Consider the following 51,944-nt stretch of genomic DNA (forward strand, 5'->3'; position numbering starts at 1 on the left):
ACAGGTTTAACAACATAATCAGCTTTTGGCATCACGTTAAAGTATTTAGGTAACTCTTTATTGATGTCATCTTTTAGTGCCATATAGCCATCAATTAAGCCTTGGCGCTCACTAAAGAAATATTCTGGATCACTTGAAAGTGATGCGAAGAAAGCGCTTAAATCACCTTCAAAGCCAACTTGTTCACGTACTGTATCCATTTCAGTTAAAATGCGTTTTACTTCTGAAAGACCAATTTGATGAATTTCATCAACCGGCATTTTAGTGGTGGTATGACTATTTGCTAGCGTTTGATACCACTCTTTACCATTAGGTAATCCCCACCAACCATCAGAAGCTCTTGCGTAGGAAAGATAACTATCTTTAAAATAATTTCTTAAATCTGTTAAAGCTGGAATTAACTGAGATTGAATAAGCTTACTGTACTCTGCTGTTAATTGAGTCTTATCTTGCTCACTAAAGTCTTCAGGCATGATATTAATTGGTGCATAAAATAAGCTTTGCTTAGCCTCTTTAACCAATTGAGCATCTAACTGCGGGATAATACGTTCAACCAAGACTTTAGGTAACACAACTTTACTGGCGATCCCCTCATCCATTCTTGCTTGAGCCAGGCCTATCCAATTGATAAAACCTGCAAGACGACCTAACCAGTTGTTATAATCTTCAACGGTGTTAAAAGGCTGGGCACTTTCACCACTGCCCAATTGGATCATGCTGATAACCGTACTGTAAAACTGATTCATTGGCATAAAATGCTCAGGATACGACTCGGCAACAAGATCCATATGACGGTCATACATGAACATATCAAAGCTTAATTGTAAATCTGCAGGAAGTTCATTTGCATTAATTGATTTTGCTCGTTTTAGAAACTGGCTATTAAGTTCATGTCTTTGTTTTAGATAAGCTTCAGTTAATGAACCACCAAACTCTGCGTTATAATCATTAACCCCAACATACGTTGCATAGATGGGTTCTAACGCCAATAACGCTTTAAAGTAATCATCCGCCAGAGCGTTGTAAGCTTGTGCCTCTGTCTGTGAATTTTCTTGAGCAACTTCGGTGTTAGCAGTGTTGGCGTTTTTTGGATTAGATTGTTCACTGCATGCTTGAAGCGATAATAAAGAAGCAATAGCAACGGTCAGTAATGTTTTTTTCATCATCAGTTCCCTGTCTTGGCCACAAAAGTACAGGCCGTAAAAGTAAGATTTATCTTTTTAATTATGATTTACAATGTATAGCAAATAGTTATGTTTAGTTAGCAAAGAATTGTAACCGCAATTAACAACCCATACTGATTATACCGGTGAACACCACTCAAAAAAAAAGCCCCATTAAAGGGGCTTTTTTAAAATCAACAAGATTATAAAGTAATGTTGTTGATTCGAGCTTTTTCTTTGATATAAGAAATATAGCTGTTAGCGCTGCGCTTCGTTTTGCTGTGTTTAGCAGCACGATTTGCTCGCTTATAAGCAGACTTATATTGCTTCAAGCTTAAATGGGCTAAAGTTAACTCAAGTTCAGCTTCACCTGGCTCATCTAAACCAACAGCAAGTGCTTTTTCAAACACAGGTATTGCCGCTTTTGCTTCTTCTGCGATAGCTAGAATTTTACCTTGTTTTAGATATAATTCAGCATCACCAGATAATTCCGCAGCTTGGCCATATAATTTGGCTGCTTGCTTAAAGTTTTTAGCATTATGGTAAAAACCAGCTAAGATTTTAATCGACTTTTCAGTCTCTTTAATCAAACCAGATTTCATATGTTTTTCATAAAGCTTAGCAGCGTTATACGGCGCACCATTTTGCGACATAAGTTGTGCTAGACGAGTAATGTTACCATCAGACTCTAGAAAACCATTTTTATAAGCTAAATCATAAGTGGCTAATGACTTGGTATAATCTTCAGTCATCAAATAAAATTGCGCTAACTGTACCCATAAACGTTTATCGTCTTGGAACAGCGGTACCATAATTTCGAGTACCTTTACCGCTTCTTTATACTTCTTTTGATTGAAGTATGCAGTTAATTTCATTTGATAAAGGCCTTTATCAGGCTTCGCTACTAGAGAAAGTCCTTTATCGGCAACTTCAAGTACTTTATCCCACTGCTTAAGTTCGCTGTATGCAATACCGATACGACGGTATACAACAGGGTCGACTTTACAAGTAAAGTCCATCCACTTGTAGTAGTAAGGAATAGCGTCTTTAAACTTCTTTTCTTGTAGTAATAAGTCAGCATACAAACGTAATGTTGCTGCGTGATCTGTACCACCAAGAATGTCAGCATCTACTGCTGTTTTTAAATACTTGATTGACGTTGCCATTTGACCTTTTTCAGCATAGAAAGAACCGATCATTCGTCCTATATACGCTGCATCAAAATCATTTTTGGTATTCACTTCAAGCAAAATTTCAATTGCTTGGTCCAAACGTCCTTCTGTGTATTCTTCGAAAGCTTTTTGAACTTTCTTACCAGCACTAGCACCAACTGCACGAGATTGACGCTCATCAATTGGACATTTTTCAGCTGCTTGAGCAGTTGAAACTGTGAGTAGCGAACTACCACACAAAGTTAGTAGCAACGCACTAGCGATTTTATTTACTTTACGCATTATCTACCTCCTTTATCCAATGTGAAATCAAGTTGTACAGTCATACCAGGAACCTTCATAGCCTTACCATCAATGATTTTAGGCTTGTATTTCCATTTCTTTAACGCACGAACTGCTTCGCGGTCAAAAATACGTTTAGGTTCTGCTTTAATAACTTTAACGTCTTCGATGCCACCTAATTCGTTGATGGTAAATGAAAGTTGTACATAACCTTCTTTACCATCACGTGCTGCAGCAATTGGGTATTGAGGATCAATACGTACAATTGGTGTTGCATCACCGTCACGTGTCATCATGTTACCAAGTTTAAAACCTGTGCTAGCACCGCCAGCGACAACACCACTCATGTTAAATGCCATATTCGTATCAATATCTGATGACGTATCTGGCGGAGTAGTATCCGGTTTCGGTGGTTGCTCAGGTGGTGCTGGTGGCTTAGGTTTAACCCTAGGCTTATCCTGCACTTTCGTATCCTGCTTATCCATACTGATCTCAATAATAGGAGAATCAGTTGAAGTGTCGGCGCGTTTAGCGCCGCCACCGACCAAGAAGGCCATGAAGACAAACAGGGCGAAAGTAACAGCAGCACCAACTATGAGTGATACTATTGCTCTCAGCATATTAGTCTTTCCCCGCTGAAATCGAGATTTTGTCGATACCCGCTTTCTTTACGTTGTCCATAACCTTAACTACAAGGCCATGTTCTGCTTCTTGGTCTGCTTCGATTAATACAGCCGCTTCTGGTGCTTCAGCTAACATACGCTCTACGTTCGCTGTTACACGCTCGATGTCAACCTGACGGTTTTCCATCTTAATTACGCCTGTCTTACTCACACCAATAAAGATGTTTGCAGATTTTTGTTGTGTCGCTGTAGAAGCTTCAGGTTTCTTATAATCAAGACCTGATGGCTTAATGAACGAAGTCGTCACAATAAAGAAGATCAACATGATAAACACGATGTCGAGCATCGGAGTCATATCTACTTGTGCTTCTTCTTCTACACTAAAATGCTTTTTACGTGCCATTTTCAATACTCTCTCTAGTGGTGTGGCAAGCTATCTTTTAGCTTTTCGAGACTAATTTTCAATTTTGCATCTAATCGAGTGCTAAAAAATACACCTGATAGTGCTGCTACCATTCCTGCCATTGTCGGCATGGTTGCCATTGAAATACCAGCCGCCATCATACGAGCGTTACTCGTACCATGAACTGCCATCACATCGAACACTGCTATCATTCCGGTTACGGTACCTAGTAGACCAATCATTGGACAAATGGCTACTAATGTTTTGATAAGCAGCATACGAGCATTCATATCTTGCTTAGCTTGGGACACCCAAGCTTCACGGATACGGTGTGCATACCAAGAGGTTGAATCCTCTCTATTATTCCATGCGTTGATAATCGCTTTATGCTCTTTTGGTGCAGTTAAATTGATATACCAAAAACGCTCAAGCATTAACACCCACATTAGAAATAGCACTGCCGCTACCAACCAGAGGATATCTCCTCCGGTGGCCATGAAGCCCCTGACAGAGTCCCAAACATCCATCAGGATTAGCATCATTAGTCAGCCCTCTTCTCAGCGTGCTCTGCAATGATACCAGCGCTTTGTTCTTCAAGAACTTGAACTACTGACTTGCTACGAGCGATAACAACTGCGTGCATAAGCATTAGAGGAAGTGCAGCAACAAGACCTTGTACCGTTGTCATCAATGCCATAGAGATACCACCTGCCATTAGACGTGGATCACCAGTACCGAACAATTGAATTGTTTGGAAGGTTGCAATCATACCGGTTACTGTACCAAGTAGACCCATCATAGGCGCGATAGCTGCTAGAACTTTAATGATTGAAATACGTGCTTCTAGAGCTGGCGTTTCTTTCAAAATAGCTTCATCAAGTTTAAGTTCAAGCGTTTCAACATCAACGTCTTTGTTTTCTTGATAAACTTTAAGTACACGACCTAATGCGTTATTACCTGGGTTTGCAGTATCTTTACGTTGAGCTTTAACTTTAGCACCAACAATATAAAGAGTAACTAAACGCTCAATTGAAATTAGCGCACCAAGAACAAGTAAACCGATGATGATGTAACCAATTGGTCCACCCGCTTCAATACGCTCTTCGATTGTCGCTTTTTGAGTGAATACACTTAGTAACACACCACGTGCAGGGTCAACAAACAGCTTTTCATAGCCAGAAGTCGCACTTGTAAATGACTTAACACTTGATACTTGTGCACTACCTGGTTGCTGTGAAAGCTCTTGGATTAGACCAAGGTCAGCGTTGTAAACAACGTATTTGCCATCAGCAAGTAAGTTATATGCACCAACACGAGTAACTGTAGTATTAGTAACACCGCCATCTAAACCTGTTACATCAGCATCGAAAGTAACAACTTTACCAGATTCGACCATTTCAAAAAGTTGAGCTTCCCAGAATTGTTCTAGCTCATTAATTTTTGGAAGTTCTTTACGAGCACCAAGTTCTGCAATAAATGCATCACGGCCAGGGAACTGTGCAGTAATGTTAGAACCAACTAACTTACCAGCAAAGTCACCTGCTTCACCTTTAACAACACCGAACATTTCGCCTAAGTCACCAGAAGCAATCTTACGATCTTCTTCTAATTGTGCGATTTTACGTTCGTTATCAGTAAATGCTTGCGCTAGATCTTTACCACGTTGTCTTTCAGCTGCAAGCGCTGATTTTTCACGTTTAAGAAGAGCAGCTTTATCGCCACGCTCATTTAAGAACTCTGCTTCACGCTTCTTATTGGTTTTAGTCGCATTAGCACGGTCTGTTTGAACTTGCTTTAATAGTTGTTCAATCGTTTTTGGTGCATCTGCAGCGCTAACCATACCTGATGTTAGTGACAGAGTTGCAGCAACGATTGCTGTAGTAATAAACTTTTTCATTATTGTGCAGCCTCCGCAGCAGGGATTGGTAAGGCGAATAGATCAGGAGCACCTTGACCACGAGCCTGTTTAATAGCTTTGCTTAAGTTACGAAGATAGCTATCTTCTAACACATCCCAACCTTTAGTTTCTGCGTTATACATCCAAGCTGACTTTTGGTCTTGGCTTTGAGCGTATAGGCTTACACGACCGAAGTTTAAGAAATCAACTAGAATTTCTTTACCATCAATTTGTAATTGACCAGTTTCTGCAATTAACTTAGAACCATATTCACGTTCAATGTTATACGCATCTAAGATCAAGCGGTACTTTTCAGCAAGTGTTACTTCAGCGCTATTTAATGTATCTTTTAAGCGTTGAACACGAGCTTCACGAGCGTCTTTGTTAAATGGTAAGTCTAAAGCGATAAATTGCTCTAAAGCGTCTACCATTTTAAACATTAAAGGAACAACACCTTGTCTAAGAGCATCAACACCGTCGATATCGTCTTGGATAAGTTTCATTGTCGCCTGTTGGTCTGCAACCAATCCGGCAACATAGTCATTGTATGATTTTAAAGATTCGCGTTCGTCAGCAACTGAGCCATACTCAAAAAGCATGTCTTGTGCTTGATCAAAATACTTATCAACTTTGTTTTGCGACGCAGCAGCATCAGCATGAATTTTGCCGTCTGCTTTTTGTACGTCACTTAGAGGATCTGCAATCACGAAGTTGCTGCTAGCTAATGCAAGCGCGCCAACAAGTGCAGTAGCGATTTTTGTTCTATTGCTTACCTTGGACATAGTTCCCAACCAATTTATAGTGAATTAGAAAGCTTTAACTCGAAAGCAACAACTGCGATTTTATTGTTAACCGATGTTGCACTCACTAAGTGTATCTTTCTCTTGTGATTGTTAGTTTTTTCTTCCCTATTCTATACCCGCTAAGGCATAGACCCGCTCGCATCATTTCACAAAATGTTGACCTGTGTCAACAATTGAGGACATCAAAAACTAGTAAAAAGGAGAGTTAACAAGGCGAATCTGTTTGAAAGAGTATTAATTGAACATTTGATTTTAGTTTAATGAGTAAATCTTAAACAATTGCATAAAAAAATGCCCGTTACTTACGTAACAGGCATTTTGTGTCCAAAACTATTAATTAAAATGCATATGAACCAGATAAGTAGTAAGTACGACCGTAAGAGTCAGTATAACGTGGATCATAACCTACCTGATGTCCTGCACCGCCTGAACGTAAGCTCAGTGATGGCTGTTTATCTAATAAATTATTAATACCAAATACTACGCTTGCGTGATCGGTGATATTCCAACGTGATTGATAATCAAGTTTGGTATAAGAGCCCACTGATAGTTGTACATCTTGACAGTCACCAAAGGCATCATTTTCTGTTACGCTACAGACTTCTTTAGATTGAAATTGATCTAAATAGCCTGAACGATAGTTAAAGGTAAAGTTATGATAAAAATCATCATGCTCATATCCCGCTTGTAACTGACTAACGACGCGGAATGTTACTGCATTATTATCACCAAACTTACCTAAACTTGAAATATAATCATCGGTAGTACCTGGACGAGTATACTCACTTTCAATGGTGTAAGTTCCGGTCAAGCCAAAGTGAACTGTACCGTAAGAAAGATCTGTAGCACTATTAAAATGCCAATCAAGACCTGAGTTTTTAGATTTACCTACGTTCACGTTAGCTTGCAAAATAGCTAACTCATCTATGCCTGTTGCGGTATTTGTTTTATAAGTAAATAAATCATAATACTTTTCAGGTTCAGCAAAAATCTGTGCTTCAGTTAAAGAAGTAACAACATCTTCCATTTCAACTGCCCAGTAATCAAGTCCAAAACTAAATTGGTTAGATGGAGCATATACAAAGCCTGCAGAGTACTGAGAAGATGTTTCAGATTTTAGACCTGGGTTGCCTTGTGAAAATACATTATATTGCTGAGAACCAGGCTTACACCAAGCTTCTTTTGCATCTCCAGTACCTTCAAATGGACATTGGTAATTACCACCAGTTACACCTGCTTCTGCACGTGGTTGACCGATTGCTAACATTGATGGCGCTTTAAAGCCAGTGCCATAAGATGCGCGTATTAGTAAGTCTTCAGTTGCTTGCCAGCGGCCGCTTAACTTATAAGTAACATCATCATCGCTATCATTTATGGTTCCGCCATTTAGATTATCATCTACTGCACCAATGTTGTCATAACGTAAAGAACCGGTGATATCGAATGTATCTGTTAATGGAACATTTAATTCAGCAAAAGCACCATATACTTCTCTAGACATAGAGTAAGGTTGATCAGCACTTAAGAATAGTAAGATAGATTCTTGGTTTGCATCAGATAGCGAATAATCATAATCATAGGTTCTATAATCTGCACCTGCAGCAAAGTACGCATCATTACCATTAACTTCAAATACTGGCATTGATAGTTTAAAATCAAGAGCATTCATGACTGTCTTAGAATTAGACCAATCACCACTGTAAACAATACCTGCAGCATCTACTTCTTCTTGAGTTACTGTACCTGCAGGAGCAAAGATATCAATTGCGCCACTTTCTACAGCATCAACAAATTTAGACTCAATTAACCAACCTGTTGGGTAGTTTTGATCCGTATCATTCACTGAGTATGTATAAGCTGCGTCAAAATCAATATTGTCACCAATAGTGCCTTCTAAGCCAGCAACAAGATGAGTAGATTTAGTGTTCCACTCAGTTGTACGATTTCCTGCTGGCAATGCACGCCAAACACCTAATCCAAAATCAACATCCTCTGGATTGTAACCCGCAGGTAAATTAGGAGTAAAATATTGATCAAATAACGGACTGTCTGTTGAAATCAGTACGCCACCAGATGGATATGGTGCGATACGAGTTGTCATTGAATAATCTGAATAAGTACCTTCTACAAAACCAGTTAAATTATCGGTAATTGCAAAATCAGCTTTTAATAAGAAACTATCACGCTCTGACTCAGGTTGAATTTCAATAGTCGTTGTATAATCGAACCAGCACCAATCACCAATAGATGATGTATTTTCTGCACAAACACCAGTTTCATTGCGATTTGGGTTAAAATCTTGAGTTGTACCATCAGCAAAGTAAAAACGACCATTTCCTGGTATTGCATTTGGTGAGCCGTTAAAGAAAAATAAATCTTTACCTTTGCTCTCAAACTCAATCATGCCAGTTTTTGCGAAGTCACGGTCTGTAGCTTTTAGTTGCTCTTTGCTATCATGGCTATACGATAACATTACGTTAAAGCCATCAGTGTCAATATCACCAAAACCAGTCGTGATACTACCATTCCAGCCCGAACCACCGTCTTCTTCAGGTAGTGAGTAACGACCTGTGATTGTGGTTTCGTTTACATTATCTTTTAATACGAAATTTACAACGCCAGCAATAGCATCTGAACCATATAATGCTGATGCACCATCAGTTAACACATCTACGCGTGCGATTGCACTTAATGGTATTGAGTTCAAGTCGATAGTACTTCCTGAACCACGTGGCGCCATACGGCGTCCATTTAATAACACTAGCGTATATGCTTCACCAAGATCATGTATCGAAGCAGTACTAGTACCGCCACCACTACCACCAACTGAATCAGATGTAGTCGTAAAGCCTTGCATTGCAGGTAATTGCTGCATTAAATCAGCAACATTGTCTACACCTGTGCGTGCAATATCCTCTGCTGTCAGCACTGTAACGGGCAATGAACCTTCCATGTCTGTGCGTTTAATTGCAGAACCTGTTACTTGAATACGTTCTACTTTTTCGCCTTCTTCAGCAGCGAATGCTACTGGTGAACTAAGTGCTGCCGCAGCGGCACCGCTAATCATTGCTAGACGCACTGATTTAGCTAATAAATTCTTATGCATTGTCAATCTCCCTGGACTTGTGTCTTTCTTATTGTTCCAACCTTATTAATTTAGGTTGGTTAACGAAGTTGAACATCGCTCAACCACATTTCGTATGCAATAAAATCACAAATAAAACATTAATTCAACATATGTTTCATTAATATCGGGTCAGTTAACATGTTTAGAATGGTTATTTCGTCCACAAAAACATACAAAAATAGAGAATTAAACTACACAGCCACCTTAAGCCTCTGTATTTAATAGCATTTAAAAATAACAAATAACAATTTAAAATGTTGCAGAATTGTTCCGATCGGCTATTTTATACCCACAACAATAAATAGATATGTGGTCAAATGACCTTCGAGACTTACAATTAATTAACAAGCAGACGGTCGCTATGAATTTTAAAGCAAAAAAAACACCCCTTTCGGAGTGTTTTAATGGGTAGTTGTTAAATTTTAATTTTATAAAATGTAACGAATACCGAAGCCAATGCCATCATCTTCACTGATCTTCATTTTGTCTTCGTTTGTTCCGCGGAAATCACTGCTGTCGATACGACCTTCAAAATAAAGGATAGTGTTTGTATCCCAGATATAATGAATACCTGCTGTAGTGAACTGACGCTTAAATACTTCACCTTCATCAGCGCCTAATACGTTATCAGCATCTAGCATGTTGTATGCTAAGAAAACACGGATGTTGTTGTCAAAACGATATGATACTAATGACTCAACACCTTTAGAACTTTCGATCATACGGCCAATGTTATCTGTGTCATGAAATTTATTTTCATTGTAGTTAGCAGAGAAATAAATACCTTCTGCATCCCAGTTACCATAAGTTACGCTTAAGCCGTAAATTTCATCACGCTCTTCAATGCGGGTGCCGTTCTCTAATTCACCTTCAAATTTACCCGTGTTGTAACCAATACCAACAGATAATTCATCAGTAAATTGATACATAGCCGATAAACCGAAGGTATTACCGTATTCTACAGTACCTAGTGACTCTTCATCACTAATACTTGGTGCATCAGAAAAACCATCTACGTTCTCATCTTCGTAAATAACGAATTCATTTTGCTTTAACTGTACTTGCGCACCAAAACTGAATTTATCAAACGAGTTACGGTATTGAATGGTTTTATCACCACGGCCTACACCGTTAATAGCGCCATCAGCTTTATTGTATGTGTATACACCTGCAGCATTACCATCCCATACGATAGGGTAGTTTGTTCCGGCAACAACGTCGTACCAAACACCCCATTGCTTACCTAGGCTGATTGAGCCGTAAGTATCATTTGATACGCCAACGTAACCTAAACGGTTATTTAGAAAGTCATCGCTTTGTGATTCAAATTGACTACCAGCACTATAAACGATTTCACTGTTACCGAATGGGTTAACACCCCACTCGAATTTAGCAAAGGTTGCCCAACCATCATTCATTTGACGATCAAAGGCGAAGTTAATACGTGATGCGCCATTGACGATTTCAGTTTCACCTTGGCCACTATAAATACGTGCATCGATGAAACCACCAATAGCAACAGAGTTTTTCTCATCTTTATAGATTTCGATAGCAGAAGCTGTTGGTACAAACATAACTGCTGCAAGTGTTGATGCGATTAAAGTCTTTTTCATCGAGCTAAACCTTCCCATTTCATTTTCATCATTAATTATTTTAAATAATCTATTTGCATAGAATTTTTCCATTAACTGAAGGCTAGCATGATGAATTAGCATGAAACAAAGAGATAAATCGATTAAATATCATAATAAACTAAATAAGCACATTGCAAAGCACAAACCACTACCAAAAGACATAAAAATGATAACGTATCACCATAAATTACACAGCCAGCAACATTAAAGTAACAACATCTGATTGCTCACAAGACTATCAAAACTGTCACCTTTGAGCCCTAATACTGGTTCTGCAATGGGCTCGATTTGTTTATCAAGGTAATATTGGTAATCAATTGATTCATTGGTTGCTTCTATAGGTTGCGCACCATTCAGAGTCATCCTGTAAGCGATCATGGTGCCTCTTTTACCAAGCTCCGAATTACCTGTTATTTGACATAGACGCGTTGCGGCTTTCACATGTGGTGAAGATTTAGCCGTATAATCTTCAATGTTACGCTTTAGGCGTTTTCTAAAAATTAGTTCATCATCAAATGAGCCATTTTGAAGCTCCTTAATTTGCTTTAACAAGTAGCCTCTAACGTCCCCTTGGGTAAATAATAACAAGTATAAATGATATTGCATTCTTCTGGCTAAAGGGCTCCAATCACTTCTGACTTGCTCCATGCCTTTAAAGGTCAGTGCTAATTGTCCCTCCTTGTCAGTGGTTGCCCCTACATAGCGTTTTTTACTGCCAGCATCTGAGCCTCTTAATGTCGGCATGACAAATTGATTAAAGTGACTTTCAAATTCAAGTTCCAAATAACTTTTTAACTGAAACTTGGTAGCACAAAAATCGGCCCATTTTTGGGTAATTTCCTGTGCCAGCATATGACCTAACTGACTAATATCGTCTATTTGATGCTTTTCTCCTAACCACACAAAGGTAGAGTCGGTATCACCATAAATCACCTTATAACCCAACTCTTCAATCCAAGCTTTGGTTTGCTTCATGATTTGATGGCCACGCATGGTAATCGAGCTTGCAAGCTTGGCATCATGGAACACACAGCCTCTAGAGCCCAATACGCCATATAAAGAGTTCATGATTATTTTAATGGCTTGGGACAGAGGTTGGTTGTTAAGTTGTTTGGCTTGCTCACGCTGCTGCGCGAGTGTTGCGATTAGCTCTGGCAATATGGGGTTGTCTCTGCTAAATCTTGCATTGAGAAAACCCGGCACAGTCACTTCGTCAGGCTGCTGTTCGCCCACCACCAAGCCTTTGGGATCAATCAAAAACGTTCTAATAATTGATGGATAAAGGCTTTTAAAGTCCAACACTAAAACATCTTTGTAAAAACCCGGGATAGAATCCATCACATAGCCACCAGGAGATTCAAGTCCATCACTAACTGGGTGAGCAGGGGCAACAAAACCGCTTCGATGTAAGTGCGGTAGGTATAAATTATTAAAAGCAGCAACAGATGCGCCAACGCGGCCAAATTCTAAGCCGGTTAGTTTGGCCCGTTCAATGGCAAAAGCCAGCAACTGGGTTTTATCAAAAATATCCCATACTAGGCGGCAATCGGTAATATTATAAAACGCCAATGCGACTTTATCATGGGCAAACAAATGACAGATTTCTTGGCTGCGATTATCAACATGGTCAATAGCCTTGCCTTCATTTAGTAATTGTTGCGATACGTGCTCTAATGAATAGCGTTCAAAATGATAGAATGCCGCTTTAATCCAATCGATGCCATCTAGCACCACTCGCCCCGGTAAAGATAAGGTTTCAGGGCGATGCTTATCTTCAACCTTCCAGCTTAATACCGTCGCCCCACGACCAATGGTTAACGGTATCGAATGTAACTGACAACGTTTATACAATAGTGACAAATCAAAAGTGACGACCGCCCAGCCAATAATGACATCAGGATCATATTCGGCAAACCAAACAATTAATCGCTTAATAAGCTCAACTTCGGTAACCACCCACTGAATATAGTGCTCTGACTCTTGAGGCTGTCCCACCATAATGACTAATTGATAATCTTGCCCATATAAGCCAACTGAATATAACTCGCCGCTAGGGCTACATTCGAAATCCAACGAAATCATAGAAAGCGAGATGTCATTATCGCTTTTTCTTGCTTTTACAGCTTGGTACACCGGCAATTGACTTAAGCTGGTATTCTGACTGTTACATAAATCAGCCTCTAAACTAGATTGCCCGATAAACTCAACATCAAAGGCAATAAAGCGTTCTATCAAATATCGCTGCTCTGCCCTAATATCTGCCTCATAAATCTCAATCCCCATATCATTGGCAATCCGCAATAACTGCCTTTGTACACTGGCTGACTTTAAATAAATACAGGCGATAGCTTGGTGATTAAAGTTTTTAAGCGCGATAGTTTCGATTCTGCAACCTTGATGAATATGTCCTGCGAGTTTTGGTATATCTATTTGACGGCAAAAACACACTACTTCAGCCCCGTCCACTTCTATCAGCACAGGGCCAGATCTCGTTTTTAAATAATATTGCAATATAAGTCGACCATCACGAAAAGCTGAATGCCGCGTCAACACTCGCCCTTTGATAGAAGTCACCTTATTTACGCTTACTGTCATAGTTTTTGGCTCGATTAAATATTTCGTGCAGTTCAATTCACTGTTATTATGTACAGCATATAACAGCGAACACATAAACAGTAAGCAAAGAATGCGAATAGGTCACTCATGTTAACGGATAAAGTCAAAAGTCAGATCCGCACTATCTATAAAGATATCGCGGCGGCAATGCCAAATTTTCGCTCTCGCCGTGAGCAAAACTATATGGTGGCTGAAATATCTAAAACACTGGCCGGTGAATATGACAAACACCGTCGCATTATGGTTTGTGAAGCCGGCACCGGTATTGGTAAATCCTTATCCTATATTCTTGGCACGATTCCGTTAGCCATTGCCAGCAAGAAAAAAGTCTGTATAGCAACGGCAACCGTAGCATTACAAGAGCAATTACTGCATAAAGATTTACCCTTCTTTTTGCAACAGTCTGGGGTAGACTTTAAATTTGGTTTAGTCAAAGGCCGTCAGCGCTATGTTTGCTTAGCAAAGCTTGAAGCCATGATTGGCCCCGAAGACACCTCACAAATGGCGATGTGGCAGACAAAGCCTGATCAAAGCCAGATTGACCAACTCAAAAAAATCCATAAAGATTACCAAGATAAAAAGTGGAACGGTGAAATCGACACTTTAGAGCAACCTGTTCCTGACTTTTTATGGCAGCAAATATGCTGTGATAAACACAGCTGCCATCGTCAGTTATCCAATCATCATAACTGCCCTTTTCATAAAGCCCGTGAAGATGTCGAAACCTGGGACGTACTCATTGTTAACCACAGTTTGTTATTTGCCGACTTAGAACTGGGCGGCGGCGTTATTTTACCAGAGCCTGAAGAGATGTTTTATGTCATCGATGAGGCGCATCATCTGCCAACAGTTGCCAGAGATTTCTCCAGCGCCCAAGCAAGTCTTCGCGGCACAGCTGATTGGCTAGAAAAGGCAGGTAAAACCTGCTCTAAATTACAAAACCAATTAAAAACCACTCATATTATTGCACCAGTGCAAGCGATGCTAGATCACATTAATGAGCTGGTTAGCCAGCTTAATCAAGTGGCACATTTTTGTGATACCCAGCCGCAGCTCTTTGCCAACCCAGAAACCCGTTTAAGATTTGAAAATGGCAAATTACCAGAGTCATTACTCATACAGGCCGAAAACTTAGCTTCAGCATCGAATTCTGCATTAAAGCAATTTAATAAAATTCAAACCGTTTTAAGTGAAGCGATAAAAGATGGTGAGTTACCTAAACATCAATCAGAAACAGTGCTTTCAGAAGCAGGCTTTATTTCCCAGCGTTTAGAAAACTTGCATAAATTATGGAAAATGCTCGCTAAAGAAGACTCAAAAAAAGGTGCGCCCATGGCGCGCTGGGCTGAACTGATCACAGGTAAACAACAGGATTATTTATTTTGTGCTTCTCCTATTGAAGTGGGTTTCATGCTCGAATCTATGCTGTGGCAAAAAGCCGCAGGTGTTGTATTGTGCAGCGCAACACTGCGGGCGCTGAATAATTTTAATCATTTTGCCCATCAAGTCGGGTTATCATTAAATGATGGCAGCCGCTTTTTGGCGTTACTATCGCCATTTGATTATCAAAATAATGCCACATTATTTATTCCTCAAATGAAGAATGAGCCTACAGATGAAGCCTTTACCGATGAGCTTGCAGAGCAGATATTGGCATTAGTTGAAGATGAAATGGCAACATTGGTGCTGTTTGCCTCTTATTGGCAAATGGAAAAGGTGACAGATCAAATTATTGGTAAAATGCCTAAAGAGCAGTTATTTGTTCAAGGAACTATGCCAAGACAACAGGTGCTAACTCAACATAAAGCCCGTTGTGATGCCGGAAAAGCCAGTATTATCTTTGGCACAGGCAGTTTTTCAGAAGGATTAGATTTACCTGGGGATTACCTTACCAACCTGATTGTCACCAAACTGCCCTTTGCAGTGCCGACATCACCAGTTGAACAAGCACATGCGGAATATATAAAAAGCAAAGGTGGCAACCCTTTCCTACAATTAACCATTCCAGATGCGTCACGTAAATTAATCCAAAGTTGTGGTAGATTACTGCGCAAAGAAGACGATTATGGCCGAGTGACTATTTTAGACCGCCGCCTAATTACCAAGCGTTACGGTAAATCATTACTCGATGCCCTACCGCCATTTCGTAAAGTTATTGAATAGGTATTTTTTTGGAATTTTTGTTAGACCCTAGTCATTGGGTCATTCTGGCGATAATTGGTGTTGTTGCAGGTTTTATAGATGCCGTTGTTGGCGGTGGCGGTTTGCTTTCTATCCCTGCACTGCTAACGATGGGCGTTCCACCCCATTTAGCATTGGGTACCAATAAGCTCGCAGCCTGTTTCGGCTCTATTACTGCAGGTTATACCTACTACAAACAACAACTCATTAAACCTTCCTTCTGGCGGGCTGCATTTTTGACGACCTTTATAGGTGCCATCATCGGCAGTTTTTTAGTTTATTTTATTGATGCTGCTTGGCTCGAAAAAATCTTACCGCTGATCATTATCGGGATTGCAATCTACACCCTTATAAGTCCCAAAGCGATGGGCGAAACTATCATCAATCAACCCACCGGGTTGCCATCTCAAAACAAACAAATAGTGCAAGGAATGACCTTAGGTGCTTATGATGGTTTTGCAGGCCCCGGTATTGGCGCATTTTGGACAGTATCCAGCATCAGGCTGCATAAGCTGCCATTATTAAACAGCTGCGCCTTAGCAAGGCTAATGACCTCAGTGAGTAATGTTACCGCATTAGTCATTTTTGCCTTATTAGGCGAAGTGGATTGGATATTAGGTTTGTGGATCGGTGTTTGTATGATGGCGGGATCATTTATTGGGGCTAAATCTGCTATAAGATTTGGTATTCCCTTTATCAAACCGCTATTTATCATTACTGTATTATCCATTGCAGCACATTTAGCTTGGACGGCTTGGCTATGAGAAACACCAACCAACTCATTTACCAATTAAAACAGCAGCTCAGTTCATTAGAACAAGATGCCTTACATCACGATCAGCAATTACCTGCGCAACAAAAGAAAATGCTGCAAGATATTGAACGATTTAATTCACAATTATTTATTCAACAAGGTGCCCAATTAAGCCCTTGTATTGCCCAATTAAAAAAAGACATTCAGCAATTAGAAAAGCAACTTTCTTTCAAACTTGATGTCAGAATCATTGAGCTTAGCTGCCAGCGCATTCAAGATCGCTTTACCGCATTAAGACGAGCCTTAGTGACCACCAACCTGAATGTGAATACTGAAAAGCAAAAACGTGACAATAGCCGTGCACGCTATGCAAAAAAACAACAGCAACAACATTCAGACAGTGGCTTTGGCTGGATAGCCAGTAATGTAATGAAAAACAGCCACCAAATTTATCAAGAGCTGAACAAACATTTGAATTGGGCTACAACCTTTGAACAAAAAATAGCAGAAATGGAATCTGCACTTGCAAACTGTCATAGTACTGACAAAATCAGATTACAAAATGAAATTCTCTCTCTACATCGACGCTTAGGAAAATGTCGTCAAGCAATTAGTTATATAGAGGAAAGAATCCAGATGTTTGAACGACCTAATAGAAATTTAAATCGTTAAGGAGCAACAATGAATTTTACCCGAACGCTAAGTGCCACTTTACTTGCTTTAGCTACATCAACATCAGCTTTAGCGGCAAATTTAACCATTCCAATGTCGTTTGAGTATTTAGCATTGGATGGCAAAGAAATTGATACCAATAAGTTTACCCATAAATCAGATCTAGACCTTAGTAATGGCTCCCATAAAATAGCCATCCGTTACCACGATATGATTGAAGATGACTTCAGCGATAGCCAAAGCTTTATAAAATCAGCGCCTTTTATTGTCACTATTATAGTCGATGGCGATCATGAGTATTTTCTTAAGCCCGCAGACGGAGAATTTGTAAAACGCCCTAAAAGCTTTGCTAAAGATCCCCAAGTGATTATCTCACGCCAAGATAATGGCAAAGTCGATTACACAATTACCCAAACCGATTTTGAAGAAGGTTCATTTTTAGGCGGGTTATTTGGCAGTAATAAAGGTGATGATATTGACGCATTAGCAGCTTCTGCAACCAGTAGCAATGTCGCTCCAGCCGCAGTAAACACTGCAACTGCCACAACAGCGGCCGTGACCTCGACCGCAGTAGTTGCTAGCACACCTGTGACTCAAACTGCGACAGCTTCCGCAACGACATCGGCTGTAACAGATAAAGCGGCAACTCATCCTGAGCAAATGCTGCAATATTGGTGGTTACAAGCTGATGAGCAAACACGCAAAGAGTTCATGAGTTGGGCTATTAAACAGCTTTAATGACTATTCCACTCGTTTATCACGCCAGCTACTCCAAGCTGGCGTTACCTAAAAAGCATCGGTTTCCTACCAGTAAATATCAACGTTTACAGCAATATTTACTTGAACAAGGTCTCGCTATCCCGCAAGATTTTCATCAGCCAAGCCCCATAGATATTGAAGTGTTAAAACAAACCCATCAAAATGACTATGTTGATGGCTTTATCAATAACACCCTTACTAATAAAGTGCTGCGCCGTATCGGTTTTCCTTGGAGCGAATCACTGGTTAACCGCACCCTTCACGCGGTCAATGGCACAGTGCTAAGCGCTAATTTGGCAATTGACCATGGTATTGCCCTACATTTAAGTGGTGGCTATCATCATGCTCATTATGACTTTGGCAGTGGTTTCTGTGTCTTTAACGATTTAATGATTGCAGCCAAGCAAATGCTTATTAAGCAAAAAGCCACGAAAGTGCTTATTATCGATTGTGACGTACATCAAGGCGATGGCACTGCGGCATTGTCTCAAACCCAAGACAACATAATAACTTGCTCGCTTCATTGCCAAAAAAACTTCCCATTTAGAAAGCAACGCTCCCATCACGATATAGAATTTGATAAACACACTCTCGACGATGAATACTTATCGGTTATCAAACAAGTGATCCCATACCTTATAAGCATCCATCAGCCAGACCTTATCCTTTACGATGCCGGCGTTGATATTCACCAAGATGATGATTTAGGCTATTTAGACATATCAACCAAAGGCATATTGGCCCGAGATACATTTATTTTACAGCAAGCTAAGCAGGCAGAAATCCCGATTGCAGCGGTGATCGGAGGCGGTTACAGCCGCAACGAGCAAGCACTAACTCAAAGACATAGCCAACTTTTTATTGCAGCCAAGGCAATCTGGTAGCACACTAATGATAATCAGATAAACAAGTTAAATTTCATTCTATAGGGAGTCAAGGATGCAAGTTGATATTCGTAATTACTATGAAGTGCTTTTAATGGAAATATTAAGAGACGAAGGCTTACTCGAAGAGCTACCAGAGGAGTATTTAGCTGATTTATGCTGCGTTACCTTAAATCAACTTCCAGTTCGCTACATAAGACACCTCGTTGATACTTATTTTTTTGAAGATTATGCAGAACTGCAACAGATGAAAAACGAGATCCATAGCGCACTTGAAAAGTCACGACAGTTTTTAAAAGCCAACCTTCATAAAAAGTTAGTGGAAGATGCAGAAAGCGCAGCTAAAGAGCCTGCTATCAAGAAAATGCCAAACATCTAATGCGCAAAAATTTTAAATGGCTAGGTTGGTTTACTAAAGAAACACTCAACATAAACGCTGATAAAAAACGTTATTTTAAGTAAAGTAAGGTGTTTAGAGAGTTTTTGAATGAAATACTAGGAGTATTGGAGGTTCCCCTAGAGCCACACCCCGGCACACGAGTCACTTGCTGCGGTTGCTCCCTTCCAGGCCTGGCCGAGTTCACAAGTTATCATTGCGGGGGGACCCTAAGGTCACCATTGATTTCTAATTAAGCAAATAAGGTTAAATATCTAATTATCTTAAACATCTAAAATTAGTCCTGCTTAACGAGAACAACAGGATTATCCACTAAGCACTGACCATGTTCAAGTTAAATTCGCTCACTTTTATCAACAAAGCGCTCGACTGCACAAGCTTTACTCGATCCCGGTTAAATTAGCTCATTATTTAACTGATTTAAGTATACAGCACCTGCAAAGTGCCAATTCAATTCGAGCTTACCAATACACAACACAATATACAGCAACTTGTCAGCTAAAATTAACAGCCAAAACCTCGCACTCAGCAAAATTATTTGACCAAGTGATAATGCACATCAACCACAATAAGATCACGATCACACTTTTAACCAAAATCAGTCTTTAATCATCAAAAAACACACAATTTGCTCAGGTTTTAACCCATCTTTCACAAAAATCACTTATTATTAGTAATGGCAATTTTAGCAATCTATTTAGTAGTGAATAATACATTACCAAAATCATTGCAGACATTAGGGCTTACTGAAATTGGATACCAAACTGGGTTTTTGGCGTCAATCAACAAAAAACACCCACAGAGAGCAACTACTGATTATCGGCAGTTTAACAACTTAAAAACAACGAGTTGTAAATTGCAGTATTTAGAAGTACTCCTTTCGGAATAGTAAGATCTTAATCACGGTGGCGACGTAGACAAGTGGTTAAAATAGTACAGCTTATTTCGAATAAGTTTGGATAGTATCCATACGCTTGATTTTATGATGAAGGATCAAGTGAAAATAAATCTCTTGCAGGGAAAAATGATGAATAAATTTAATTTAAATACGACTGCTAAAGCGGTATTCAGTGCGGGGCTATTAGCTTTTGCATTGACTGGCTGTGGCAGTGACGGAAGTGATGGTAAAGACGGTGAAGATGGAGTAGTCGGCAAACCGATTGGTTCTGTTTCATCGCTAACAAGCACTATTACTTCAGCTAGCGTTGATGAAAACAACTTCTTATCTGTAGACTTCAAATTATCAGATCCGAATGGTGTAGCCGTAACTGGTTTGACAATAGCTGACGTAGCAACCATCACTTTTGGTCGTGTGGGAACAGCTGATGAAATTGGTGAGGATGAAATTGTTAATCCAAGCCCAGATAGACAAATTTGGTTAAGCTACTTCAATAAAGACAAAGGTGACGGTTATTTCACAGGTTCTAGTTCTTATTCTGGAAACGTTGATTGTACTGACTGTTTTATCGATAACAAAGATGGTAGCTATTCTGTCACTCTCGATAAAGCCATCGATACCCTAGATAAATATGATTATGTTGCTGATACAACTAATGGTGTTTACATGTCTATTAAGACAAGTAACAACCAGTCAATGACTCTCGTCAATAACAGCTTCTTTTATTGGATTCCAGCAACTGATGTTGCTGCTGAAAAACCGTTACAAATTTTGGCAAACTCTGATTGTCAAACATGTCATAGAGCCGGCCAAGATGGTGAGCTTGCTATGCATGGCAGTAAGCACGTAACGGAAGAAGCTTGTTCTTTCTGTCATACCGATTACAACAGTTACATTAAAGAAGACAAAGATGCTGACGGCAATGTAATTGGTGAAGCGTACGAGTTTGATGGCTCTATTAAAGGTATGGTTCATAGTATTCATACTACGGCTAACTTCTCGGATGAGGGTGTTTATCCTCAAATGACGTCAAACTGTTTGACTTGTCATAATCCAAATGAAGACTTCAACTTAACCGATAGCTGGAAAGCTGATGTTGATGCCACTGCATGTTGGAGCTGTCACACCCCTGGCCCAGCAGCAGAAGCGGCAGGCGTTCCAATGGCTCACAGAGCAGGTCAGAACTGTATTAGTTGTCATACTGATGAATCATTTGCACGTGGTGCATCTGAAGCACATTACGCTTTAAACAGCAATCACCTAGGTGCGACTATATCTGTTAAATTTAACAGCATTAACGTTGCTACAGATGGTTCACAAATCACTACAAACTTCACTGCTATGAATGGTGAAGAGTTAGTGGCTTTGGCACAGTTATCTTCTAAAAGCTCTATTGCGATTAATGGTGTAACTGATAATGACTTCCTAGTTACTAGTCAAAAAACATCCGAGTTCACAGAACAAGCAGATGGCTCTATCTCATCAACATTTAACGCAACAGATATTGATATCACAACGTTAATTGATGCTGATGCAACAATTGCTTTAAGCAGCCAGTTACAAGTTTGTTCTTACAGAGGCGTTATTGCTGATTGTGATGAAAACAATGATGAACAAGGTGAAGGTTATATCTCTTCAAATACCTTCTACTTTGAGCAAGATGGAAGCGTTGTTGAAGAGTCTCCACGTAAACAACATGCAGAAATGACAGATTGCCAGCAATGTCACACAACAGAAATCCACCATAGATACTCAAACGACATTGATGGTTGTGCAACTTGTCACAATGGAACCCGAGTAAATCGTTCTGGAATGACATCAAACCTTGCTTATGTAGCGCATAGTAAGCATTACGTTAATGACGCTGGCGGTGACTTATTCTTTAAGAAAACAGAATGTCAAGCGTGTCACGGTGATGACGGTTTCTCTATTCAAAACATCAAGCCAACAGATACTCCTGTCGCATTTGGCACAGATGATGTAGGCCAACTTTTAGTGTCGCCACAAACCGCAGCATGTTTGAGCTGTCACAATTATGGCTTAAATGAGGCTACAATCGGTCACATCGAAACCAATGGCGGTGTTGTGGGTAGTATTGACCAGGTTGGTGTACCTGCAGCTGATTATGATGTGCTTTATGAAGGTAAAGAGCAATGCTCAACTTGTCATAAAGATACGCAAATTTTAGAAGCTCACTCTAACTGGGGTGGTAATTAATATTTGCTAAAATAAAAAAGAGTCGCACCTGTGCGGCTCTTTTTATTTAAAAAATATTAAAATTGATTTTTCACAAAATATGTACCTATTTATAAATAGACTGATCCGCTTCACAGTCTCAGTCGACATATAAAGATTTTTCTCTAATTGTGGATTAATCTTATATTAATGAATTTAAAATCCAAAAAAGCTAAATTGACTCAATAGACTAAGTATCTATGTAGCGCAAAAGCTAAGTCAAAATTAGCAATGTCTTATTGATGCAGGGACAAATGATGAACAAGAAAAATTCCAAATTAGCACTAATGCTCGTAGCAAGTGCAGTAAGCGTGGCCTTAAGCGGCTGTGGCAGTGACGGAGATGATGGCAAGCCTGGTATCCCAGGCCTTCCAGGCGGTGAACCAGCTGAAACGATTGCACAACTTAATCTTGATGTCACTAAGGTGACTTATGAAGATGGTATGCCTATCGTTGAAGTATTCGCAACCAACGAAGAAGATTTAGTTGTTGTTGGTTTAAAAGATATTTCAATTAAAAATTCTGCACAGTTAATCCCAGCCGGAGCCACTGGCGCCGGTAATAGTGCTAATTGGCAGAAGCTAGGTTCTACATCGACTTTTGTGGATAACAAAAATGGTAGTTACGAATTTACCTTCGACAGCTTTGACACTGACACATTTAATGCTGATTTAACCCAACGTTTCAACGTTGTATCAAAAGCCTCTACCCTACTTGACGGCGTAACGCCCGTTCCGGTAAGTGAAATCGTTGCTGATTTTGATGGCGAAGGCTATGAAGCTAAATATACTAAAAATATTGTTTCACATGAAGTCTGTACAGCTTGTCATGCTGAAGGTGAAACTATTTACCATCAAGCAACGACAGCAGAAACCTGTATTACTTGTCATACCCAAGAGTGGGCTGACGGTCGTGGTAAACCTGAAGTTGCCTTTGCTCACTTAGTGCATAACGTTCACAACTCAAACAAAGCTTGGGGCCATAATGATAATACCGCCGAAACAGCTCACGCCATAGTTCAAGATAATTGCCAATCATGTCACGTAGAATCAGAAAAGTTACCTGAATGGGGTAACTGGACACGTATTCCAACCATGGAAACTTGTTCGAGTTGTCACACTGGCATCGACTTCGAAGCAGGCCAAGGTCACCCACAACAGTCTGATAATTCAAACTGTATCGCATGTCACAATGCCAGCTGGACTGAAGAAATTCATACTGGTGGTTTTGTAGAGAAGAAAGCCTTTATCGATATGTATGGCATGAATTCAACCCTGACTGTTAATGAAGATAAATCAGCGACGATTTCTGTTTCTATTACTGATGCGTCAGGCGTAGCAATGGATGTAACGGATTTAGTCAGTAAAATCCAACGTCTTGAAACTATTACCAATGTAGGCCCTAACTTCCCTGTAATGGGTTATACAAATAGTCCAGGTACAGACTTAGCTAAAGTTGCTGAGGATTTAGTGAGCATTGGTGAGTTAAAAGATGGTGTAACAATTGTCGATGGCAACTTTGAATACACAATCCCTTCTTTACCATTTGGTGTTTATTCACCTGCTGGCATTCAAGATACAGATACAGCATTCAGTTTTATTGGTTTAGAAATGTGTAACGATGGTACTGCTGCTGTTGCGTGTGGTGATGATGTCATGACTACTAGCATGAAAGCAGACATGACTTTTGGTACTTTCTCAGGCGAAGCACCTAGCATGCGTCACACTGACTCTGTAGCATTTAATACTTGCGAAAACTGTCACGGTGAAACTTTCGAGATTCATAAAGGCAATCATGCAGGTTTCGTAATGACCGAACAGTTAGGTCGAGAGAATGCTGACGGTGAAGTTATCGTAGGTGTTGATGCATGTGTGGCTTGTCATACGCCAGATGGAACTAGTTGGAGTCCAGTGGGCGCATTTGAGTTAAAACTACATGCTCGCCATAATGATGAAGGTATCATCACAGATTGTGCTCAGTGCCATAACGACTTTAATCTTGATGCATTCAAGTTAAAAGGTGCCATTGCATCAAGTAATGCACCTAGTGAAGAGTACACTACACCTATAGCTGCAACATGTATTTCATGCCACAGCTTAGATTCTGATGACGATATTAGCATCCTGAAGAAACATAGCATCGAGTTTTTAGAAAACTCAGGTTCTATCATTGAAGGTGATTATGTTGAAGCGAATCAAGCTGCGCAGTCAGAAACCTGTTTATTCTGTCACGCACCTACTATTTTCGATCACACCGCGGTGAAGATGTAATTTACCCTTAAGGGAGAAGCTTGCTTCTCCCTTAGATTACATAAATCACATCAACATCATGGATAGATTGGGAAGCCTCACTATGAAAATCAAAATGAAATTAAACACTTTAATCCCGACATTTATGGCAGTTGTTTTGCTATCGCTTGGGATGTCTCACTCGGCTTATGCGTCGAAGTGGGATGCAAAAATGACACCTGACGAAGTTGAAGCCGTACTTGATAAAAAGTTCGAAGAAGGTAGTTATTCACCTAAAGGCGCTGACTCATGCTTAATGTGTCATAAGCGTTCAGAAAAAGTAATGGATATCTTTAAAGGTGTTCATGGCGCAATTGACTCATCAAAAAGCCCAATGGCTGGCCTTCAATGTGAAGCGTGTCATGGCCCAATGGGTAAGCATAACCGTGGTGGTAATGAGCCAATGATTGCTTTTGGCCCTAACTCAACCTTAGCACCTGAAAAGCAAAACAGTGTTTGTATGGGCTGTCACTTAGACGACAAGCGTATGTCTTGGAACACTAGCCATCATGATAATGCTGATGTTGCTTGTGCATCTTGTCATAATGTTCATACTGCAAATGACCCTATTTTGTCTAAAAAGACTGAAATGGAAGTCTGTACTAGTTGTCATGTTAAAGTTAAAACCGACATGAACAAACGCTCAAGTCATCCAATGAAGTTTGACCAAATGACCTGTAGTGATTGTCACAACCCACATGGCAGCATGGCTGATTCAGATCTTGTTAAACCAAGTGTCAATGAAACATGTTACTCATGTCATGCTGAAAAACGTGGTCCAAAACTTTGGGAACACGCACCAGTGACAGAAAACTGTGTAAGTTGTCATAACCCACATGGTTCAGTTAACGAAGGAATGCTAAAAACTCGTGCTCCTCAGCTATGTCAGCAATGTCATGCCAGCGATGGTCATGCTAGCAATGCTTACTTAGGCAACACAGGAATGGGTTCTAATGTTGGTGATAATGCCTTTACTGGTGGCCGCAGTTGTTTAAATTGTCATAGCCAAGTACATGGTTCAAACCACCCTTCTGGCAAATTACTTCAGCGTTAAGGATGTACGACTATGAAATTTAAACTGAACTTAATCACCTTAGCGCTAGTAGCCAATGCAGGTTTTGCAATGGCCGCTGATGGCTACGGTGTCGGTAATGCCAATACAGACAAAGTCAAATATGACAAGTGGGTTTGTAAAGGTTGTGCTGTAGAAACTGGCGTAACCGGTAGTGTGGGTGTAGGCGTTGCGTATAACAGCGAAGATGATATTCACTCTGCCAATGCATTTGGCAGCAGCAACGAGTTTGCTCCCAAAGTTGATGCTGATATTAACTATATTGGTAAATCGGGCTACCGCGCTAAAGTTGAAGCCACCGATTTAGGGTTAGACAATGGCCGTTTAGATGTGAATGTTGGCAAATTAGGCCAATATAACTTCAACCTTAATTATCGCTCAATTGCTACTTATAGATCTAATACCGTGATGTCTCCATACAGTGGTATTGGTGGTAACGATTTAACCTTGCCTGACGGCTGGGTGACAGCAGGTACGACTGACGGTATGACTGAGCTTGGTAACAGCTTAAACCCGTTTGAATTATCACTTAAACGTGAACGTGCAGGTTTAGGGTTTGAATATCAAACTGAGTCACTATTCACTACTTATGTGAATTATCAACGTGAAGAAAAAACCGGCACCAAAACGGCATCGGGTAGCTTTTTCAATCAATCTATGATGATTGCAGAGCCTGTTGATTACACCACTGATACCATCAATGCGGGTATTAAATTTAGAGGCGCTAACTGGTTCACTAGCCTTAACTATGACGGTTCTATCTTTAAAAATGATAATGCCCAGTTAAGCTATGACAATGCCTTTAACCCAACGTTTGGTGGCCAAACCCGTGGTTATATGTCATTAGACCCTGACAACGAATCACATATTGTGTCGTTATTAGGTCAATACAATGAAAATGGCGCAGCTATCAGTGGCCGTTTGATGTTTGGTCAAATGACTCAAGATCAAGATTTAGTCACCTCAGGCTATGGTTACAGCGTACCAACGGAATCAATTGATGCCAAAGTTGATATCACCGGCTTAACGTTAAAAGCAGCTAAGCGTATCAACCGTGAAGTTCGTGTTACTGGTAGCTACGACTACTCAGATCGCGACAACAACACCAACATCGAAGAGTGGACTCAAATCAGCATCAATGATGTCAACGGTCAAGTGGCTTATAACACGCCATACGATCAAACGACTCATAGAGCTAAGATTGCTGCAGATTACCGCATTACTCGCGGAATGAAGCTTGATGCAGGAGTTGATTATAACCGTGATGAGCGTAGTTATTCAGAGCGTGAAGTCACTGAAGAAAGCACAGTTTGGGCCCGTTACCGTTTAAACAGTTTTGATAAATGGGACATGTGGGTTAAAGGTAGCTTTGGCAGCCGTGATGGTTCTGATTACCAAGCGTCTGAGTGGACCTCTTCAGAAAATAACGACTTATTACGCAAGTACTACATTGCTGATCGTGACCGTAGTATGGTTGAAGCGCGAGTGAGCTATAGCCCTCTCGAAGCATTAGCCATCGATTTTGGCGCGCGTTACGCACTTGATGATTATACAGACACTGAAATTGGCCTAACTGAGTCGAAAGACACCAGTTACGATATCAATTTCAACTACATGTTTAATAAAGATGTGATGCTAAATGCATTTTATAATTATCAAATCATTGAGTCACAACAAGCGGGTAGTAGCACATTCTCAGGTCCAACTTGGGAAGCGGATATCGAAGATACTATCGATGTTGTCGGTGCAAATTTAAGTTACAACAACTTAATGGATAGCCGTTTACGTTTAGGTTTAGATTACACCTATTCAGAATCTGACAGTACGACTCAAGTTCGCCAAAATGTTACTGGCAACTACGGTGACTACTTTGCTAAAGTGCACAACGTCAATTTATATGGTCAATACCAAGCCACTGACAAAATGGCTGTCCGTTTAGACTACAAAATTGAAAAGTACTTAGATAATGATGCAGCCAATGATATCCAACCAGATACCATTTGGAATGTAATGAGTTTTGGCAGTAATAGCCATGACTACACTGCACATATGATTATGTTAAGTGTAAATTACAAATTATAAAACTAAGTAAAAAATACCAGCCTGCTATCGCAATATAGCAGGCTTTTTTTTGCGATAAATTTAACGTTTTGTGCAGTAACTATCAATAAACTACAAATAATCTGCTATTCCTAAATTAACAAAAGCTATTACTGCAATAGTCGATTAAAATTCACTATCTAGCACCACTATCTTTGATTTTACACAGTAGAAATAGCCAAATTATTATGCAAAAAACATCAATTATTCTGCTTAGCTCACTGGTTGCATCTCCGGCATTTGCCGCTAGTTCAACCACGATGACCAATAACAGCATTCTTATCTTCATTGGTTTAATGGCCTTTACTTGCGTTAATGCTATAGCGCAAGCTAGCTGCTATTTTGCAGGTTTATACGTGCAAAAAAGCGTTAGCCAAAAGCATGTCACACTGAGCTTAGTGTTTCCGTTAATTGCACTCATTGGCTTTATTGCCGAGTATCAGTCTTTAGCACAGTTTATTTTATATTTGGGCGCTGTGTTATTGGGCTTTGGTGCGGCGTTAGTGCCACTGTTGTTAACCAATAAAAAAGTACCATGCATGCAATCAGCGTTAATACTACTAACAGGGGCTATTATTATTTTGCCTTTAAGTATTATTATTGCGCCAATTAGCTTATTTTCTATTGTGTTGTGTCATTTAGCCCTAAAACAAACAGCCGTAGCACCTATTGCGAAGCTATCTATCATTTTGACGCTATTAACCAGTTACGGTTTATTCGCCTATTGGTTATTTCAAATATTTAACAAAATCACCCTAGCCTAACCTTCACCTACGCTTTGGTGGTTTTCAGCTGAATTACCTATTTATGGGCATTCATTATTCGATGAATGCCCATTTTCATTTTTACTCCTGGCCTAAGTCCTATCCCCAAGTCCTGCCCCTATCAAAGCCAGCTTTATGGCTAATATCCACTTATCCAATAGCAATAATAAAATTTTTCAATAGCTGCTTCGTTTTAAACATTTATCAAACATGCATTTACTGCTAATTTATTCATAACCACACGCTTATATTTCAATCAGCAAATGACTAAAGGGAAGCGAACGATGAAAATTGTTATTGCACCAGACTCCTTCAAAGAAAGCCTCAGCGCCTTAGGTGTTGCCAATGCCATTGAAGCAGGCTTTAAGCGAGTATTTCCTGATGCTCAGTATTGTAAGGTGCCTATGGCCGATGGTGGCGAAGGTACGGTGCAGGCTATGGTTGATGCAACCCAAGGGGAAATTATCAGCTTGCAAGTCACAGGCCCCGAAGGCACTCCTGTAAACGCTCATTACGGCATCATTAATCAAGATGCTCAAACTGCGACCGCTGTGATTGAGATGGCCGCAGCATCTGGCCTAGATTACGTGGAACGTGCTAACCGTAACCCTATGCTAATGACAAGTTATGGCACGGGTGAACTAATAAAAGACGCTTTAGACCGAGGTATAAAACATATTATTTTAGGTTTAGGTGGCAGTGCGACAAACGATGCCGGTGCAGGTATGGCCCAGGCGTTAGGTTTTACCTTACTTACAGCACAAAATAAGCCTATTTGTTATGGCGCCTTGGGGTTAACCGAGCTTGCAAAAATTGATAACACATCAGCTCACCCGTTACTGGCGCGATGTAAAATTGAGGTGGCCTGTGATGTAGATAATCCGCTATGCGGCCCTAATGGCGCATCCGCTGTTTTTGGTCCTCAAAAAGGCGCTGATGAGCAGATGGTTACAGAACTTGATGCTGCATTAGCTCACTTTGCCAAGGTGGTTTGTGCAACTCATTCACTTACAACGACAACTGAGCTCGCTGAGTTTCCTGGCGCAGGCGCGGCCGGCGGTATGGGCTATGGGGTGATGACACTACTCAATGCCAAGCTAAAGCCGGGGGTCGATATCGTCATTGACACGGTGAAGCTTGCAGATGCTATCGCTGACGCCGATCTCGTCATCACAGGTGAAGGACGCATGGACAGCCAGACATTAGGCGGTAAAACCCCAATGGGTGTGCTGCAACAAGGTATACATCAAGACGTACCTGTCATTGGCATTGCTGGCTGCTTTGGTGATGGCGCCGAGCTTATTTTAGAAAAAGGCATGACAGCGATATTTCCTATTATTCCGTCATTAGCACCACTGGATGATATTCTGGCTAACGCCCATGACAACCTGGCGAATACTGCGCAGAATATCGCCGCAATTTATCAGTTGTCGCTGAGTAAATAGTCAGTTTGAGTTAAAAACTTGCTGCGAAATAATCCTTGCAGTAAAGTTAGCCCTCATAATGGCCATGAAAGCGCTTATATCAATATATTTAGCACATTATTGGCCCAAGAATAAAAATGATGGCACCAGTTAATGACCAAACACGACCGCATAGCACAAGCATCAGAGGCAAGTCTTCTGCGTATTTTTACCGTACCTGAAGACGCCGACTCAACCTTAAGCATTATCGAGCAGAAACTTTCTGAAGACTTAGCGGGCTTTTTAGGTAAGAGTATTGCTGCATTAGAAAAGCCATTATCACTTATTGAAACTGACTTTAAAGCGTTTCAAATTCCTGATTCGCCTCGTTTTGTATCTGATTATACTGACGAAATAATGCAAAATCTGGTAGCACACTCGGTGCATACCTCGGCGCCGAGCTTCATCGGTCATATGACATCAGCGCTGCCCTACTTTGTTTTACCCTTATCTAAAATGATGGTGGGCTTGAATCAGAACTTAGTCAAAATCGAAACATCTAAAGCATTCACTCCATTAGAGCGCCAAGTGCTGGGGATGATGCACCACTTAATTTACAGCCAAGACACTGACTTTTATGAGCAATGGATGCACAGCGCTAACTACTCCCTTGGCGCATTTTGCTCTGGTGGCACGGTGGCCAATATCACCGCATTATGGATAGCACGAAACCAGTTACTAAAAGCTGATGGTAATTTTAAAGGCATTAACCGTGAAGGATTACCTAAAGCACTGAAACACTATGGATATGACGATTTAGCCATCTTAGTGTCTGAGCGCGGCCATTACTCAATTGGTAAAACCGCTGACTTACTGGGTATTGGTCGAGACAACATCATCAGTATCCCCACCACTGCGGACAATAAAGTCGATGTAGCGGCCATGCGTCAAACCGCATTAAAGCTCGCCGATGACAATATTAAGGTAATGGCCATTGTCGGTGTTGCTGGCACCACCGAAACCGGTAATATCGACCCACTAGTTGAACTGTCAAAACTCGCCACTGAACTCCAATGCCACTTTCATGTTGATGCAGCTTGGGGCGGGGCCAGTTTACTGTCGAACAAATACCGCTATTTACTCGATGGCATTGAATTAGCCGACTCGGTCACTATTGATGCCCATAAACAAATGTACGTGCCTATGGGTGCGGGCATGGTGTTATTTAAAGACCCAGAGCTTGCACATGCCATTGCTCATCATGCCGAGTATATTTTGCGAGTAGGCTCTAAAGATTTAGGTAGTCAAACCCTCGAAGGCTCACGACCTGGCATGGCAATGCTAGTGCATGCTTGTTTACAGATCATCGGTGGTGACGGTTATGAGATTTTAATCAACAACGGTCTAGAAATGGCCCGTTATTTCGCATCGCACATTGCTGCAGATGAAAATTTTGAGCTCATCACAGAGCCTGAATTATGTATTTTGACCTACCGTTACGTGCCTAAGACTGTTCAACTAACAATTGATAAAGCATTAGCTAATGATGATATAAATACTGTAGAGCGCTGTAATTACCTGCTTGACCGCTTAACCCGCTTTATTCAAAAGCACCAACGTGAACAAGGTAAATCATTTGTCTCACGCACCAGAATAAAACCGGCTAAATACCACCGTGAAATCGTCACCGTATTTAGGGTCGTATTAGCAAACCCGCTTACTACCCATGAAATTTTACATGATGTGTTAAGTGAGCAAGCCGAGATTGCCAAATTAGATAATGAATTTTTACCGCAGTTATTATCAATAGTAAAAGCCTACTGATTAAGCTTGCTTTATTCTTAGACGCTCAAAAATAAGCCCACAATCAAGTGGGCTTATTTATACAAGTTATTTATTCTCCAAAACACTTAACTGCTTGCACTACAGCCGTAGTGGCGCTGAATACCAATTCGGGTCATAGCGGTCACATCTAACTCAATATACCTTCTAGGTTTTATCCACTAATAGACTCTTGTGGTGTAATGGCTATCAAAATTAACATAAACAACTTCCACATTATCAAACTATCACCTCGCTGAGTACATCTTGCGCTCATGATTGACAGCTTCGGGCACCAAGCAACATTAAACTTAATGATAAAACAATCAGCTAACGTTTAATCACTAAAAATAACCGACTGCTCATGCTCATCCGCCGTCACTGAGTATGCACTCATAGACAGAAGCAAAAGCATCATTATTTTTAAGCTGCGAACCAACAAGATTAATATCCTTACTAATAAAGTGTGATTTATTGTAACGCTAAATGAACAGTTACACATTCACTATCAATTAAGACACGATAATTTCTCAAAACATTATTCAATAATAAGCAATAAAATCATGATGATACACTAGCATTGACAATTATTTAACTTGATAAGATTTTTAAGAGTAGAAATTAACAACCTATCTATATCAGGTCATCATTTTTCAAAATATGGCAGAAATAGACCATGTGTGCTAATTTAAATGGTAGATTCGGAGTTAGATATGATCCTCTAATACACCACGGTGATGAAAAGGAAATGATTCATTATGTTTAAACAAACTCTATTTTTAGTCATGAAGTTGTCTATTCAGAGTCGAGCTATTTCTGATTTTCTAAAAACAAATTTAGGTTGTGAGACCCTATTCATTAGCAGTGAAAGAGATCTATCTCACCTCGAAAACACATCAAATCCATTATTACTTGTTGATGTCGCTGACTTACCGAATATTGATGAAAGTTGTTGGGATAGCTTATTTAATGAAGATATTAACCAAGTGCATACCGTTTTACTGAATACTGCTCAAAACTTCAAAAAGCGAGATTTACTCGATTGGCCAAATTGTTGCGGTGTTTTCCCCAAATCATGCTCACTGGATTTATTGGAGCGTGGAATGCGAAAAATTCTCGCGGGTGAATGTTGGTTACCAAGAACAATGATGAGCGAGTTACTGCAACACTACCGAAAGGATGAACTCCCTCCAGAACAACAACCCGTCTCTCTCACTCGCCGTGAGCGTGATGTACTGAAATTACTCACCACCTGCAACTCCAACATTGATATTGCTAACGCACTATTTGTGAGTGAACACACGGTTAAATCTCATCTTTATAAGGTATTCAAGAAAACTGAGGTTAAAAACCGTATCCAAGCGGTGAATTGGGCAAAGGTTCATCTACATACAATATAAAAAATCCTCCAATGAAATAAAATTGTAGAGAGTAATTTTAGCGTTATTTGTTTCAATTGAGTCATCTTCTTTTCTATAGCTGAAATCTGTTTTAGCTGCTGATAAAACAGATTTAAAAAATAGTGACTTACTGATCCCCTCCGCCAAAGAGCGATGTTATTTAATAAGCAGCTTTAGATTAAAAACCTCCGAGGCCTAATGCACTGATATCGATATGAATCTCATCTTCATACACACCACCAGGCCTATTTTCTGTTTCACCTATTTGAATCGTCATAGGAATTCTTTGACCGTTAGGGTTTTGCGGTGCATTAACAATTAGTTGATTACCTGCTTCCGAAAAATCAATCACACTGCCAGCAACACTGAATTCGTAGTCAACATCCCAGCGTACATGCTTACTTTGGTGTCTTAACTTACCTTGATTATCTGAACGGAAACTAATTTCATAGCCTGTAGTACTACGAATATACAAGTTAGGATCGATGTTTACCTTTTTACCTGTTGTTAATCGCCCAAGGTCTAATGGGTAAAGCCTTTGAGATAAGCCGTAAAAGCTAATGCTCGCAACAGGTGGAATACGAGATGAAATTAATTGGTTACGTTCATCTAGAACTATCGATGATTGTTCTGGGCTTGGGATGAGTTGAACGATTAATTGATTTGAATAATCCCCAGCAGCTCCAAATTGTTGTGACGGGAATCGTAATTGAAATCGAAAAGTAGATTGGTTAGGTGATACCTCTGCAAACCAGTGTCTATTTTGAATAAAACTGCCGGAAGTTTGAAGGTATGGCGTAAATGATAATAAATTGCCACCTTGACCTGTAAGTTCATACCCTTGCTGGACAGTTGAAATCATTAAACTCAAGGAGCAATCTTCATTGAGGTCACTAAAATTTACTTTCACCTCATAAGACTGCACTAAACCAAAAGTACTTGTCGCAAACACATCATATTGATTTTGAACTCCTGAACTCATTAAATTGACACTTTGCACTCGAGCGTCACAAGCAGCAAAAGCGCTAATAGTAAATAAACTAGAACCGATAATTATAGCGATCAGACAGAAAACCTTCTTAAGTTTTGTCTTAATCAACTTGATAGAGTTAGTCTGAGTCATATGTCCTCCTAGGAGATGAGTGTGTTATACATCTCGTGTTAATCAACATAAATCTTACCTAAGCGAAGTAATGCACCACTTTCATCGCTAATAATAAGCTCGTATGTACCTACTGATTCGCTATTTAGCTTGAGTAAATAGGTGCCAGGTTTTAGGCCGCTAATCGCAAATCGTCCGCTGCGATTAGTAAAAAAGTCTAATGCTTCAAAGTTTCTATCTGTTTGAGATATCGCTTTACCCGCTAATAAACTAACAGGTTCACCCGTTTTGTTATCAAAAATTGACCCCATAGCCGTGATAATTGCATCAGAGCCCACCTTTAGTGAGTAACCTTGTCTATATCCAGGATTGAGCGCGAACACCCCTTCACCTAAATCGTAACCAGGAGGTAAATCTGTTACATCATAGGAAATTAATTGCTCATTATATGCGACAAGATCTGGAACGACCATTGCACCTACACCGTCACTATGCACTCTCGCCCCTTCATCTGACATATCCACATCAATACGATTATTTGCTAAGTTAGCGTGCGGTTGAATAATGGCAAAACTATCTCCGACAGGTCTACCTAAAGCAAATTGAGAACCCGAAAACACTAATGCTGATGAAAGTTCTGCTCGGCTAAAATGACTACTTTGCTTATTCGTAAAGTCGGTAAACCGGCTAGTATGTTGAAGGTTGGCTTGATACCGATTAGCAGAGTAATCAATACCCGCTTCTAGGTTAGCATCTGTATCACTGGTTCGCTGTGCACCGATAAACATATTGACCCCACCTGTTTTTCCGATGCCGTTAAGATAACTATATTCCGTTTTTAAATCTTCTAAGTCACTGCTATAACTACTCACCACGCGAGATGAACCAAACGGCCAACTTAGAGTAAGTAATGCATTAAATTCGTTACTTTCATCCTGATTATCTTTGTGTGTTAACCGAACACTCCAAGTGGCTGAGGTATCAAATAGATCACCAGAAAGTGCTGGGCTAATAGTCCAATAATCACCTTCCTTTTGATATACATCAATATAGTTAAAGGTTAGGCTAACTCGCAAAGCCTGAGTGATTGATCGGCTATAACGGCTGGTGAAAAAATGTTTGTTAATATTTAAAGAAGAAAGTAAATCTATAGGGTTAAAAACCGAATCATCAGATCTTTGAAACAAATCATCGACTCGAGTAAATGACTGAGAAAAATATTCATAAAAAAAACTGAGTTGAGAATTATCAGGGCCATCTTCGAAACTGACATCAAGCCCTAAACTGGCAGCCGCTCCTTCGCCAACTAAATCTTGGTTACTATAAGCAAGGTTTAAATCAAACACACCTAATCCTGTAGCAAACAAACTCCGTTGCCCCAGTTGGTAGATTTTAGGTGCCGCCTGCATGTTTACGCCTAATGTTAGTGATGGCGTGAGACCGTACTCCAACATACCATCGACAACAAATGCATCGCGGTCGTATTTAAGCTTGTCTTCAACTAAATCACTCGTCACTCCTGAACTAAATGCATATTCAAATTCTCCAGGTTTTAGCAGATCCATACCCGTGGCAATACTAAAATTTATTCGTTCTTGACGTCCATTACGATCGGTTATCAATAACTCAACATCACTAACGCCTTCGGCTAAAGGAATATCCTCAAGATTATAAGAACCCGCACCAAGGCTGAGCCTTTTTACTACCACCCCATCGATTAAAACATCAACTTCAGATGTTCGTTCTAAAGTGAATTGACGTGCAGCCGTTGGCCTAACATTTCTGGTTGGAATAAGTGAAAAGTCACGAGAAATCCCTAATCCAAGAAAATCAATACCAGACTGAAAACCACTGGGGCGACTATAAAAATCCCCCAAAACCATACGAGTACCCTGGCTAGGAAAGTCAATATTAAGACGCGTACCTTGGCGAGAGTACTCTCCAGATTGACCATCTAAATGATTGTAAACCGCCTCATACTCCAAAACGGCATTTCGGTAATTAAGCCCAGTTTCAAGAAGGTGGTTATAATCGAGAAAATTTTGGCTATCATCACTAATATTCGAAGTATTGGTAGCAGACAAGTGGAGATTTACATAACCATTCAATGATGACGCTTCTATATATCGACGGGTATTTTTGCTGGGAGCAAACGATAGGCCGCTAATTTTAAGCGCCTCAATAGGTGCTTGCATTATTAGTTCAAAAGTTGACATGTCAAAAGTCAAACTAAGCCCAGCCTTTGAAAAGTCAGCTTGGTTTAATACATCATCATGCTGAAATGTCGATAATAGCTCAAGCGTTTCCGGTACAAGGGTGTCAGCCAACAACGCCAAAGTTGATGTGGCTGGCAGTTCAATTTTTTGATCTGCTGTTATCGTTAATTCAACATCACCAATTAGACTGTCTTGTAATCGAAATAAACTTTGTAGATTAATATCCCGTCCAGTGGTGTTTAATATTACGTCCTCAGCCATGAGTGAAAAAGAGAGTAATAAGCACATTAGGAGCAATCGTTGAATTAATTTGCTCATAAAATTTACCGCACCACAGGGTTAATGGCTAAACTAAAGCCTTTAGACAATACGCGACCAATATTAATGGACACCTCACGTTTTGAATGCGGAGGAAAAAAGGTGTTAATTTGATCTGTTACAAGCGCCTCCTCTTCGATAGTAAATGTATTACCGTCGGCTTCTGTTATATTCAAATAATAATCATTAAGCGTAGCGTATTTATTACCTATATTATCAACCGTAAACTTTAACAATGACGAGGTATTTTGTTGTTTCTTTTGTAATGAATAATCAGTATCTATATTAATAATCTGATGTTGAATAGAGGATGTATTAATCACCAACTGAGGTTGCTGCTTGCTGGACGATACGTGAACTGCCGCATTAAAATGTACAAATATTTTAACCCCACTTTTACTTGCACTATCATCGACTAATTGAGGCTGGCTAAAACGAATAAAATAACTTTGGGAATTGGCTAAGGTATCTTGCCCCAGCCATTGAACACGAACGGACTGAACGGCACCTGGAGCTAAAACGGTTGCTGGAGGAAATACTAATAAATCGGTGGAAGTCTCAGATATAACCTTATAGCTCGCACCACTTGCTAGGGGGTTAAACTCTATTTCATTAACATCAATTTCTACAGGTAAAGTTAAATTAGAATTATTTGTAATTAAAAATTGCTGATAATTAGCACGACTATCAATAGAGAGTGCGGTAACCATAGGTGAGATCTCTATTCCATACACTGGTTTTCCTAAGAACAGAGACATTAAAGAAATACCGCACCATCCAAGCACTGTTTGTAAGCTTATCGAATTGATGTACATAAGCCTCCTTTTTATCTCAAAGGTTAGTAATCTAAAAGAAACTACAAAATTGACACAGCAGGTGCCTGATAAAAAAGTCTAACTCACTATTTCATAATTTCAATTTTAATCTCAATTTTATCCATACTGAATGATTCAATAGGCTTCATCGTTAACGTTCGAGAAGAGTTGGGTAAAAATAAATTGCCATTCAGTAACTCAGAAAGTTGTTCTTTATTTAACTGCAGTGAGTTTGCACCATCACTAACTTGCCATTGAGTTTCACTTAAACGTACATAGCGGTTACCGGAGTTGTTAATCGTTATTTTCCACTCTCCATCTATTAATTTTAATTCTTTAACTAGCAAATTTGCTTTCGTATTGGTCGGCACTACGTTGATTAGGGTATTAAAATTAACCCCCATTTTCACTTGTGAAATATTATCTCCCTCCATGGTAATCGGTATTTGACGAAAACCGACGCTATAAGCTTTCGACTCAGCGATATCAGGTTCACCTAAATAGCGCACCATAACAGCTTGAGAATGGCCAGGTTTTAAAATAGCCGTCACAGGAATAATTAATAAATCATCTTCAGCTGGAATATATTCAATTTTACCAGAGTTATTAATAACCAACTGCAGTGGTATCATCTCAACAGTGAGTGATTCACTGTCATTATTTTCTATACGCAGATTTAACTGTGCTTTTTTACCTACAGGTGACATTTCAGCCACCATGGGCTGCACTTTATAAGCAAAAGCATTCGGTAAACTAAAAACGGTTATAAGACTGACCATTGCCACTAGACATGATGTAGTCATATTTTTAATCATAAAACACTCCATATTAATATAATTAAATATGAGGGAGTGATATCCCCCTCATATTTTCACTGACTAAGCTAAATTAATTAGCCGCATTAATTTGAACGGTTAACGTATCAGAATAACCACCAGACCAGCTTGCACCACCAGGTGTACTAAATGACAATGTTGCAGATGGGCCAACTAGCAAGCCTGCTGCAGAATAATCTTGATTAACATTTGCACCATTAGTGCCCATACCACCAGGCGCATTAAGCACTAGGTCAGTATAACCAGTTATAGCTAAAGTAGCCGTATAAGGCATAGATTGATCTTCAGCATCATCAGATTCTAGGCCACCTTCTGCACTAATCATTTCAATGTTTGCACCATCGACATCATTACATTCAACACCAAAAACAATATCAGAAGCGGTATTAGCGCCTTGTAAGTTACCAAAATCATTTAATTGAGTATTTAGACCTGTCACCTCACATACCGCAGGAACAAAACCAACTAATTGAACGTCACCAGCGTTAGCTGTACTGGCGAATAGTGCTGTTAAAGATGCAGCAATTAAAGTAATCTTTCTCATTGTAAAACTCCTTTTAAAATTTCAGATTGGTTTTTTACTATGCCGACCGATATTCACCTATCGGTCGGCAACTTTCTCCATCTGGAGAAAACTTCATTAAATACCCTGCATGGTAAAATTAGGATAAACCTCAACATGCAGAATATCGGTGTATTTCCCGGCATATACCAATGCTTCAGGAAGGCTAATCTCTAAACTACCCGACGTCGCAAATGGAATTTTTTCGCCAGCATTAAATCGTTGCTCTTGTTGAATATCAAAACTATTCGCACTCATATTAAATTGAATCGATTCAATTTTTAAATCAATATCATAGGCTGCGATAATTCTATTATCATCCTGAGTTTGATTTAATTTAAGCCCACCGTACTCAGAGCGAAGTGCGACCAACATCGTTTGGTTACAATCAATAGACAGCGTTGTACTGTGTATTAGCTGTTGGCTAAAATCAAAAGGCGAACTACTTGGAATAGTGATTTCACATTTATCTTCGATAACACCTGAGAGTGCCAAAGTCAGTGATTCGTTGGCATGACTAACTGCAAGTCCGAAGCAACAATGTAATACGAAGAATGCCACAGTATTTTTCACTGCATAAAGCCCTTTTCCGTTAACACTCATATCAATGTCCCTATAGATTGCCCAAACACGCTTTGCCAAAACAGGTGTATATGAAATCAATACATTGATGATAGCAATAAAGTTAATTTACAAAATATGAATTTAAGAATGAGTTTGTTATTAATCATTCATACTTGCAGTGTGCTTAATTCATACTTTTAAGATATTACAATAAACACAATTAAATTAAATATATAAAGCAATGACTTATTGAAAGGCTCGAGTCTGACATAGTTAATTAAGTATGAGATAGGTATTTAAGTATGACTCAGATATGACCTTTTTAACAAAACTGATAAACGAAAGGCTCATCATTGCTGATGAGCCTTTCGTCTTAAAAATGGCGAAATTATGGTGATTAGAACGCTAGATTGAGATGCTACATTTTGACTTGATCAAGCTTAACTATTGGCTTCTATTCTAATGTACGTTTTAAAAAAACGTGACTGCTGTAGTTCATTAGCTTTCACCACTAAAAAACTGCAACACAGCAGCTGGGATGATTTTAAACCCAACATTGAGGTGCTTTAAACCTGTTGTTCACATCAGTAAATTCTAGAAAGCAAAAAGCCCGCTACTTTTCAGTAACGGGCTTTTCTAAATATGGCGGAGAGATAGCCTACTTCTGAAATAGGAACCCTACATTGTGGTGCTATAAACCTGTTGTTCACATCAGTAAATTCTAGAAAGCAAAAAGCCCGTTACTTTCGTAACGGGCTTTTCTAAATATGGTGGAGAGATAGCGTATTGCTGAAATAGGAACCCTTGGGTTCAAACTCCCCTTATACGAAAAAAGGCTCATCATTTCTGATGAGCCTTTCGTCTTAAATATGGCGGAGAGATAGGGATTTGAACCCAAGGCTTCCGTATTAAATAAAAAATAAGTCGTTTAGTTTCAATTACTTGCATTTAAATAGGTAGATAAGCTAAGCAATTGACAACTAAGATTGACTATATTTCTCGAGCAAATATATGTCAAGTAAATCTGTCGTTATACTACATTATAATTTGATTTTATTTATTAACCTTAAACATAAAATATTAGTATTTCACTCATACACTTAACCAGCGTTGACAGTTTGAAGCACCTTGTCGCCGTTTCCGCTCTAGATGCTCACAATAGTCAGTTAATGCAGGTAAAGCCCCTACTGCACCTTTGAATAACGCGCCAAATTCTGTGGTGATTTTTAACCAGTTTTCAGCAGGAATGTTCAGTCTGTTGAGAATAGCTTGGCTACTTGAGCTAATGGCGCCGCGCTTATCATCACGAATAATCCGCCCAGTATCTTCAACCAGCACGATGTAATCTTTAACGCTAAACATCAGTCCATTAGGCATATCTAAACGTTCATTTCCTACAAATGCCAGTAACGCTTTCGGTTGCTCACCTTTCATAGCTGAATTTATGCGTCGTTGAATACTGGTGTAATCTGAAGTTTCAGGTGTTGCAGCCATTTGCGCGCGAATTGGATTTAAATCAACATAGGCCATACAGGCGAGAACTGCTGCGTCATCAAGTAATGCTTGAGATTTAAAGCGCCCTTCCCAAAAACGACCCGTGCAGTTATCTTCTTTATTGGCCATTCGCGCAATGGGTTCACTTAAAGAACGCATAAACCAGCTAATATCAGTCAAGCGTTGGCGATATAGAGTTATACAGTCATTAACTGTCTTTAACTCAAATTCATTGAGTGCTTCACCTTTTACAAACTTATTCGTCAGCAAGGTGCCTTTAAAGCCTTTATGCCATTGGGTAAGCACCTCGATATCAGACCAATGCTCAGCGCTATCCACATCGACTTTAAGCACAACATGTAAATGATTACTCATCACCGCATAAGCACAGATATCAATCGCGAAAATCGTCGATAATTCAATAATTCGGTTATCTACCCACTCACGGCGATGTTCATAGTTTTCGCCTGTCGACTTATCAAACCCACACAAAAATGCCTTACGTACCACACGCGAACAACAGTGGTAGTAAGGCGTATCTTCTAAACTCACGAGTGTTTTTCTAGGTCTGGCCATCATTAATCACCGAATATTAAGCAATAACTAAAGCCTAGTAGAGTATTTGATATTTAGCCAATTAGAATGGATGGCCATGTTAAATTGCTTCTGAATATGAATAGAAATTAAATAGCCAAAAATCAGCAACTAACCAAGGTTTGTTGCTGATTTTTTTTGTAATAAACAACCTCGTTTTGGCACAAATCATCTTTGGGCAATGATCACATTGCTAAGAAAACCTCCTTAGCTAGCTTTAGGTATTGTTGCAGCTAACGATGAACCTGCGGGACTCACCTAATGAAAAAAACCTAACAACCTATTATCGAGATATTGAAAGTGAATATCATCTAGCCATGCGGCGTCTAGTGGTATGACTAAACCATGTCAGTCCTTAAGGTGATGTTAACAGGATCCTAGTAGTTGAGGATTTGATCATACATAAACGATTAATACTCCAACGATAATGAGACTACTATAGTTAAATCTTAAACAAGTTCAGCGTTTATTGAACATGTTGAAAGGCGCAAACACTATAGGAATCGAATTATGACTAATAACAAAACCCTTGAGCTACCTGAATTTGAAATCAAAGATTATTCCAATATCCCACAGCGTAAACAGTTTTATCCCGCATCAGAAAAAGCTGTCAATATTGTCCGTGATTCTATGACCATTGATACCCTATTTTCTGCACTATATCCCAGTCAGTGGTCTTCACCTGAAGCGCCAGAATTTCACGATGAAATGGACCGTTGTAAGGCTGCTGGTTTTAAAGTACTTGCAGCATGTCCATCTGCGGACTCGTTAGACGCCTCTGTCGATGGCATCATGAAAGGCACAGATTTTTATCTTAATAAAATGAGAGAACGCCCAGACAGCTACAAAATTATCCGTACAACAAAAGACATTGATGATGCGGTAAAAGAGGACAAGCTTGGGCTATTTTTTACTCACCAAGGCACCCAGATATTTGGTGGCGATGTGGACCGTGTCGCTTTGTGGCGTGAGTTAGGTTATGGCTACTGTCTTTTAGCTTACAACAATCGCAATGAAATAGGAGATGGTTGCTTTGAACCTGAAAATCGCGGTTTGACCGCCTTTGGTAAAAAGCTGATTGATAGCTATAACCGTTACGGCATGGTGGTAGATGTTAGCCATACAGGCGAACGTACCTCGCTTGATGCTATAGAGCGCAGTAGTCAACCTGTTATTTCTTCGCACTCAGGTGCAAAAGCCATGGCCAATTATCAACGTAGTTTATCTGACGAAGTAATCAAAGCCATCGCAGAGAGTGGTGGTGTATGCTCAATCAATATGGTTGGCGCATTTATGGACACGTCTAACCCAGATATTGTTACCACAGACGCGCTATTCCGTCATGTCGATTACATGGTGAACCTAGTTGGTATTGATCACGTGGGTTTTGGTTCAGACTATATTCCCAATATTAATTTTACTGCCTCAATCATGCAAACCCCAATGGGCGCTGCTGTTTTCCCTGATGGCGGCTATAGTGCAGCAGCAGGTGCAAAGGGCTTCCCTACTCCAGCACCTTACCAAATTGTAGCGGCACTGATTGATAAAATGCTACAAAATGGATATAGCCAAGAGGATTGTGGCAAATTCTTGGGTGGTAATATGTACCGAGTATTTGATCAGGTGTGGCGTTAGTTGATTAATGTTAGTTGATTAATGTTAGTTGATTAAATATTGAGTCGTAAAAAGCACTGCCAGCCCAGTCTAAAGACTGGCGGTGCTAATTTGAATTTAGACATTTCTGAGGTACAAAATCACGCTGTTGTCGATTATTTTAGACTGATCCACGGGTATTTGTTCAGCCACAGATAAGAAATGAAAACCTTTATTGCATAAGGAGTTTGCTAAACAAATAGGTGTGAACTTCACGTTTGGGCGGTTCTGCTCATGTACAAAGCAGGTACATTGTCTGAGTCAATCCTTTCAAGGCCTATAAGTGTTTAACGGTGAACCCTTTGTGGAATACATCCAACCTAATCCCCTTTCTTGCTACGACATTCTTTGCTACCGCCCAAGCTATATGAGCGGTTAAATAAAGAAAACTCTCTTAAAATATGATCGATATAAGGGAGGGTTACAACTTCCGCAGCTTCAACGTATAACGCACCTTACGCGGATTCACTTATGTTCATCTTACTGACTACCTAGCACTCACCCGATTTGTGGTTATCAGGAGGATCGTCTTCTCGCGATTTAGATCCCGAATAGTCCATGACCATTCTTCGTTACATTGTCAGAGCCGCTACTTTATTCAGGCTCATAGGTTCATCTGGTACTACAGATGGTTCACACATTAAGCGGTGAACAGCGCTTCATACGACTTCACGTCGCACGCCCCATTTCGCGTTAAAGTATTTACTCAGCACCAGAGCAAGCTCACAGTTTTTCATTAGAATATAATGTGACCAGCCATAGATGCAGGCGATATCAATTTATAGGATCTCATCGCCATTCCAATCCCAGTCAATTTGGGAAATATCACGGGAGACTTTGTATAAATACCATCCGAGCAAAGCGATAATACAAAGGATTATAAAGGTAAAAAGCATATCATCCCCTTAGAGCTTTCATGTGACGTAACTACAGGGCTTACCATGGCAATTGAGTGCCATCGTAGACAAAAAATGAACCTGAATGTTTAAGTTTTAAATTGTCGATGACATTAAGCATGCCTTTAACACTCTCTTCTACTGTTACCTTGCCTTCCTTGCCACCCATATCGGTTTTTACCCAACCTGGATGAATTGCCATGGTCTTCACTCCCGCTTCGGATAATTCACAGGCTAGAGATTTAATTATTTGGTTGAGGGCCGCTTTTGATGCTCGATAGCTGTATCGTCCCCCTGAGCGGTTATCATCAATACTGGCCAGTATTGAGGTCATCCCGATTATGGTTTTATCTTGGCCGGCTAGAATATTATTGAGCAAGGCCTGCGTGATTAACATGGGTGCGATGGTATTGACCTTTAACACCTCTAGCCATCTTTGCTGATCCATATTGCCTAAGTTGTCACATCCTTCACCACTCACCCCAGCATTATGAATAAGTACATCAATAGGTTGCTCTTTAAACACCTCAGTTAAAGCGAGAATATCTGTTTCATGACTAACATCTAGAGCATAAGGGCGAATGGTTGAATACTGTTGTGCTAACAGGGTTAACTCATGCGCTGAATCAATATCGCGACAGCAAGCGATGACCTTGTAATGTCGCTGTGCATATTGCTTTGCAAGCTCTAATCCTAAGCCACGATTAGCTCCAGTAATAAAAACGGTTTTCATTGAGTGCCTCTTATCAGTTTCAATCTTGTCTAATACCAATCAATATAAGTTGCGAAAAGCTGGCCAATGCTGCTGCATTGACCAGCTCTAAGGGTAAGAGTCGTGTTTATTTCATTAATACATTTTTACCATTAACTTTCTGCACGCTTATCAAGACGGCCACTAAAGCGGGTCAAAGCAAGCGCTATCAGTACAACTACTGCACCTACCCAAGGTGTATGCATTAAGCCTGCTTCAGCGACAACCATCCCTCCGCCCCATGAACCAAGTGCAATACCAACGTTAAAGGCGGCAATGTTTAAACCGGAAGCAACATCCACTGCATCTGGTGTATATTTTTCAGCAAGTTTCACTACATATACTTGTAAACCTGGAACATTACCGAATGCAAATGCCCCCCAAACTAAAATCGTGGCTACCGCGGCAATAGGGTTAACGGCGGTAAAATTGAACACGATAAGCACAGCTGCAAGACCAGTAAAAATAATGCTAAGGGCTTTTATTGGGCCCATTTTATCGGCCATTTTTCCGCCCCAAATATTACCAATCGCAACTGAGACTCCATAAACCAACATAATTAAACTAATTGCATTCGCACTAAAGCCAGTTTCTTGCTGCAAAATAGGAGCAAGGAAAGTGAATGCTGTAAAAGTGCCGCCATAACCCAGTGCAGTAATCGCATAAACCAGTAATAATCTAGGTTGAGTTAATACCTTAAGCTGCGATGAAAGCTTAGCTGCAGCAGGTTGTTTTAAGTTATTTGGTACTAAGAAAGCACTACCAATTAATGCGATTAAACCTAATAGCGCAACAACTAAGAAGGTTGATTGCCAGCCAAAGGTTTGACCTATGTATGTCCCAAGCGGCACGCCTGTGACTAACGCCACGGTTAAACCAGTGAACATAATCGCAATGGCGCTGGCGGCTTTTTCTTTTGGTACCAGACCGGTAGCAATGGTTGAACCAATGGAGAAAAATACACCATGGGCTAAACCTGTCAAAATACGAGCGATAATCAGGGTGTTATATCCAGGTGCTTGCCATGCAACTAAGTTACCGACAACAAACAGTGACATGACGGTAATCAATACGTGTTTACGATTCCACTTTCCTGTTAAAGCCGTTAAAACCGGGGCGCCAATGGCAACACCAAGTGCATAAAGGCTAACCAGCAAGCCTGCTGAAGGCAGTGATATATTTAGGTCGGAGGCCATGGTCGGGAGTAGCCCCACGATCACAAACTCCGTTGTTCCAATAGCAAAGGCGCTGAGCGTCAATGCAAGAAGTGCTAAAGGCATAATATTTACTCTCTGTTGTTTGAAAATGACCAGCAATAGCCGATGTATTGGTCGCTATGCCGTCGCGTTGTTAATTGATGGGGGGCATTTTGCATTAAAGATGTTTTGTGAAAAACAGAGGTTTTTACAAATGATATTTGTTATAAATGCAATAAAGCTGATGAGCGATTGGATAAAGTTGAGGGAAATAGCATGCGAACAAAATCTGATGATTTAGCCATTTTACTAGCTGTAGTCGATACCGGAGGTTTTTCAGCGGCAGCAGAGAGCCTAGATATCCAAGTCGCACGAGTATCCAGAGCGGTCAGTAAAGTGGAGAGTCAACTTGGGGTCACTATTTTAAACCGAACCACTAGACGTATTGAATTAACCGATGAAGGACGCCAGTTCATTGACTCTGTGCGGGTGGGGTTAATGCAATTACAGCAGGCGGAAGAAGATATTATTTCCCGTGGGGAATTGCCCAAAGGCCGTTTACGTGTCGACGCGGCTAGTCCGTTTGTGTTTCATCAACTGGTGCCATTGGTGCAGTCATTTAATCAAGCCTATCCCGATATTGAGCTAGAAATAACTTCCAATGAAGGCATTGTGGATTTACTAGAAAAGAAAACCGATTTAGCAATCCGTATTGGTACCTTGAGCGATTCAACGCTACATGCTCGGTCGCTGGGTCGAAGCCCCTTGTATATTGTGGCTTCACCAGAATATATCTCAAAACGCGGGCTCCCCACTAAAAGCAGCGATCTTGCTCAGCATAATCTCATTGGATTTGTCGCCCCCAAAATTTTGAATGACTGGCCTTTAAAAGGTTTTACCCAACTAGACGCTTTGATGTCATCAAGTAATGGCGAAACCATTCGACAAATTGTGTTGGCAGGAAATGGCATTGCATGTCTATCAGGGTTTATGGTGAATAAAGATATTGTCGAAGGACGTTTAATTTCGCTGTTGGAGAGCGAAAAAATCAGTCATCCAAGAAGAGAACAAGTCAACGCTGTGTATTATAAGACTTCTTCTGTGGCCAAGCGGATCTCCGCTTTTATTGATTTTATTAAGCCAAAGCTAACCCTGTAACCCGCTTAAACAAGCTGATTATTGCAATTTCTACAAATATCATTTGCCTTTATTGCTATAAATGATTGGTGACTCATTTGCTAGTATGCCCCTATCAAATGAAGAGGGCTCAACTATGTCACTATCACTATTTAAACCATTCACATTGGGTGGACTCACACTCAAAAACCGCATTGTCATGCCACCGATGACGCGTTCAAGAGCCAGTCAGCCTGGTGATGTCGCAAATGACATGATGGCAACCTATTACGCTCAGCGTGCCAGTGCAGGATTGATTGTGTCTGAAGGTACGCAAATTTCAGCGACGGCAAAAGGCTATGCATGGACCCCAGGTATTTACACACCTGAGCAGATTGCTGGTTGGCGTAAAGTGACAGACGCTGTGCATGCCAAACAAGGTGCTATTTTCGCGCAGCTTTGGCATGTGGGAAGAGTCACTCACCCAGATAACATCGGTGGTGAGCAACCGATTTCTTCCTCCGCATTAAAAGCGGAAAACGTCAAAGTATTCGTTGATAATGGCAGTGATGAACCTGGTTTTGTTGACGTCGTTCAGCCTAGAGCAATGACAAAAGCCGATATTCAGCAAGTGATTGAAGATTACCGTCAAGCCGCATTGAATGCCATTGAGGCAGGCTTTGATGGCATTGAACTGCATGCCGCTAATGGTTATTTAATTAACCAATTTATTGATTCAGAGGCGAATGATCGCACTGATGAGTACGGTGGATGTCTTGAAAACCGTCTTCGTTTTCTTGATGAAGTTGTTACTGCAATGGTCGATGCCATTGGCGCTGATTGCGTTGGTGTGCGCTTGGCACCTTTAACAACCCTCAATGGTACTGTTGATGCTAACCCTATTGAGACTTATACCGCTGCCGCAGCGTTACTCAATAAACATCATATCGTGTACCTACATATTGCTGAAGTCGATTGGGATGATGCACCAGATACACCCGTCTCATTCAAACGTGCAATGCGCAATGCTTTTCAAGGCGTGCTGATCTACGCAGGTCGTTATAATGCGGAAAAAGCAAAGCAAGCTATTGATGACGGACTGGCTGATATGATCGGCTTTGGTCGACCTTTTGTGGCGAATCCCGATCTTCCTGAACGTCTACTTCACGGCTACCCATTGGCAGAGCATGATCCAAACACCTTGTTTGGTGGTGGTGAGAAAGGTCTGATTGATTATCCAACGTATAAAGCTTAAGGGGGTAAGTATGTTTAAGGTATTTAAAGGTCACGGACTTGAGACTAGAAACCGTATCGCGATGGCGCCGATGACTCGTTCACGCACGTCTCAACCTGGTGATGTACCAAACGAGATGATGGCAACCTACTACCGTCAGCGTGCCAGTGCTGGACTCATTGTATCAGAGGGCACCCCGATCTCAGCGGCTGCACGAGGTTATTCGATGACTCCGGGCATTTATACCCCAGAGCACATCGAAGGCTGGAAAAAAACCACCCAAGCTGTGCATCAAGAAGGCGGGAAAATATTTACTCAACTTTGGCATGTGGGGCGACGCAGTCATTCTGATATTTCAGGTACTAAGCCGTTAGCCCCATCAGCGATTAAAATCCCAGATCAAGTATTTGGCCCACTAGCTGAAGGTGGCTTTGGGATGATTGAAACTGAAACGCCACGGGAGATGACGTTGCAAGACATTAAGAGCACGATTGCGGATTTTGTACAAGCGGGCAAAAACGCCATTGAAGCTGGTTTTGATGGCGTGGAAATTCATGCTGCGCATGGTTACTTGTTTGATACCTTTTTACGCTTAGAAAGCAACCAAAGAAGTGATCAATATGGTGGCAGCCAAGAGAATCGTATGCGCTTTCTGGTTGATACCTTACAAGCACTTACTGACGAAATTGGTGGGGAAAGAGTTGCGGTTCGTCTGTCTCCTCATATCGGAGAGGGTTTTGCTGGGGATGATGTTGAAATTGTTCCGCTAACGTTAGCATTGCTGGAAAAACTACAACCGATGAACCTTGCGTATGTGCATTTTTCAGAAAACATATCACGCTATGTAGAGGTACCTGAAGAGTTTCGCCAACAAGTTCGCCGAATATACTCAAACCCAATCATGGTTGCTGGAAAGCTGACCAAGCAATCAGCGCAACAGTTAATCGACAAGCAGTATGCTGATTTCGTTGCCTTTGGTACCCCTTTTGTAACGAACCCAGATTTAGTCGCCCGTTTGGCCAATGATAACCCACTGGCCGAGTTTGATGCTGACGCAAGACTCACCTTGTATGGTGGCGGAGCCGAAGGCTACATCGATTATCCTACTTATCAGGCATAGCAAAACTAGGCATCAAGGACTAACCACTCCTTGGTGCCTTCTCCTTTCTTTAAGCAAACGAGAATGCGATGGAACCCTATCAAATTTGGCAATATCAAACAGAGACACACAGTATCATTTTAGGTAACGCTAAAATACCAGCTGTAGATGACAATGAAATCTTAGTACAAAACAAAGCGATTGGTATAAACCCTGTCGATTGGAAATTTATTAAAGCCAATCCTCTAAATTGGCCGAATGGTCATGTTCCTGGTGTTGATGGTGCAGGCGTCATCGTACACGTAGGCTCTAAAGTTGACACCAGTCTCATTGGGCGTCGAGTGGCGTTTCATGGCTCACTAAATCGCCATGGTAGCTATGCTGAATATACCGTTTTGAATGCTGAGCGAGTGATGACGCTGCCTGAGAGCCTATCATTTGAACTTGCAGCAGCGCTACCTTGCCCGATGCTTACCGCATGGCAAGCATTTGAAAAAATTCCATTAACCCGACAAAGAGAAGTGCTTGTCGTTGGTTTTGGCGCGGTGAATAATTTGTTATCCCAGATCCTTCTCGATGCGGGTTATATCGTTGATGTTGTCTCAGCGAGTCTGAGCGAAGAGCGAGCCCAAAAGCTAGGTATTCGCCAAGTTTATCGAGAACAATCTCAAATCGACATGCAATACTTCGCCATTTTTGATGCCGTGAGTGGCGAAAATGCCGCCCATTTAGTACCACTGTTAAGAGCGAATGGACATATTGTCTGCATTCAAGATCGTATTGCTAAACCCATTGACCCGCCATTTACTCGCACTATTTCTTACCACGAAATAGCCCTTGGCGCGTTACATGATTTTGGTGATAAACAAGATTGGCATGCATTAATGCAAAATGGTGAAGCGTTACTTGAACGAATTACTAAAAGTGATGTTGAAATTAGTGCGCCCATCATATTCAATTTTGCAGACATGCCTGAGGCATTGACACATAGTGAATTTACAAAACTAAAAACGGTAATTACATTGAGTTAAACCGCACTATTTATATTTTTACTGGGAGCCACCATAGCTGACACCCTACACTTAACTTGGCTTAACTTGGCTTGGCTAGTTGTTCTTATCGTTGATGATGAGCAAAACTTATCTCTAGGACATGGACAAAAATCATGCTCTAAATGATTTTTGTCCCGTTATGAGCTACGAAGCAATCAGACTGTAGTGGTCAAGTATAGTCATAACTTATATTTTCCCCTATAAGCTAGAGCCTAACATTCGCAGCCTTAGCGTAATCGATTGATAACTTGGCTGATTTTTTAATATTTTTTGACAGTCTGTTATTGAGCTCGGGAGAAGGACAAGTTCATAGTTATTGAGCTGTTTTCTCGATGCTTTCCCCTCACGGCAAGCTTGCTTAATCCACTGATGATAAGTTGGGTAAGTAGCTTGCATATCAATTGAAACTCCCTCATTGGCTAATTCGATGTGAATCAACTGTTGTTTATCATCAATATCAGCTTGACTGCCTGAAGTTAAATAATGCGATACTCCCTCGGATATTGGTTGGTCATTGCTATCGTTAGTTACTTGAGTTTGCTCGATAACCCATACACCATGTTCCCCAATCACCGATACATGTTTATCAGCAATATTCACTAATAGCGCGGTATTCTCATCCACACCAAATCCCATTTCACTATCAGTGGAGGCGGTTAGCATTAACAATCTTATTTGCCGATCACGCTCAGAAAAATGCGTATCCATTATTCCATAAGGAAAGAAGCCTAACCCGCCCTTGGCACGATAGGTTACCGCCGTTGCGGGTATTTCCCCTTCACATTGATTTATTTCACATCGTTCACTCGGTGGTTTTTGATTAAATATTCCGTATTGCAGTGCGCCGTCACCGGTGCCACCAGTGATCATATTATTCGCTGTCATTACAGCGGTTCCCGCACTTGTTCCACCAATCACTATGCGTTTATTGGCCAAACGATTTTTAATCAAAGTTAACGCTTTTGAGGGCTTTTTATCTGGCGTTAACCAAGCTGTTAAGGTCAAACTTTGATCGCCACCATTTAAAAATAAGCCATCAATACTTTCCAGTAACTCATACAATTTTTCAGGTGATTCACATTGTAGTGGTCAAGAAAT

39 protein-coding genes and 1 other RNA gene (1 of these 40 only partly in view) are annotated in these 51,944 nt (G+C 40.4%); 19 read left to right on the forward strand and 21 right to left on the reverse strand.

The genetic code is table 11. The annotated features are described in order from the left end of the window. The 10 genes from AB4140_RS08290 to AB4140_RS08335 form a co-directional block, all read right to left on the reverse strand. Positions 1 to 1,163, reverse strand: partial view of a DUF885 family protein gene (locus AB4140_RS08290; RefSeq protein WP_372000533.1) — the 5' portion only. 664 nt of this gene lie to the left of the window's left edge; the window shows 1,163 of its 1,827 coding nt (coding positions 1-1,163); it begins with the start codon at positions 1,161 to 1,163; the stop codon falls past the left edge of the window. A gap of 203 nt (positions 1,164 to 1,366) precedes the next feature. Then, positions 1,367 to 2,617, reverse strand: coding sequence for a tetratricopeptide repeat protein (locus tag AB4140_RS08295; protein WP_372000535.1), 1,251 nt, complete (start codon positions 2,615 to 2,617; stop codon positions 1,367 to 1,369). Continuing rightward, positions 2,617 to 3,237 carry an energy transducer TonB gene (locus tag AB4140_RS08300; protein ID WP_076537016.1) on the reverse strand — a complete coding sequence of 207 codons (621 nt, stop codon included), beginning with the start codon at positions 3,235 to 3,237 and terminating at the stop codon, positions 2,617 to 2,619. The genes AB4140_RS08295 and AB4140_RS08300 overlap by 1 nt, the downstream gene beginning before the upstream one ends. Position 3,238: 1 nt before the next feature. Next, positions 3,239 to 3,643 carry a biopolymer transporter ExbD gene (locus tag AB4140_RS08305; protein ID WP_076537018.1) on the reverse strand — a complete coding sequence of 135 codons (405 nt, stop codon included), beginning with the start codon at positions 3,641 to 3,643 and terminating at the stop codon, positions 3,239 to 3,241. A 14-nt stretch (positions 3,644 to 3,657) separates the two neighbouring features. Next, positions 3,658 to 4,185, reverse strand: coding sequence for a MotA/TolQ/ExbB proton channel family protein (locus tag AB4140_RS08310; protein WP_076537019.1), 528 nt, complete (start codon positions 4,183 to 4,185; stop codon positions 3,658 to 3,660). After that, a complete protein-coding gene (locus AB4140_RS08315; protein ID WP_102476363.1) occupies positions 4,185 to 5,540 on the reverse strand; it encodes a MotA/TolQ/ExbB proton channel family protein in 1,356 nt (451 codons plus the stop codon). The genes AB4140_RS08310 and AB4140_RS08315 overlap by 1 nt, the downstream gene beginning before the upstream one ends. Next, positions 5,540 to 6,322 (reverse strand): DUF3450 domain-containing protein, encoded by a 783-nt coding sequence (locus tag AB4140_RS08320; RefSeq protein ID WP_102436074.1) that lies wholly within the window; start codon positions 6,320 to 6,322, stop codon positions 5,540 to 5,542. Before AB4140_RS08320 ends, AB4140_RS08315 begins: the two co-directional genes overlap by 1 nt. A gap of 358 nt (positions 6,323 to 6,680) precedes the next feature. Then, positions 6,681 to 9,449, reverse strand: coding sequence for a TonB-dependent receptor (locus tag AB4140_RS08325; protein WP_303459900.1), 2,769 nt, complete (start codon positions 9,447 to 9,449; stop codon positions 6,681 to 6,683). Between the two features lie 449 nt (positions 9,450 to 9,898). Next, positions 9,899 to 11,083 (reverse strand): porin, encoded by a 1,185-nt coding sequence (locus tag AB4140_RS08330; RefSeq protein ID WP_303501649.1) that lies wholly within the window; start codon positions 11,081 to 11,083, stop codon positions 9,899 to 9,901. A 225-nt stretch (positions 11,084 to 11,308) separates the two neighbouring features. Beyond that, positions 11,309 to 13,699 (reverse strand): DNA polymerase II, encoded by a 2,391-nt coding sequence (locus tag AB4140_RS08335; protein WP_372000539.1) that lies wholly within the window; start codon positions 13,697 to 13,699, stop codon positions 11,309 to 11,311. Between the two features lie 108 nt (positions 13,700 to 13,807). Between AB4140_RS08335 and dinG the strand changes: the two genes are divergently transcribed. Genes dinG through AB4140_RS08365 form a run of 6 tightly spaced genes read left to right on the forward strand, consistent with a single transcriptional unit; the run spans position 13,808 to position 19,349 of the window. Next, complete coding sequence (dinG, locus tag AB4140_RS08340; protein ID WP_102436084.1) at positions 13,808 to 15,883, forward strand: ATP-dependent DNA helicase DinG; 2,076 nt, start codon at positions 13,808 to 13,810, stop codon at positions 15,881 to 15,883. A gap of 8 nt (positions 15,884 to 15,891) precedes the next feature. Further along, on the forward strand, positions 15,892 to 16,665 hold the full coding sequence (locus AB4140_RS08345; protein ID WP_102436086.1) for a TSUP family transporter: 774 nt from the start codon (positions 15,892 to 15,894) through the stop codon (positions 16,663 to 16,665). Beyond that, complete coding sequence (locus AB4140_RS08350; RefSeq protein ID WP_102436088.1) at positions 16,662 to 17,327, forward strand: primosomal replication protein; 666 nt, start codon at positions 16,662 to 16,664, stop codon at positions 17,325 to 17,327. Before AB4140_RS08345 ends, AB4140_RS08350 begins: the two co-directional genes overlap by 4 nt. A 9-nt stretch (positions 17,328 to 17,336) precedes the next feature. After that, complete coding sequence (locus AB4140_RS08355) at positions 17,337 to 18,065, forward strand: DUF2057 domain-containing protein (protein WP_102476368.1); 729 nt, start codon at positions 17,337 to 17,339, stop codon at positions 18,063 to 18,065. Beyond that, complete coding sequence (locus AB4140_RS08360) at positions 18,065 to 18,970, forward strand: histone deacetylase (protein ID WP_372000541.1); 906 nt, start codon at positions 18,065 to 18,067, stop codon at positions 18,968 to 18,970. Before AB4140_RS08355 ends, AB4140_RS08360 begins: the two co-directional genes overlap by 1 nt. Positions 18,971 to 19,025: 55 nt before the next feature. Beyond that, positions 19,026 to 19,349, forward strand: coding sequence for a late competence development ComFB family protein (locus AB4140_RS08365; protein ID WP_102436094.1), 324 nt, complete (start codon positions 19,026 to 19,028; stop codon positions 19,347 to 19,349). A 134-nt stretch (positions 19,350 to 19,483) separates the two neighbouring features. Here AB4140_RS08365 and ffs read toward each other — a convergent pair. Continuing rightward, positions 19,484 to 19,580: signal recognition particle sRNA small type (gene ffs, locus AB4140_RS08370), an RNA gene on the reverse strand. 814 nt (positions 19,581 to 20,394) lie between these two features. Between ffs and AB4140_RS08375 the strand changes: the two genes are divergently transcribed. The 8 genes from AB4140_RS08375 to AB4140_RS08410 all read left to right on the forward strand — a co-directional run bounded on the left by AB4140_RS08375 (position 20,395) and on the right by AB4140_RS08410 (position 33,348). Next, positions 20,395 to 22,482, forward strand: a complete 2,088-nt coding sequence (locus tag AB4140_RS08375) for an OmcA/MtrC family decaheme c-type cytochrome (RefSeq protein ID WP_372000543.1) — start codon at positions 20,395 to 20,397, stop codon at positions 22,480 to 22,482. Between the two features lie 272 nt (positions 22,483 to 22,754). Further along, entirely contained in the window at positions 22,755 to 24,770 is a 2,016-nt protein-coding gene (locus tag AB4140_RS08380; RefSeq protein WP_372000545.1) for an OmcA/MtrC family decaheme c-type cytochrome, read from the forward strand. Between the two features lie 82 nt (positions 24,771 to 24,852). Beyond that, on the forward strand, positions 24,853 to 25,842 hold the full coding sequence (locus AB4140_RS08385) for a DmsE family decaheme c-type cytochrome (RefSeq protein WP_303445679.1): 990 nt from the start codon (positions 24,853 to 24,855) through the stop codon (positions 25,840 to 25,842). Between the two features lie 12 nt (positions 25,843 to 25,854). Next, entirely contained in the window at positions 25,855 to 27,942 is a 2,088-nt protein-coding gene (locus AB4140_RS08390; protein WP_372000547.1) for an MtrB/PioB family decaheme-associated outer membrane protein, read from the forward strand. A gap of 206 nt (positions 27,943 to 28,148) precedes the next feature. After that, the gene (locus AB4140_RS08395; protein WP_372000549.1) at positions 28,149 to 28,724 is read left to right on the forward strand and encodes a hypothetical protein; all 576 of its coding nucleotides are present in this window, start codon (positions 28,149 to 28,151) and stop codon (positions 28,722 to 28,724) included. Between the two features lie 284 nt (positions 28,725 to 29,008). Beyond that, positions 29,009 to 30,169, forward strand: coding sequence for a glycerate kinase (locus AB4140_RS08400; protein WP_372000550.1), 1,161 nt, complete (start codon positions 29,009 to 29,011; stop codon positions 30,167 to 30,169). Between the two features lie 132 nt (positions 30,170 to 30,301). Further along, positions 30,302 to 31,951, forward strand: a complete 1,650-nt coding sequence (panP, locus tag AB4140_RS08405) for a pyridoxal-dependent aspartate 1-decarboxylase PanP (RefSeq protein ID WP_372000552.1) — start codon at positions 30,302 to 30,304, stop codon at positions 31,949 to 31,951. Between the two features lie 755 nt (positions 31,952 to 32,706). After that, complete coding sequence (locus tag AB4140_RS08410; RefSeq protein WP_372000554.1) at positions 32,707 to 33,348, forward strand: LuxR C-terminal-related transcriptional regulator; 642 nt, start codon at positions 32,707 to 32,709, stop codon at positions 33,346 to 33,348. Positions 33,349 to 33,526: 178 nt separating this feature from the next. On the opposite strand, the gene AB4140_RS08415 is transcribed toward AB4140_RS08410, so the two are convergent. The 7 genes from AB4140_RS08415 to AB4140_RS08445 form a co-directional block, all read right to left on the reverse strand. Next, a complete protein-coding gene (locus AB4140_RS08415; protein WP_303501628.1) occupies positions 33,527 to 34,471 on the reverse strand; it encodes a hypothetical protein in 945 nt (314 codons plus the stop codon). A gap of 38 nt (positions 34,472 to 34,509) precedes the next feature. Further along, positions 34,510 to 36,984 (reverse strand): fimbria/pilus outer membrane usher protein, encoded by a 2,475-nt coding sequence (locus tag AB4140_RS08420; protein WP_372000556.1) that lies wholly within the window; start codon positions 36,982 to 36,984, stop codon positions 34,510 to 34,512. Between the two features lie 5 nt (positions 36,985 to 36,989). Further along, on the reverse strand, positions 36,990 to 37,799 hold the full coding sequence (locus tag AB4140_RS08425) for a hypothetical protein (protein ID WP_372000558.1): 810 nt from the start codon (positions 37,797 to 37,799) through the stop codon (positions 36,990 to 36,992). Positions 37,800 to 37,885: 86 nt separating this feature from the next. Beyond that, on the reverse strand, positions 37,886 to 38,614 hold the full coding sequence (locus AB4140_RS08430; protein ID WP_372000560.1) for a molecular chaperone: 729 nt from the start codon (positions 38,612 to 38,614) through the stop codon (positions 37,886 to 37,888). A gap of 73 nt (positions 38,615 to 38,687) precedes the next feature. After that, positions 38,688 to 39,179, reverse strand: coding sequence for a hypothetical protein (locus AB4140_RS08435; RefSeq protein WP_372000562.1), 492 nt, complete (start codon positions 39,177 to 39,179; stop codon positions 38,688 to 38,690). Between the two features lie 96 nt (positions 39,180 to 39,275). Continuing rightward, positions 39,276 to 39,800: a hypothetical protein gene (locus AB4140_RS08440; protein WP_102531430.1), complete on the reverse strand. Its 525-nt coding sequence runs from the start codon at positions 39,798 to 39,800 to the stop codon at positions 39,276 to 39,278. Positions 39,801 to 40,853: 1,053 nt separating this feature from the next. Beyond that, on the reverse strand, positions 40,854 to 41,831 hold the full coding sequence (locus AB4140_RS08445) for a transposase (protein ID WP_372000572.1): 978 nt from the start codon (positions 41,829 to 41,831) through the stop codon (positions 40,854 to 40,856). A gap of 528 nt (positions 41,832 to 42,359) precedes the next feature. Here AB4140_RS08445 and AB4140_RS08450 point away from each other — a divergent pair. Next, a complete protein-coding gene (locus AB4140_RS08450; RefSeq protein WP_372000564.1) occupies positions 42,360 to 43,484 on the forward strand; it encodes a dipeptidase in 1,125 nt (374 codons plus the stop codon). A gap of 954 nt (positions 43,485 to 44,438) precedes the next feature. On the opposite strand, the gene AB4140_RS08455 is transcribed toward AB4140_RS08450, so the two are convergent. Together AB4140_RS08455 and AB4140_RS08460 are read right to left on the reverse strand one after the other, a co-directional pair. Continuing rightward, positions 44,439 to 45,131, reverse strand: a complete 693-nt coding sequence (locus tag AB4140_RS08455) for an SDR family oxidoreductase (RefSeq protein WP_102519779.1) — start codon at positions 45,129 to 45,131, stop codon at positions 44,439 to 44,441. 131 nt (positions 45,132 to 45,262) lie between these two features. After that, positions 45,263 to 46,429: an MFS transporter gene (locus AB4140_RS08460; protein WP_029235440.1), complete on the reverse strand. Its 1,167-nt coding sequence runs from the start codon at positions 46,427 to 46,429 to the stop codon at positions 45,263 to 45,265. 192 nt (positions 46,430 to 46,621) lie between these two features. Here AB4140_RS08460 and AB4140_RS08465 point away from each other — a divergent pair, with 192 nt between their 5' ends. The 4 genes from AB4140_RS08465 to AB4140_RS08480 all read left to right on the forward strand — a co-directional run bounded on the left by AB4140_RS08465 (position 46,622) and on the right by AB4140_RS08480 (position 50,825). Next, on the forward strand, positions 46,622 to 47,503 hold the full coding sequence (locus AB4140_RS08465) for a LysR substrate-binding domain-containing protein (RefSeq protein WP_102519778.1): 882 nt from the start codon (positions 46,622 to 46,624) through the stop codon (positions 47,501 to 47,503). A 115-nt stretch (positions 47,504 to 47,618) separates the two neighbouring features. Next, the gene (locus AB4140_RS08470; protein WP_372000566.1) at positions 47,619 to 48,716 is read left to right on the forward strand and encodes an alkene reductase; all 1,098 of its coding nucleotides are present in this window, start codon (positions 47,619 to 47,621) and stop codon (positions 48,714 to 48,716) included. A gap of 10 nt (positions 48,717 to 48,726) precedes the next feature. Then, positions 48,727 to 49,815, forward strand: a complete 1,089-nt coding sequence (locus AB4140_RS08475) for an alkene reductase (RefSeq protein ID WP_102519777.1) — start codon at positions 48,727 to 48,729, stop codon at positions 49,813 to 49,815. 68 nt (positions 49,816 to 49,883) lie between these two features. Next, the gene (locus AB4140_RS08480) at positions 49,884 to 50,825 is read left to right on the forward strand and encodes a zinc-binding dehydrogenase (protein WP_372000568.1); all 942 of its coding nucleotides are present in this window, start codon (positions 49,884 to 49,886) and stop codon (positions 50,823 to 50,825) included. Between the two features lie 219 nt (positions 50,826 to 51,044). On the opposite strand, the gene AB4140_RS08485 is transcribed toward AB4140_RS08480, so the two are convergent. Continuing rightward, positions 51,045 to 51,908, reverse strand: a complete 864-nt coding sequence (locus tag AB4140_RS08485; protein WP_372000570.1) for a cyanophycinase — start codon at positions 51,906 to 51,908, stop codon at positions 51,045 to 51,047. Positions 51,909 to 51,944 lie beyond the last annotated feature (36 nt).

It is taken from the genome of Shewanella sp. 10N.286.51.B2 (genome assembly GCF_041469265.1).
In the GTDB taxonomy this organism is placed as follows: Bacteria; Pseudomonadota; Gammaproteobacteria; order Enterobacterales; family Shewanellaceae; genus Shewanella.

What these genes read in the sequence shown, in the direction of transcription:
- AB4140_RS08295 (WP_372000535.1), bottom strand. Translation starts at nt 2,617, where the DNA reads ATGCGTAAAGTAAATAAAATCGCTAGTGCGTTGCTACTAACTTTGTGT.
- AB4140_RS08300 (WP_076537016.1), bottom strand. Translation starts at nt 3,237, where the DNA reads ATGCTGAGAGCAATAGTATCACTCATAGTTGGTGCTGCTGTTACTTTC.
- AB4140_RS08305 (WP_076537018.1), bottom strand. Translation starts at nt 3,643, where the DNA reads ATGGCACGTAAAAAGCATTTTAGTGTAGAAGAAGAAGCACAAGTAGAT.
- AB4140_RS08310 (WP_076537019.1), bottom strand. Translation starts at nt 4,185, where the DNA reads ATGATGCTAATCCTGATGGATGTTTGGGACTCTGTCAGGGGCTTCATG.
- AB4140_RS08315 (WP_102476363.1), bottom strand. Translation starts at nt 5,540, where the DNA reads ATGAAAAAGTTTATTACTACAGCAATCGTTGCTGCAACTCTGTCACTA.
- AB4140_RS08320 (WP_102436074.1), bottom strand. Translation starts at nt 6,322, where the DNA reads ATGTCCAAGGTAAGCAATAGAACAAAAATCGCTACTGCACTTGTTGGC.
- AB4140_RS08325 (WP_303459900.1), bottom strand. Translation starts at nt 9,449, where the DNA reads ATGCATAAGAATTTATTAGCTAAATCAGTGCGTCTAGCAATGATTAGC.
- AB4140_RS08330 (WP_303501649.1), bottom strand. Translation starts at nt 11,083, where the DNA reads ATGAAAAAGACTTTAATCGCATCAACACTTGCAGCAGTTATGTTTGTA.
- AB4140_RS08335 (WP_372000539.1), bottom strand. Translation starts at nt 13,699, where the DNA reads ATGACAGTAAGCGTAAATAAGGTGACTTCTATCAAAGGGCGAGTGTTG.
- dinG (WP_102436084.1), top strand. Translation starts at nt 13,808, where the DNA reads ATGTTAACGGATAAAGTCAAAAGTCAGATCCGCACTATCTATAAAGAT.
- AB4140_RS08350 (WP_102436088.1), top strand. Translation starts at nt 16,662, where the DNA reads ATGAGAAACACCAACCAACTCATTTACCAATTAAAACAGCAGCTCAGT.
- AB4140_RS08355 (WP_102476368.1), top strand. Translation starts at nt 17,337, where the DNA reads ATGAATTTTACCCGAACGCTAAGTGCCACTTTACTTGCTTTAGCTACA.
- AB4140_RS08360 (WP_372000541.1), top strand. Translation starts at nt 18,065, where the DNA reads ATGACTATTCCACTCGTTTATCACGCCAGCTACTCCAAGCTGGCGTTA.
- AB4140_RS08365 (WP_102436094.1), top strand. Translation starts at nt 19,026, where the DNA reads ATGCAAGTTGATATTCGTAATTACTATGAAGTGCTTTTAATGGAAATA.
- AB4140_RS08375 (WP_372000543.1), top strand. Translation starts at nt 20,395, where the DNA reads ATGAATAAATTTAATTTAAATACGACTGCTAAAGCGGTATTCAGTGCG.
- AB4140_RS08380 (WP_372000545.1), top strand. Translation starts at nt 22,755, where the DNA reads ATGATGAACAAGAAAAATTCCAAATTAGCACTAATGCTCGTAGCAAGT.
- AB4140_RS08385 (WP_303445679.1), top strand. Translation starts at nt 24,853, where the DNA reads ATGAAAATCAAAATGAAATTAAACACTTTAATCCCGACATTTATGGCA.
- AB4140_RS08390 (WP_372000547.1), top strand. Translation starts at nt 25,855, where the DNA reads ATGAAATTTAAACTGAACTTAATCACCTTAGCGCTAGTAGCCAATGCA.
- AB4140_RS08395 (WP_372000549.1), top strand. Translation starts at nt 28,149, where the DNA reads ATGCAAAAAACATCAATTATTCTGCTTAGCTCACTGGTTGCATCTCCG.
- AB4140_RS08400 (WP_372000550.1), top strand. Translation starts at nt 29,009, where the DNA reads ATGAAAATTGTTATTGCACCAGACTCCTTCAAAGAAAGCCTCAGCGCC.
- panP (WP_372000552.1), top strand. Translation starts at nt 30,302, where the DNA reads ATGACCAAACACGACCGCATAGCACAAGCATCAGAGGCAAGTCTTCTG.
- AB4140_RS08410 (WP_372000554.1), top strand. Translation starts at nt 32,707, where the DNA reads ATGTTTAAACAAACTCTATTTTTAGTCATGAAGTTGTCTATTCAGAGT.
- AB4140_RS08415 (WP_303501628.1), bottom strand. Translation starts at nt 34,471, where the DNA reads ATGACTCAGACTAACTCTATCAAGTTGATTAAGACAAAACTTAAGAAG.
- AB4140_RS08420 (WP_372000556.1), bottom strand. Translation starts at nt 36,984, where the DNA reads ATGAGCAAATTAATTCAACGATTGCTCCTAATGTGCTTATTACTCTCT.
- AB4140_RS08425 (WP_372000558.1), bottom strand. Translation starts at nt 37,799, where the DNA reads ATGTACATCAATTCGATAAGCTTACAAACAGTGCTTGGATGGTGCGGT.
- AB4140_RS08430 (WP_372000560.1), bottom strand. Translation starts at nt 38,614, where the DNA reads ATGATTAAAAATATGACTACATCATGTCTAGTGGCAATGGTCAGTCTT.
- AB4140_RS08435 (WP_372000562.1), bottom strand. Translation starts at nt 39,179, where the DNA reads ATGAGAAAGATTACTTTAATTGCTGCATCTTTAACAGCACTATTCGCC.
- AB4140_RS08440 (WP_102531430.1), bottom strand. Translation starts at nt 39,800, where the DNA reads ATGAGTGTTAACGGAAAAGGGCTTTATGCAGTGAAAAATACTGTGGCA.
- AB4140_RS08445 (WP_372000572.1), bottom strand. Translation starts at nt 41,831, where the DNA reads ATGGCCAGACCTAGAAAAACACTCGTGAGTTTAGAAGATACGCCTTAC.
- AB4140_RS08450 (WP_372000564.1), top strand. Translation starts at nt 42,360, where the DNA reads ATGACTAATAACAAAACCCTTGAGCTACCTGAATTTGAAATCAAAGAT.
- AB4140_RS08455 (WP_102519779.1), bottom strand. Translation starts at nt 45,131, where the DNA reads ATGAAAACCGTTTTTATTACTGGAGCTAATCGTGGCTTAGGATTAGAG.
- AB4140_RS08460 (WP_029235440.1), bottom strand. Translation starts at nt 46,429, where the DNA reads ATGCCTTTAGCACTTCTTGCATTGACGCTCAGCGCCTTTGCTATTGGA.
- AB4140_RS08465 (WP_102519778.1), top strand. Translation starts at nt 46,622, where the DNA reads ATGCGAACAAAATCTGATGATTTAGCCATTTTACTAGCTGTAGTCGAT.
- AB4140_RS08470 (WP_372000566.1), top strand. Translation starts at nt 47,619, where the DNA reads ATGTCACTATCACTATTTAAACCATTCACATTGGGTGGACTCACACTC.
- AB4140_RS08475 (WP_102519777.1), top strand. Translation starts at nt 48,727, where the DNA reads ATGTTTAAGGTATTTAAAGGTCACGGACTTGAGACTAGAAACCGTATC.
- AB4140_RS08480 (WP_372000568.1), top strand. Translation starts at nt 49,884, where the DNA reads ATGGAACCCTATCAAATTTGGCAATATCAAACAGAGACACACAGTATC.